The 55,604-nt window shown below is 62.8% G+C and carries 58 protein-coding genes and 1 tRNA gene (2 of these 59 cut by a window edge); 34 read left to right on the top strand and 25 right to left on the bottom strand.

Features of this window, described 5'->3' with window-relative positions:
* On the bottom strand, window positions 1-306 hold the 5' portion of the coding sequence (locus M2281_RS03030; protein WP_280819611.1) for an isovaleryl-CoA dehydrogenase. It extends 858 nt beyond the left edge of the window; 306 of the gene's 1,164 nt are visible here — the first part of the coding sequence; the start codon lies at window positions 304-306; its stop codon lies off the left edge, out of view.
* Window positions 287-916, bottom strand: coding sequence for a TetR/AcrR family transcriptional regulator (locus tag M2281_RS03025; RefSeq protein WP_280819610.1), 630 nt, complete (start codon window positions 914-916; stop codon window positions 287-289). Before M2281_RS03025 ends, M2281_RS03030 begins: the two co-directional genes overlap by 20 nt.
* A gap of 122 nt (window positions 917-1,038) precedes the next feature.
* Between M2281_RS03025 and M2281_RS03020 the strand changes: the two genes are divergently transcribed.
* Both M2281_RS03020 and M2281_RS03015 read left to right on the top strand, forming a co-directional pair.
* The gene (locus M2281_RS03020; RefSeq protein ID WP_280821093.1) at window positions 1,039-1,491 is read left to right on the top strand and encodes an Rrf2 family transcriptional regulator; all 453 of its coding nucleotides are present in this window, start codon (window positions 1,039-1,041) and stop codon (window positions 1,489-1,491) included.
* On the top strand, window positions 1,488-2,381 hold the full coding sequence (locus M2281_RS03015) for an NAD(P)/FAD-dependent oxidoreductase (RefSeq protein ID WP_280819609.1): 894 nt from the start codon (window positions 1,488-1,490) through the stop codon (window positions 2,379-2,381). Before M2281_RS03020 ends, M2281_RS03015 begins: the two co-directional genes overlap by 4 nt.
* Window positions 2,382-2,404: 23 nt before the next feature.
* On the opposite strand, the gene M2281_RS03010 is transcribed toward M2281_RS03015, so the two are convergent.
* From M2281_RS03010 to M2281_RS03000, 3 genes are all read right to left on the bottom strand, one after another.
* Window positions 2,405-3,514, bottom strand: a complete 1,110-nt coding sequence (locus M2281_RS03010; protein WP_280819608.1) for a pyridoxal phosphate-dependent aminotransferase — start codon at window positions 3,512-3,514, stop codon at window positions 2,405-2,407.
* Between the two features lie 122 nt (window positions 3,515-3,636).
* The gene (locus tag M2281_RS03005) at window positions 3,637-6,726 is read right to left on the bottom strand and encodes an efflux RND transporter permease subunit (protein WP_280819607.1); all 3,090 of its coding nucleotides are present in this window, start codon (window positions 6,724-6,726) and stop codon (window positions 3,637-3,639) included.
* Window positions 6,723-7,934, bottom strand: coding sequence for an efflux RND transporter periplasmic adaptor subunit (locus tag M2281_RS03000; RefSeq protein WP_280819606.1), 1,212 nt, complete (start codon window positions 7,932-7,934; stop codon window positions 6,723-6,725). The genes M2281_RS03005 and M2281_RS03000 overlap by 4 nt, the downstream gene beginning before the upstream one ends.
* A gap of 147 nt (window positions 7,935-8,081) precedes the next feature.
* Here M2281_RS03000 and M2281_RS02995 point away from each other — a divergent pair, with 147 nt between their 5' ends.
* Complete coding sequence (locus M2281_RS02995; protein ID WP_280819605.1) at window positions 8,082-8,630, top strand: TetR/AcrR family transcriptional regulator; 549 nt, start codon at window positions 8,082-8,084, stop codon at window positions 8,628-8,630.
* A 113-nt stretch (window positions 8,631-8,743) separates the two neighbouring features.
* Here the strand turns inward: M2281_RS02995 and M2281_RS02990 are convergent, their stop codons facing one another.
* The 5 genes from M2281_RS02990 to M2281_RS02970 all read right to left on the bottom strand — a co-directional run bounded on the left by M2281_RS02990 (window position 8,744) and on the right by M2281_RS02970 (window position 13,144).
* Window positions 8,744-8,953, bottom strand: a complete 210-nt coding sequence (locus tag M2281_RS02990) for a hypothetical protein (protein WP_280819604.1) — start codon at window positions 8,951-8,953, stop codon at window positions 8,744-8,746.
* Between the two features lie 179 nt (window positions 8,954-9,132).
* Window positions 9,133-9,561, bottom strand: coding sequence for a hypothetical protein (locus M2281_RS02985; protein WP_280819603.1), 429 nt, complete (start codon window positions 9,559-9,561; stop codon window positions 9,133-9,135).
* A gap of 242 nt (window positions 9,562-9,803) precedes the next feature.
* Window positions 9,804-9,894: transfer RNA gene (locus M2281_RS02980), tRNA-Ser, on the bottom strand.
* A 258-nt stretch (window positions 9,895-10,152) separates the two neighbouring features.
* The gene (locus M2281_RS02975) at window positions 10,153-11,040 is read right to left on the bottom strand and encodes an alpha/beta fold hydrolase (RefSeq protein ID WP_280819602.1); all 888 of its coding nucleotides are present in this window, start codon (window positions 11,038-11,040) and stop codon (window positions 10,153-10,155) included.
* Window positions 11,041-11,113: 73 nt separating this feature from the next.
* Complete coding sequence (locus M2281_RS02970) at window positions 11,114-13,144, bottom strand: lytic transglycosylase domain-containing protein (protein WP_280819601.1); 2,031 nt, start codon at window positions 13,142-13,144, stop codon at window positions 11,114-11,116.
* A 228-nt stretch (window positions 13,145-13,372) separates the two neighbouring features.
* On the opposite strand from M2281_RS02970, the gene dapA reads away from it, so the two are divergent.
* The 3 genes from dapA to M2281_RS02955 all read left to right on the top strand — a co-directional run bounded on the left by dapA (window position 13,373) and on the right by M2281_RS02955 (window position 15,247).
* Window positions 13,373-14,254: a 4-hydroxy-tetrahydrodipicolinate synthase gene (gene dapA / locus M2281_RS02965; RefSeq protein WP_280819600.1), complete on the top strand. Its 882-nt coding sequence runs from the start codon at window positions 13,373-13,375 to the stop codon at window positions 14,252-14,254.
* Window positions 14,255-14,279: 25 nt separating this feature from the next.
* Window positions 14,280-14,756 (top strand): SsrA-binding protein SmpB, encoded by a 477-nt coding sequence (gene smpB, locus M2281_RS02960; protein ID WP_280819599.1) that lies wholly within the window; start codon window positions 14,280-14,282, stop codon window positions 14,754-14,756.
* 128 nt (window positions 14,757-14,884) lie between these two features.
* Window positions 14,885-15,247, top strand: coding sequence for a hypothetical protein (locus M2281_RS02955; RefSeq protein ID WP_280819598.1), 363 nt, complete (start codon window positions 14,885-14,887; stop codon window positions 15,245-15,247).
* Between the two features lie 25 nt (window positions 15,248-15,272).
* Here M2281_RS02955 and M2281_RS02950 read toward each other — a convergent pair whose 3' ends face one another.
* Window positions 15,273-15,935, bottom strand: a complete 663-nt coding sequence (locus M2281_RS02950; RefSeq protein ID WP_280819597.1) for a uracil-DNA glycosylase — start codon at window positions 15,933-15,935, stop codon at window positions 15,273-15,275.
* The gene (locus M2281_RS02945) at window positions 15,935-16,522 is read right to left on the bottom strand and encodes an NYN domain-containing protein (RefSeq protein WP_280819596.1); all 588 of its coding nucleotides are present in this window, start codon (window positions 16,520-16,522) and stop codon (window positions 15,935-15,937) included. The genes M2281_RS02950 and M2281_RS02945 overlap by 1 nt, the downstream gene beginning before the upstream one ends.
* A gap of 294 nt (window positions 16,523-16,816) precedes the next feature.
* Here M2281_RS02945 and rpoZ point away from each other — a divergent pair, with 294 nt between their 5' ends.
* From rpoZ to M2281_RS02885, 12 genes are all read left to right on the top strand, one after another.
* The gene (gene rpoZ / locus M2281_RS02940; RefSeq protein WP_280819595.1) at window positions 16,817-17,218 is read left to right on the top strand and encodes a DNA-directed RNA polymerase subunit omega; all 402 of its coding nucleotides are present in this window, start codon (window positions 16,817-16,819) and stop codon (window positions 17,216-17,218) included.
* Window positions 17,219-17,330: 112 nt separating this feature from the next.
* Complete coding sequence (locus tag M2281_RS02935) at window positions 17,331-19,562, top strand: RelA/SpoT family protein (protein ID WP_280819594.1); 2,232 nt, start codon at window positions 17,331-17,333, stop codon at window positions 19,560-19,562.
* Between the two features lie 22 nt (window positions 19,563-19,584).
* A complete protein-coding gene (pyrE, locus tag M2281_RS02930) occupies window positions 19,585-20,163 on the top strand; it encodes an orotate phosphoribosyltransferase (protein ID WP_280819593.1) in 579 nt (192 codons plus the stop codon).
* A 13-nt stretch (window positions 20,164-20,176) separates the two neighbouring features.
* Window positions 20,177-20,593 carry a holo-ACP synthase gene (gene acpS / locus M2281_RS02925; RefSeq protein WP_280819592.1) on the top strand — a complete coding sequence of 139 codons (417 nt, stop codon included), beginning with the start codon at window positions 20,177-20,179 and terminating at the stop codon, window positions 20,591-20,593.
* A 75-nt stretch (window positions 20,594-20,668) separates the two neighbouring features.
* Window positions 20,669-21,418: a signal peptidase I gene (lepB, locus tag M2281_RS02920; protein ID WP_280819591.1), complete on the top strand. Its 750-nt coding sequence runs from the start codon at window positions 20,669-20,671 to the stop codon at window positions 21,416-21,418.
* Between the two features lie 3 nt (window positions 21,419-21,421).
* Window positions 21,422-22,144 (top strand): ribonuclease III, encoded by a 723-nt coding sequence (rnc, locus tag M2281_RS02915; RefSeq protein ID WP_280819590.1) that lies wholly within the window; start codon window positions 21,422-21,424, stop codon window positions 22,142-22,144.
* On the top strand, window positions 22,117-23,049 hold the full coding sequence (era, locus tag M2281_RS02910; RefSeq protein WP_425537699.1) for a GTPase Era: 933 nt from the start codon (window positions 22,117-22,119) through the stop codon (window positions 23,047-23,049). The genes rnc and era overlap by 28 nt, the downstream gene beginning before the upstream one ends.
* 18 nt (window positions 23,050-23,067) lie before the next feature.
* Window positions 23,068-23,829, top strand: coding sequence for a DNA repair protein RecO (gene recO, locus M2281_RS02905; RefSeq protein WP_280819588.1), 762 nt, complete (start codon window positions 23,068-23,070; stop codon window positions 23,827-23,829).
* 146 nt (window positions 23,830-23,975) lie between these two features.
* On the top strand, window positions 23,976-24,494 hold the full coding sequence (locus M2281_RS02900; protein WP_280819587.1) for a sigma-70 family RNA polymerase sigma factor: 519 nt from the start codon (window positions 23,976-23,978) through the stop codon (window positions 24,492-24,494).
* A complete protein-coding gene (locus M2281_RS02895) occupies window positions 24,491-25,279 on the top strand; it encodes an anti-sigma factor family protein (RefSeq protein WP_280819586.1) in 789 nt (262 codons plus the stop codon). Before M2281_RS02900 ends, M2281_RS02895 begins: the two co-directional genes overlap by 4 nt.
* Before the next feature lie 207 nt (window positions 25,280-25,486).
* Window positions 25,487-25,990: a GNAT family N-acetyltransferase gene (locus M2281_RS02890; protein ID WP_280819585.1), complete on the top strand. Its 504-nt coding sequence runs from the start codon at window positions 25,487-25,489 to the stop codon at window positions 25,988-25,990.
* Window positions 25,991-26,060: 70 nt separating this feature from the next.
* A complete protein-coding gene (locus tag M2281_RS02885) occupies window positions 26,061-27,515 on the top strand; it encodes a RimK family protein (RefSeq protein ID WP_280819584.1) in 1,455 nt (484 codons plus the stop codon).
* On the opposite strand, the gene M2281_RS02880 is transcribed toward M2281_RS02885, so the two are convergent.
* The gene (locus tag M2281_RS02880) at window positions 27,512-28,126 is read right to left on the bottom strand and encodes an HD family hydrolase (protein WP_280819583.1); all 615 of its coding nucleotides are present in this window, start codon (window positions 28,124-28,126) and stop codon (window positions 27,512-27,514) included. The two genes, M2281_RS02885 and M2281_RS02880, sit on opposite strands and share 4 nt — an antisense overlap.
* Window positions 28,126-29,013, bottom strand: coding sequence for a YgfZ/GcvT domain-containing protein (locus tag M2281_RS02875; RefSeq protein ID WP_280819582.1), 888 nt, complete (start codon window positions 29,011-29,013; stop codon window positions 28,126-28,128). The genes M2281_RS02880 and M2281_RS02875 overlap by 1 nt, the downstream gene beginning before the upstream one ends.
* A gap of 70 nt (window positions 29,014-29,083) precedes the next feature.
* Between M2281_RS02875 and M2281_RS02870 the strand changes: the two genes are divergently transcribed.
* Window positions 29,084-30,415 carry a dihydroorotase gene (locus M2281_RS02870; protein WP_280819581.1) on the top strand — a complete coding sequence of 444 codons (1,332 nt, stop codon included), beginning with the start codon at window positions 29,084-29,086 and terminating at the stop codon, window positions 30,413-30,415.
* A gap of 115 nt (window positions 30,416-30,530) precedes the next feature.
* Here the strand turns inward: M2281_RS02870 and M2281_RS02865 are convergent, their stop codons facing one another.
* The 4 genes from M2281_RS02865 to M2281_RS02850 form a co-directional block, all read right to left on the bottom strand.
* A complete protein-coding gene (locus tag M2281_RS02865; RefSeq protein ID WP_280819580.1) occupies window positions 30,531-31,322 on the bottom strand; it encodes a hypothetical protein in 792 nt (263 codons plus the stop codon).
* 76 nt (window positions 31,323-31,398) lie between these two features.
* On the bottom strand, window positions 31,399-31,656 hold the full coding sequence (locus M2281_RS02860) for a hypothetical protein (RefSeq protein ID WP_280821092.1): 258 nt from the start codon (window positions 31,654-31,656) through the stop codon (window positions 31,399-31,401).
* A gap of 135 nt (window positions 31,657-31,791) precedes the next feature.
* Window positions 31,792-32,166 carry a TIGR02301 family protein gene (locus M2281_RS02855; RefSeq protein WP_280819579.1) on the bottom strand — a complete coding sequence of 125 codons (375 nt, stop codon included), beginning with the start codon at window positions 32,164-32,166 and terminating at the stop codon, window positions 31,792-31,794.
* Window positions 32,167-32,225: 59 nt separating this feature from the next.
* Window positions 32,226-32,636 (bottom strand): NUDIX hydrolase, encoded by a 411-nt coding sequence (locus tag M2281_RS02850; RefSeq protein ID WP_280819578.1) that lies wholly within the window; start codon window positions 32,634-32,636, stop codon window positions 32,226-32,228.
* Between the two features lie 117 nt (window positions 32,637-32,753).
* Between M2281_RS02850 and M2281_RS02845 the strand changes: the two genes are divergently transcribed.
* From M2281_RS02845 to rarD, 9 genes are all read left to right on the top strand, one after another.
* Window positions 32,754-33,524 (top strand): SOS response-associated peptidase, encoded by a 771-nt coding sequence (locus M2281_RS02845; RefSeq protein WP_280819577.1) that lies wholly within the window; start codon window positions 32,754-32,756, stop codon window positions 33,522-33,524.
* Window positions 33,525-33,544: 20 nt separating this feature from the next.
* Window positions 33,545-34,165: a LysE/ArgO family amino acid transporter gene (locus M2281_RS02840; RefSeq protein WP_280819576.1), complete on the top strand. Its 621-nt coding sequence runs from the start codon at window positions 33,545-33,547 to the stop codon at window positions 34,163-34,165.
* A gap of 506 nt (window positions 34,166-34,671) precedes the next feature.
* Window positions 34,672-36,096, top strand: coding sequence for a cysteine--tRNA ligase (gene cysS, locus M2281_RS02835; protein WP_280819575.1), 1,425 nt, complete (start codon window positions 34,672-34,674; stop codon window positions 36,094-36,096).
* Window positions 36,093-36,476 carry a VOC family protein gene (locus M2281_RS02830; RefSeq protein WP_280819574.1) on the top strand — a complete coding sequence of 128 codons (384 nt, stop codon included), beginning with the start codon at window positions 36,093-36,095 and terminating at the stop codon, window positions 36,474-36,476. Before cysS ends, M2281_RS02830 begins: the two co-directional genes overlap by 4 nt.
* A 12-nt stretch (window positions 36,477-36,488) precedes the next feature.
* Window positions 36,489-36,980 (top strand): GFA family protein, encoded by a 492-nt coding sequence (locus tag M2281_RS02825; RefSeq protein WP_280819573.1) that lies wholly within the window; start codon window positions 36,489-36,491, stop codon window positions 36,978-36,980.
* Window positions 36,977-37,456, top strand: coding sequence for a GFA family protein (locus M2281_RS02820; RefSeq protein ID WP_280819572.1), 480 nt, complete (start codon window positions 36,977-36,979; stop codon window positions 37,454-37,456). Before M2281_RS02825 ends, M2281_RS02820 begins: the two co-directional genes overlap by 4 nt.
* On the top strand, window positions 37,453-38,412 hold the full coding sequence (gene pip / locus M2281_RS02815; RefSeq protein WP_280819571.1) for a prolyl aminopeptidase: 960 nt from the start codon (window positions 37,453-37,455) through the stop codon (window positions 38,410-38,412). The genes M2281_RS02820 and pip overlap by 4 nt, the downstream gene beginning before the upstream one ends.
* Before the next feature lie 57 nt (window positions 38,413-38,469).
* The gene (gene cimA / locus M2281_RS02810) at window positions 38,470-40,086 is read left to right on the top strand and encodes a citramalate synthase (protein ID WP_280819570.1); all 1,617 of its coding nucleotides are present in this window, start codon (window positions 38,470-38,472) and stop codon (window positions 40,084-40,086) included.
* 83 nt (window positions 40,087-40,169) lie between these two features.
* Window positions 40,170-41,087, top strand: a complete 918-nt coding sequence (rarD, locus tag M2281_RS02805) for an EamA family transporter RarD (RefSeq protein WP_280819569.1) — start codon at window positions 40,170-40,172, stop codon at window positions 41,085-41,087.
* 27 nt (window positions 41,088-41,114) lie between these two features.
* Here the strand turns inward: rarD and M2281_RS02800 are convergent, their stop codons facing one another.
* Window positions 41,115-41,726, bottom strand: a complete 612-nt coding sequence (locus M2281_RS02800) for a TIGR00730 family Rossman fold protein (RefSeq protein ID WP_280819568.1) — start codon at window positions 41,724-41,726, stop codon at window positions 41,115-41,117.
* 116 nt (window positions 41,727-41,842) lie between these two features.
* Between M2281_RS02800 and M2281_RS02795 the strand changes: the two genes are divergently transcribed.
* From M2281_RS02795 to M2281_RS02775, 5 genes are all read left to right on the top strand, one after another.
* Window positions 41,843-43,318 (top strand): LysM peptidoglycan-binding domain-containing protein, encoded by a 1,476-nt coding sequence (locus M2281_RS02795; protein ID WP_280819567.1) that lies wholly within the window; start codon window positions 41,843-41,845, stop codon window positions 43,316-43,318.
* A gap of 116 nt (window positions 43,319-43,434) precedes the next feature.
* Window positions 43,435-43,785 carry an ArsR/SmtB family transcription factor gene (locus M2281_RS02790; protein ID WP_280819565.1) on the top strand — a complete coding sequence of 117 codons (351 nt, stop codon included), beginning with the start codon at window positions 43,435-43,437 and terminating at the stop codon, window positions 43,783-43,785.
* A 4-nt stretch (window positions 43,786-43,789) separates the two neighbouring features.
* Window positions 43,790-45,676: an ABCB family ABC transporter ATP-binding protein/permease gene (locus M2281_RS02785; protein ID WP_280819564.1), complete on the top strand. Its 1,887-nt coding sequence runs from the start codon at window positions 43,790-43,792 to the stop codon at window positions 45,674-45,676.
* 93 nt (window positions 45,677-45,769) lie between these two features.
* The gene (locus M2281_RS02780; protein WP_280819563.1) at window positions 45,770-46,468 is read left to right on the top strand and encodes a phosphatidylserine decarboxylase; all 699 of its coding nucleotides are present in this window, start codon (window positions 45,770-45,772) and stop codon (window positions 46,466-46,468) included.
* Between the two features lie 3 nt (window positions 46,469-46,471).
* The gene (locus M2281_RS02775; protein WP_280819562.1) at window positions 46,472-47,296 is read left to right on the top strand and encodes a CDP-alcohol phosphatidyltransferase family protein; all 825 of its coding nucleotides are present in this window, start codon (window positions 46,472-46,474) and stop codon (window positions 47,294-47,296) included.
* Between the two features lie 8 nt (window positions 47,297-47,304).
* Here the strand turns inward: M2281_RS02775 and M2281_RS02770 are convergent, their stop codons facing one another.
* From M2281_RS02770 to M2281_RS02760, 3 genes are all read right to left on the bottom strand, one after another.
* Window positions 47,305-49,536: an AMP-binding protein gene (locus M2281_RS02770; RefSeq protein WP_280819561.1), complete on the bottom strand. Its 2,232-nt coding sequence runs from the start codon at window positions 49,534-49,536 to the stop codon at window positions 47,305-47,307.
* A gap of 899 nt (window positions 49,537-50,435) precedes the next feature.
* Entirely contained in the window at window positions 50,436-51,341 is a 906-nt protein-coding gene (locus M2281_RS02765; protein ID WP_280819560.1) for a DMT family transporter, read from the bottom strand.
* Window positions 51,342-51,387: 46 nt separating this feature from the next.
* Window positions 51,388-52,275, bottom strand: a complete 888-nt coding sequence (locus M2281_RS02760) for a DMT family transporter (protein ID WP_280819559.1) — start codon at window positions 52,273-52,275, stop codon at window positions 51,388-51,390.
* Window positions 52,276-52,471: 196 nt separating this feature from the next.
* On the opposite strand from M2281_RS02760, the gene M2281_RS02755 reads away from it, so the two are divergent.
* Window positions 52,472-52,996, top strand: coding sequence for an OsmC family protein (locus M2281_RS02755; protein WP_280819558.1), 525 nt, complete (start codon window positions 52,472-52,474; stop codon window positions 52,994-52,996).
* 8 nt (window positions 52,997-53,004) lie between these two features.
* On the opposite strand, the gene M2281_RS02750 is transcribed toward M2281_RS02755, so the two are convergent.
* The 3 genes from M2281_RS02750 to M2281_RS02740 form a co-directional block, all read right to left on the bottom strand.
* Window positions 53,005-53,754, bottom strand: a complete 750-nt coding sequence (locus M2281_RS02750) for an SDR family NAD(P)-dependent oxidoreductase (RefSeq protein ID WP_280819557.1) — start codon at window positions 53,752-53,754, stop codon at window positions 53,005-53,007.
* A gap of 139 nt (window positions 53,755-53,893) precedes the next feature.
* Window positions 53,894-55,363 (bottom strand): amidophosphoribosyltransferase, encoded by a 1,470-nt coding sequence (purF, locus tag M2281_RS02745; protein WP_280819556.1) that lies wholly within the window; start codon window positions 55,361-55,363, stop codon window positions 53,894-53,896.
* 58 nt (window positions 55,364-55,421) lie between these two features.
* Window positions 55,422-55,604 carry the 3' portion of a CvpA family protein gene (locus M2281_RS02740; RefSeq protein WP_280819555.1) on the bottom strand. 420 nt of this gene lie beyond the right edge of the window, so 183 of the gene's 603 nt are visible here — the last part of the coding sequence; its start codon lies off the right edge, out of view — the gene reads right to left on this strand; it ends in the stop codon at window positions 55,422-55,424.

Here is a 55,604-nt window from a genome sequence, read left to right as displayed (position 1 = left end):
CTGGTTGACGCAGAGATTGGAATGGGCGCCGTAGGAAAGGCCGACCGAGGCAGACGCACGCGAAATCTCCTCCATCGCCACCACATGCGCCAGATAGCCCATGCCGCTGCCGCCAAAATCCGGATCGGCCGTTATGCCGAGCAGCCCCAGCGCGCCAAGCTCGGCCCACAGATGCGCGGGAAACTGGTTGGAGCGGTCGATTTCGGCGGCAAGGGGCGCGATCTTCTCCTGCGAGAAACGGCGCACCATGTCGCGCAGCGCGTCGATGTCTTCGCCATGCCCGAAATCAAGCGTGTGCGTGTACATGTTGCACCTCCCTGGGCATTTCGGCGCCGGTCAGGCGCATAGTCATTGCAAGATAGGTTTCAGCGACTTCCTCGACGGACAGCCGCTCGTCGGGACGAAACCAGACGATCACCCCGGTGATCATCTGGATAATGGCGATGGCCGTCAGGCCGATGTCGTCGATCACCAACAGGCCGGCCTCGGCGCCGTCGCGCAGGATCTGCCGCAGCTCCTTTTCATAGGATGTTCGCAGCCGCAGGATCTGGGTCAGATTATCGCGCGAAAGGCTGCGCAACTCCATGTTGGAGACGTGGGTCGAGTGCCGTCTTTCGACGTGAAACCGGATGTGGTTGCGCACAAAGGCGGCAAGGCGCGCACGTGGATCGGCGTCCGCCGGGCGGGCCGCATCCCATGCGGCGAGCAGACCTTCCATGTGCTCGCGCATCAGTGTGAAAAGCAGGTCTTCCTTAGTGGGAAAGTACCGGTAGAGGGCAGCCGCCTGCACGCCCACTTCGGCGGCGAGCTGACGCATCGAAACGGCTTCGTAGCCATAGCGCGCGATGAGGTTGATCGCCGCCTCGCGGATTGCCGCCTCCGTCCTGCCGCCGTCAGATCCCGTGGTGCGTGCCATGGTCTCTCCTCATATGCGGAGAATAAAACGAACGTTCAATTAATTCAAGAGGAGTCCGCGTGGCTAGAACCTCTGTCGTTGCTAGCTTGACACGCCTCGGATTATGTAACATTCATAGTTACATGAAACGAGATAGCAGACTTTCAGCAGTCCTCCACGCCCTGTTGCACATGGCTGAGCGAGGGCAGCCAATGACATCCGAAGAGCTTGCGGGCTGCATGATGACCAATCCCGTCGTCGTGCGGCGCACCATGGCCGGGCTGCGTGAGGCCGGGTTTGTGCGCTCCGCCAAAGGCCATGGCGGCGGCTGGGAGATCGCTTGCGATCTATCGGCGGTGACGCTGAAGGACATCTATGACGCGCTCGGCGCGCCTCAACTGATGGCCATGGGCATTCATCTGGAAAGCCCCTCATGCCTGGTCGAGCAGACCGTAAATCGCTCGCTCACCACGGCCTTTGCCGAGGCCGAGGCCTTGCTGATCGATCGGCTCAAAACGGTTAGCCTTGCCCAGTTGGCTGATGATTTTCGCGAACATGTAGCTGCGCGTAAGCGCAATCTTGAAAGGGAATTGTGATGTTCGATGCAATCATCGTCGGCGGCAGCTATGCCGGGCTGTCCGCCGCACTTCAACTCGCCCGCGCGCGTCGCAAGATTCTGGTGATCGATGCGGGCCAGCGCCGCAATCGCTTTGCGGCAACATCGCATGGCTTTCTCGGCCAGGACGGCCGCACGCCGGGCGACATCGTTGCCGACGCTCGGGCGCAACTGGCCGCATATTCGACGGTCGAATTCGTGGATGATCAGGTCGAAGCGGTCCGCAAAACGGACAAAGGCTTCTCCGCCCAGACAGTTGCGAATGGAGATTTTGATGCTCGGCGCCTCATTCTGGCGACGGGCGTTGCCGATGAACTGCCGGATGTGCCCGGCCTGCGCGAACGCTGGGGCAAGAGCATCTTTCATTGCCCTTATTGCCATGGGTACGAGCTGGATCAGGGACCGATCGGCGTTCTCGCGGTCTCGGACATGTCCATGCACCACGCGATGATGCTGCCCGATTGGGGCCCGACGACCCTGTTTCTCAACGGGGCCTTTGTACCGGACGCCGAACAACTTGCCCAGCTGCAGAGGCGAGGCGCGAAGATCGAGAGTGAGCCGGTCGTACAAATTTCCGGCGAGCAGGCCGATGTCGAACTGCGTGACGGTCGGGTTATCCAGCTTGCCGGGCTGTTCACCATGAGCAAGATCAGCCCCTCGAGTCCGCTGGCCGCGCAGCTAGGCTGCGCGCTGGAAGAAGGGCCGGCCGGCTCGCTCATCCAGACCAATGGGGCCAAGGAAACCACGGTTTCGGGTGTGTTTGCGTGTGGCGATGCCACGCGGAGCTTTTCCTCGGTGGCAATCTCCGTCGCTGATGGTGCCACCGCTGGCGCTGGCACACATCAGTCTCTGATCTTCCGGGACCATTGATCCCCGAAGAGGGAAGCAATCGCCTATGCTCTTGCTGCCGCGAGTGCGTGCGGCAGTTCCTGGCCGAAAATATCGATCTCGTGGTCGAGGCCGACGCTGACGCGGATGCAACGGTTCAGTACCGGAACCATCGGCTTGCGGATGAAGACCTCGCGCGCGAGCATGTTCTGCATCACCTTCATGGCAAAGTCGGCATCGCCGCCGCAATCGATGGTGACGAAATTGGTGGCCGAGGGGATGGGCGTCAGGCCGTTATCGCGTGCGATTGCCGATATGCGGTCGCGTGCCGCGGCAACCTTGGCAACCACGGTGGCGAGATAGTCCTGATCGGCCAGCGCCTCGAGGCCCGCGATCTGGGCCATGCGGCTGACGCCGTAGTGGTTGCGGATCTTCTCGACGTTCGCGATGACCTCGGCATCGGCAAAGGCATAGCCGCAGCGAATGCCCGCCAGGCCATAGGCCTTCGAGAAGGTGCGCATGCGCAGCACGTTGAGCCGATTGACGTCGACCGGCGGAAGGGCTGCCGCCGGGGCCGTCTCGCCATAGGCCTCGTCGAGGATCAGCATCGTGGTTTCCGGCAGCGCGTCCATGAAACGAATGAGTTCGTCCGTCTCCCACCAGGTGCCCATCGGATTGTCGGGGTTGGACAGGTAGACCAGCGGCGCGTTCTCGCGCTTCACCGCTTCAAGCAGCCCGTCGAGGCTTTCGCGGTCGTTCTCGTAAGGCACCGTCACCAGCCTGCCACCAACGCCCGCGACATGGAAATTGAAGGTCGGATAGGCGCCAAGCGAGGTGACCACCGCATCGCCCGGCGAAACGAACATGCGTACGGCCAGGCTCAGCAGGCCGTCGATGCCTTCGCCGATCACCACATTGTCCTTGTCGATACCGAGATGGTCGGCAAGTGCGACGCGCAGATCGTAATTGTCCGGGTCGCAATACATCCACATGTCCTTGGCCACTTCCTCCATCCTGGCGATGACCCGGGGCGAGGGCCCAAAGCTGCTCTCGTTGGCTCCGATGCGAGCGCGGAAGGCACGGCCGCTGGTGCGCTGCTGCGCTTCGGGGCCGACGAACGGAACCGACGACGGCAGTGCCTCGATGATCGGGGTGAGGGGTGGACGTTTGATCATGATGTCGTTGCTCTCGAATTGATGAAGGGACGCATGCACGCGTCGTCGAAGGGCAGATAGCAAAAATCCAGCGGCTTGGCCGCTGGATTTTTTCTCTGGCCGCATGGCCTAGTTTCTGTTGGTCAGGAGTGGGCGACTGCTTCGTCACCTTCCGGCGTCGGCTCGGCTTCGGCCGTGTCCTTGTGGCGGGCCTCCTTGGGCGAGATCAAGGTGTAGAACATCGGCACCACGAACAGGGTGAAGATGGTTCCCACCAGAATGCCCGAGAAGATCACCAGACCCATCGAGTAACGTGCCGCAGCACCCGCGCCGGCCGCCTTGATCAGCGGAACGACGCCGAGCGCCATGGCCGCCGTGGTCATCAGGATCGGACGCAGACGGGTCTTGGCCGAGGCGATGATTGCCTCGCTCCGCGACAGCCCGTGCTCCTCGCGCTGCTGGTTGGCGAACTCGACGAGCAGGATGCCGTGCTTGGTGATGAGACCGATCAGCGTGATGAGGCCCACCTGGGTGTAGATATTGAGCGTACCCAGTCCCAGGTTGAGCGGCACGATCGCGCCGAAGATCGAGAGCGGCACCGACATCATGATGATGAGCGGATCGCGGAAGCTCTCGAACTGAGCCGCCAGCACCAGATAGATCACGACCACGGCCAGCGAGAACGCGATCAGGATGGTGTTTCCTTGCTCCTTTTCGAGGCGCGACTGGCCCGAATAGTCGACGAAGAAGCCGGAAGGCAGCAGCGGCTTGGCGATCTCTTCGATCGTCGCAAGACCATCACCCGTGGTCACGCCCGGCACGGGCAGAGCCGAGATCGTCGCGGAGTTCAACTGGTTGAACTGCTCGATCGAGGCCGGGGACGCATTGGTCTTGATGTCGACCACCGCCGACAGCGGCACCATGTCGCCGGTGATGCTGCGGACGAAGAACTGTCCGAGCTTCTCCGGGTTATTGCGGAACTGGTCCGGCACCTGGGTGATGATGTCGTAGCTGTTCGAATCCCGGTCGAACTGTGCAATCGAACCGCCGCCGACCAGAAGGCCGAGCGTTGAGCCGATGTCACGCACCGGGATGTTGAGCGCGGCCGCGCGGTCGCGATCGATGGTGATCGTCACCTGCGGTGCGTCGAAGGCCAGCGAGTTCTGCACGATGATGAACCGGCCGGAGGCTTGCGCCTTCTGCTTGATCTCCTCTGCAACCTCGTAGACCTGGCTTGGATCGCCCGTCGACTGGATAACCATCGAGATCGGCAGGCCACCGCCGGCGCCCGGCAGCGATGGCGGGGCGAAGACCAGAGCCTGCGCGCCAGCCACCGGTTTGAGGCGGTTCTGGATGTCCTGCTGGATCTGCTTCTGCGAGCGGCTGCGGTTGGCCCAGTCCTTGAATGCCCAGACGGAGAAGCCGGTGTTGGTCTGCCCGCCCATGCCTACGATCGAGAAGTTGGCGCGCAGCTCCGGCAGATCCTTGGTGAGGTCGCGGATCTGGCCGGCATACAGGCTCGTGTAATCCGTCGTCGCATAGCGCGGCGCGGTGATGAGCGAGAACAACGCGCCCGCATCTTCTTCCGGCGCCAGTTCGCTCGATGTCTTGAAGAACATGAAGCCGGTGACGGTCATCAGCGCCACCACGATCATCAAGGTCACCGGGCGATACTTCAGCGAGCCCGAGACCAGTTTCTCGTAGATATTGGCGAGCCGATCGAAGGTCCGGTCGACAAATCCCTGGAACCGGCCATGGCCGGATTTCAGGAGGCGCGCCGACATCATCGGCGTGATGGTCACGGCAATGAAGCCGGAGAGCACGACCGCGCCGGCGAGAGTCATGGCGAACTCGCGGAACAACGAGCCGGTGAGACCGCCGGTAAAGGCGAGCGGCGCGAACACGGCGGCGAGCGTGATCGTCATGGCGACGACCGGCCCGAAGATTTCGCGCATGCCCTTGAAGGCCGCGTCCATCGGCGTCATGCCTTCTTCCATATGTCGGTGGATGTTCTCCACCACCACGATGGCGTCGTCGACGACCAGGCCGATGGCCAGCACCATTGCCAGCAGTGACAACAGGTTGATCGAGTAGCCCATCGCCAGAAGCAGGAAGCAGACGCCGATCAGCGACAGCGGGATGGTCACCACCGGCATGATCACCGAGCGGAACGAACCCAGGAAGAGCAGGATGACCACAACGACGATGGCTACTGCCTCGGCGATGGTCTTGAACACTTCCTCGATCGAGGCGCTGATGGTTTCGGTCGAGTCATAGACCTGCGTGATGGTCATGCCCTCGGGCAGGCTCGACTGGATGGCCGGCAGTTCCTTGATGACGGCAGACGCCGTGTCGAGCGGGTTGGCCGACGGGGTCGGGAAGATGCCGATGAAGGTGCCCGGCTTGCCGTTGAAGTTAACGACGGTGTCGGTGCTTTCAGCGGCTAGTTCCACCTTGGCCACGTCGCGCAGGCGAACCACGCCGCCGTTCTCGGAGCGCAGCGGCAGGGCGCCGAAGGCCTCGGGCGTCTGCAGCGTCGAGCGCATCGTGATCGACTGGGCGACATACTCATTCTTGGTTTTGCCGGGAGCTGCCAGGAAGTTGGACGAGTTGATCGCCCCCAGAACCTCCGACGCCGTCAAGCCGCGTGCGGCCAGCTTGATCGGATCGATCCAGACGCGCATCGAGTAGTTGGCCGCGCCCAGAATCTGGACTTCGGCTACGCCCTGGATGGTCGAGACGCGCGGACGAATGACGCGCTCGATATATTCCGTGAGCTCTTCGGAGGTCATGTTCGGATTCTGCATCGCCAGATACATGATCGCGAACTGCTGGCCGGTACCCTTGACGATGGTCGGGTCCTTGGCGTCGGTCGGCAGCTGGCTCTTCACCTGCTGCACCTTCGACATGACTTCGGTCAACGCAACGTCCGGGTTCGAGCCGAGCTTCATCTGCACGGTCACGACGCTGGCCGAGGGGCGGCTCTGCGAGGTGACGTAGTCGATGTTCTCCGTCGTCGAAACGGCGGAGGCGATCGGAGCGGTGATGAAGCCCTGGATGAGGTCCGGGCTCGCGCCCGGATAGGCGGTAGTGATGGTGATGACCGTTTCATCAACCTTCGGATACTGACGCACCGTGAGATTGAAGATGCCCTGGAAACCCAGGAGCAGGATCATGAGCGCCACGACCGTCGAAAGGACGGGGCGGCGGATGAAAATGTCTGAAAAGCTCATTTAGAGGCCGGCTCCGGTTGCGCCGGATTGGCGGGATTGATTGTGTTGTCGATGGCTACGGGCGCGCCGCTGGAGAGGCGATTCTGGCCGGCTGTGACGATCCTGTCGCCGGGCTGCAGGCCGCTCAGGACCTCGACCAGGCCGTTGGAGCGGCGGCCGGTCTTGATGAAGACCTGTCGGGCGACAAGTGCCTCCGGCTTTGCCGGCTCGGCCGCTTCGGCGGAGGAAACTGCGCCTTCCGCCGCGGGCTTCGCTTCGGACTTGCCCGCCGCAGCCTGCTGTCCATTGGCATCCTTGTCGGCCGGACGGATGGCGAAGACGTAGTCACCGTAAAGGCTGCTGACCACGGCGGTCTGCCCCAGCGCGATGACGTTGTTTTCTTCCGGCAGCAGGACCTTGGCCTGTACGAACTGGCCCGGGCTCAGCTTGCCCTCGGGGTTGCTCACCTCGGCGCGAACCTTCACCAGGCGCGAAACCGGATCAATCTTCGGCTCGATGCCGATGATCTTGCCCGTGAACGGCATGTCCTCGCCAGTCAGGCCAAAGCGGGCAGGGCCTCCGATTTTCAGGAGGTTGAGCTGCTGCTCAGGCACTGAGAAGTCGACATACATGGTCTCGAGATCCTGCAGCGTGGCCACGATCGTGCCCGGCGAGACATACTGACCAATGTCCACCTTGCGGATGCCGACGGTTCCCGAGAACGGTGCACGCAACTGCTTCTGATCGAGCAATGCCTGCAGCTTGGCTACCTGCGAAGTCGAAGCTTGAGACGCTGCGCGAGCGGAATCGACCGCCACGTCCGAGCCGACGCCGCGCTTCTGCAGCACGGAGGCGCGCTCCAACGTCGTCTGGTCAAGCCCGGCCTGCGTCTTGGCGGCGGCCAGGTCTGCCTGCTGGACTGCGTCGTCGAGCTGAACCAGGACCGAGCCGGCCTTGACCTGCTCATTGCCGGCGAAGCGGATTTCCTTGACGATGCCGGCGTTCTCGACGGTCAGATCAACGCCTTGCGACGCACTGACCGTACCGAGCGCCTCGATGCTTGGCGTCCAGGTGACGGGCTCGACCGTTTGCGACGACACGGTCGTCGTCGGCACCGGCATATTGGCGAAAAACTGCTTGATGGCTTTGTCGCGGAAAATGTTGAAGCCGACGATCCCGCCGCAAACCAGCACGAGGAAAATGAGGGCGATTATGAAGCGCTTAATCATGTGCGGCACCGAAATCGAGGATGGGCTTGGGGTGTTGAGGCGGTCGTCTTCATCGCTGAACCGTTAAAACCAACAAGGCGGTTGAAAACTGGGGCGCATTTACTGTACCGTCTGGACGGTATTGTCAATTGCGTCCCGGAGTTCATGATGACGAATGGCAAGGTCACGGCCCGACAAAAAATCCTTGCCGCCGCTGCCGAGGCGGCGCGCGATGTCGGCCCTGCGCATCTGTCGCTTGACGCCGTGGCCCAGCGCGCCGGGGTTTCCAAGGGCGGGTTGCTCTATCATTTTCCCAATAAGGCCAAGCTGTTGGAGGCGCTGGTTGAGTATCACTTAAACGTGTTCGACCAAGCTCTGTGCGAAAAGGACAAGGAACTGCAGGGCAGGCCGAGCAGCTTGTTGGCGGCCTATCTTGAGCTTTTCATGGCCGATCTTGATCAATGCCAGCCGCCGCCTTCGGGCATCCTGGCGGCCATGGCCGAAAATCCAGGGCTTTTGGCACCGGTCAAGCAATTCAATCGTACTTTGCTGGATCGGATGAAGGTGGGGGCGGAGAGCGAAAGCGCAGCGCTCGTCATCTTTCTGGCGCTGGAAGGCATGCGCAGTCTGCGTCTCTTCGATGTGGACGTTCTTACACCCGAAGAACAGCAGAAAGTGCTGGCTTCGTTGGCCAAGATCGCGGCGGCCAAAGCCTGACGTCCACGACGGTTGCAGCGACAGCTTCCGACAGTCATCGCTGCAGGGTATCAACTCGACTTCACATTATAGTTATATCGGCCAAGCGCGTCGGCTCGGCCGCTCCTAATCAATCATGCGGCGTCGATGCGCTTGCTCAGCGCGCTTTCCTGAAGACGGCGCCAGGCATCGTTCATCACGTCGCGCGCAGCCATGGCCTCGACCTGCGTCAGCGCCGCGAGGACATGATCGCCAAACATGGCGGGTTCGTCGTTGTTAAGATCCCACACGGTCCAAGTGTCCGTGGGGTCCATGATGACGTCGTATCGGTCTTGTGTGCTCATGGGGAGCATTGGGCGCCGATTCCCTTACACGAATTTCAATATCCACAGTGGCATTTGATGCAAATGCCGGGAGTCCAAAGGATCTCTCGACCCGAAGCAGGCCGGAAAACATGCTGGGAGCCCGCTTTTCAGGTGGGCTCCCAGCATGGCGCGTATGATTGTGACAATCGTCCCGACGTTCAGGATCTCTTCGTCTTGTCTGACTCAGCGCGAGCAACAATGGCATCGTAGACGGCCAGTTCGGCCTGGTCGATCGATGCGACGGCATAGTCGATCGCCAGCGACGCCTCCGCTTCCAGTGCCTTGGCGTGGTTTTCGGCGTGCTTGACGTCCTTCTCGTGCTTCTTCTCGTCAATCCTAGCCTTGAGCGCCGCCTTATCCGCGGCGATTTTCGCCTGCAGCGTCTTCCATTTATCGGCGAGGGTGTTGCCGACGGCGTGCATGTCCTGATTCACTTTCGCTATCGATGCCTCCACGGTGGCGCGGGATTTCTCCCTTCGAGCGACGATTTTGTCGTGAGCTTCCTTTTGTGCCGCGGCAATATGGTCTTCGGCATCTTTCGCGTGGGCAGACATCTCAGCGAGGCTTTCGGAAAGCGGTTTGACCATGATCGTTCTCCCTGGTGGGTTTAAGGTTCCAAGGAAGAGATGTAACGCGCCGCATTACCGCTAAAAGAGCCGGCCCCGTTCACAACTATGCAGCGGCGGCCAACATGGTGCCTCCACCGGTTAGGGATTCGCTGGCGAGTGGACGCGTCAGCAGTCGGCGGCGATAGCCGATGCTCGTGCGCTGGTGAGAGTTTCAATTTTGGAAACGGCGCCGGAAACCGTTTAACAGCCAGTCGCAAAACTGGCGGAGAGGATGGGATTCGAACCCACGAGAAGCTTTTGACCTCTACTCCCTTAGCAGGGGAGCGCCTTCGACCACTCGGCCACCTCTCCGGCGCTTCGCTGGATAATGAAAAGGACGCGGACAAGCAATAAGCTATCGCGACGATTGGCGAAAAAAAGCGCAACAAAGTGCGGAAAGGTCGCGGGCAGCTCTCGGGCAAGCCTACGATGTCGGCCCGAAGGCGGATTTTCGGCCCAAAATTCTCGAATCGTGCGCATGTTCGTTCACCGACTTTGTCGAATCTCGACGTCAATGCCACCGACCGGATGAACAGCCGCCGAGGTTCGGGGGGTGAGGTGAGGGGGCTCTCAGCTCGGCATCGCCCTATCGAGGAATGCCGCAATGCGTTTCGGCAGATCGCCGGTTTCGAGCAAGGGCGCATGGCCTTGCCCGGCCACAGTCACGGTTTCGATGTCGGGGTGGCGGCGCGCCATCTCCGCTAGTGTTTCTATGGAAAGCAGTCTGGAGTTCTGGCCCCGGATCGCAAGAATGGGCACATCGCAAAGTGCATCGAATTGTGGCCAGAGGACCGGCAGCGGCTGGCTCATGTCCATTTCGGATATGGTTCTCAGCAAGGCCGTGTCGAAGTCGAGCACAGGCTTGTCGTTCTCTTCGCGATAGATGGCGGCGACGAATCGGCGCCAATCCTTTGCCGTGAGTGCGGGGAATGCTCGGCCATGCACTTCCCGCTGGATCGCTACGGCGTCGTCGATATCCTTCGGCTTGGGCGCGTTTTCGAGATAGGCGCGGATGTGGGCAAGCCCTGCGCCCTCCACCACGGGGCCGATATCGTTGAACACGATGGCCGCAAGCACAGCCGGACGCATGGCGGCTAGGGCGTGAATGATCAGTCCGCCGCGCGACGTACCGATGAAAGCGGCGCGCTCGATCTCGAATGCATCGAGGCCGGCCAGAATGTCGCCCGTCTCGACGATCACATTGTAGTTCTGCCAGTTCTTGTCATAGGCGGATTGCCCGCGCCCGCGATAATCGAAGGCGATGATCTTGCGCGGCGTCTGGGCTCGCCGAGACAGGTAAAGCGCGAGGTCATGGAAGTCGCGCGCGTTGCGCGTCAGCCCGGCCAGGCAGACGACGGGCGGTCCGTTGACGATGTTCTCGCCATATATCCGCGCATAAAGCCGTAGCCCGTCCGTCGATGTGTAGTGGAAGTCGGAAAAATCCTGTTTGGCGAGCATTCAGGTCCTCTTCGCGGGCAACAAACCAAATATTCTCAGCGCACTCTTTTTCATAGGCCGAAAGCCAACGGCATCAACGGCCGTTGACCAGATCGCCGGCAATGTCGAACTTGCCTGAAAGGCGCATCTTGTAGACCTGATAGTTCTCCATCACGCGCTGGATGTAGCTGCGCGTTTCGGCAAAGGGGATTCGCTCGATCCAGTCGACGACGGTATCGACGTCCTTGCCGCGCGGGTCGCCATAGCGATTTACCCATTCCTGCGCCCGTCGCGGGCCCGCATTGTAGCCCGCAAAGGTCAGCACATAGGAACCGTTGAAACGGCTGAGCTGCTCGCCAAGGACGGTGGCACCAAGCGCGGCATTGTATCCGGGGTCAGTGGTCAGCCGCATTTGGGAGAAGGGCAGGCCGGCCTTCTTGGCTGCTTCCTTGGCTGTGCCGGGCAGCAACTGCAAGAGGCCGCGTGCGCCGGCGCCTGATACGGCGGAAACGTTGAATTCGCTTTCCTGCCGCGCAATGGCATAGGCGAGCGCCTTGCCGGCGCTGGAAATATTGGCGGAAGCCGGGATCACCCCGAGCGGATGCGCCAGCGCGCCGACATCGATGCCGCGCGAAGCGGCGATCTTGCCAACCTTCAGGGCGAGGAAGTGGTTGTCGCGCTTCTCTGCCATCACGGCCAGCAGCGCCAACTCGCCCGGGCTGGTCAGCTGTGCGGCGAGGTCGCGATAAAGTGTGTCGGCAAGGCTTGGGAAATTGGCCTCTTCCAGGCGCTTGATGGCATGGACCGCCTCGCGCTGATTGAAGTTGCGGCGATCCGCATCACTGGGTACCGGATAGGCTACCTTGACTATGCCGCGGCCGATGCGTTCTGCGGCGAGCTGGCCGTAGAAGGTAGTGCCCAAGGCTGCTGCACGCTCGAAATAAACCTTTGAGTCGCCTGGCGCGCCTGCCTCGGCAGCGCGTCCAAGCCAGTAATAGCCGCGAGCGCTGGAAATGGCGCCATCGGCAAGTCCGGCGACACGTGCAAAATGCGTGGCGCCGGTCTTGGCATCCTGAAGTCCGCGGAGGGCATACCAGCCGGCATGGAACTCGGCGTCGACAGCGTTCGCCGGGCTTTCCGCGGCATGGGCGGCAACGATGCGGTAGGCGGTCTTCATGTCGCCCTTGTCGACGAGCTCGCGCGACAGGACACGCCGCTCTATCCACCACGCATCGGGATCGACAAGCGCGGCCTTGTCCTTCGGCGCCTGCAGCATCACGGCGGCAGCTTGTTCGATGTTCTTGAGGCGTCGCAGATATTTCGCCTGCGCGAACATATAGCCAGCCGAACGCTGCTTGGCGGGCACAGCATCGAGAAGTTTTTTGGCGTTGTGATCGCCCTTGATCACGGCGCTCCACGCCTGGGCCAGCGCCTCGGCTCCGGCGAGCTTCGCCACGCGCAAGGCCGAGTTGACGCGATGGGCATAGAGCATTCGCTCCATGCGGAAGCGATGATCAGCAGCGGGAACGATTGCACCGAATTCCTTGATGATCGCCATCTCGTCCTTCGGTTCCAGCTTTTCGCTGCGCCAGAACGGAGAGAGCACGGCTTGCGCGGCCTTCACATTATCGAGGGCGACTTGCGAGCGGGCGAGGATGATCACGCCTTCGGCGGTTTGCGGCTGCGTGTCGCCAAAAGCGTTCACCACAGTTCGCGGATCGGGGTTCTCCCGGAAAAGCGCGCGTTCGCTGTTGCGCCGCAAGGCGGCCATTCCAGGCCAGCCGGGCAGGGCCTGCGCGGCAGCGGCAATCTCGCCGCTGGGCACGGCCTCGCCACCGCGCAATGCGATCGCCCAGGCAAGGATGTGCCGGTCGAGCGAATCTTGTGGCAGGGTGTCGCGTATCGCACGCGCACGGGTGACGTCTCGCGCACCAAGGGCCTCGAGCCCGCTCCTGAGAACGGTTGTGTCGCCCACGGCGATCGAGCCGGCATCGACAAAGGCGCCGGGACGGGGCGGGATCGCGGCCGTCGTCTGGGCGTCGACAGTTGCGCCAATGGCGCCAGCCGGCGCCATTGCCATGATCGCACCAATCAGCGCGAAGCGGTGTCGTCTTTTGGCTCGCATGCGAAAATCCGTGTCCATACACGATACATCTGGGAGCGGGTTGCCGAAAGCCTAGTCGCCGTCGGTGAAAAGTAGGTTAACGAAAGGTTATCGTGATCGGCTTGCAGCGCGCGTGTGCCGGCACCATCTGCCACGTCAAGACTATGGTGCGCCGCCGCGTTTTCAGATAGAAAGCCGCGACATCAAATAGGGACTGCGAACCATAGGTCGCGGAAAGAGTTGGAACACATGCTCAGAGGCTCGATGACTGCGCTCGTAACGCCGTTCCAGACGGATGGCGGATTCGACGAGAAAGCCTTTCGGGCCTTTGTCGAGTGGCAGATAGCCGAAGGCACCAAAGGGCTGGTTCCCGTGGGCACGACCGGAGAATCGCCGACGCTCTCGCATGACGAACATCGCGATGTCGTGAGGAGCTGTGTCGAGGTCGCCAACGGTCGCGTTCCCGTCATCGCCGGCGCCGGTTCCAACAACACGGCCGAAGCGGTCGGACTGGTCGAGCATGCTGAAATGGTTGGCGCGGATGCGGTTCTGGTCGTGACGCCCTATTACAACAAGCCGACACAGCGTGGCCTCTACGAGCATTTCGCGACGGTCGCTCGATCGACCAAGCTGCCGATCATCATCTACAACATTCCCCCGCGCTCGGTGATCGACATGTCGCCGGAGACGATGGGCCGCCTTGCACACGACTTCCCCAACATCGTCGGCGTTAAGGATGCCACCGGCAAGGTCGAGCGCGTTTCCGAGCAGCGCCTGACCTGCGGCAAGGATTTCATCCAGCTTTCCGGCGAGGATGCATCCGCGCTCGGCTTCAACGCCCATGGCGGTGTCGGCTGCATCTCCGTGACGTCCAATGTCGCTCCGCGCCTTTGCTCGGAGTTCCAGGAGGCGACCCTCAACGGCGACAAGGAACGCGCGCTGGAGATTCAGGATCTCCTCATGCCGCTGCACAAGGCCATCTTCCTCGAGCCGGGCGTTTCCGGCGCGAAATACGCGCTGTCGCGTCTGGGTAAAGTGGAAAACGTGCTCCGTTCGCCGCTGATGACCGTCGAGGCCGCGACGGCCGAGCGGATCGAGGCGGCTATGAAGCACGCCGGACTGATCAATTGACGCGGGTTTGCCGCGCTGCGTACCGATGAATCATAAGAAAGCCGATCCAAACAACAAGATTGCCGCCGAAAACCGCAAGGCGCGGTTTTCCTATGAGGTGATCGACACGATGGAGGCTGGCCTCGTGCTCACCGGTACGGAGGTCAAGTCTCTGCGCCAGGGCCAGGCCAACATCCAGGAGTCCTACGCCTCCGCCGAGGATGGCGAGATCTGGCTGATCAACTCCTACGTGCCCGAATATCTGCAGGGCAATCGCTTCAACCATGAGCCGCGCCGCCGCCGCAAGCTGCTGCTGAACAAGCGCGAGATGGCGCGGCTGCAGCAGTCGGTGGAACGCGAAGGCATGACCATGGTGCCGTTGAAGATCTACTTCAACGACAGAGGTCGCGCCAAGCTGCTGTTGGCCATCGCCCGCGGCAAGAAGCTGCACGACAAGCGCGAAACCGAAAAGCAACGCGACTGGAACCGCGAGAAGGGTCGCCTGCTCAAGGAGCGTGGTTAATAGAGGCGATTTAGCTGTAGCTTGCCTGTTGTTTATCGGTGCAGGCAAGCTACCTCTCTCTAGCGCCAAAGAACGGAATTGATTTAGCGAAGACGGCTGTTCATCTTCTTCTTTGGGGAGGGGATGAAATGCGGATTCTTTTAGGCTGCTTCTTGCTTTTGGTAAGCTCTGCCGTGGTCTTTGCTGATGAGGCGATCGAGGCCTACGTTAAGCGGGTTCAAGCGCACATAGATCAAGTAAGGCACAACCCGACGATCAGCCAAGCAGCTCATCGGCAGGATTCCAGAGATATTCAAGTCAACTTCACCGTGTTTCCCAACGGTGAAATAGGTGATGTAAAAATCGGCCAGAGTTCGGTCTCTCGAGAGCTCAACGCACTTATCGCGCGGTGCTTCACTGGTTTGCCGCCTGTGAGTGCAGTGCCGAAAAAGTTTGCCCCTCAGCGCTTTTCGGTTGTGCTGAGCTTGGGCGGCAATCCGCACCAGCAGTGAGGCGGTTACTCGCCAAGCTCAGTGACTATTTTGCCTGCCCGTCCAACTCGGCGCGAATCTGCCTGAAGACGTCCATGAACATCTCTTCGGTCAGGCGGCCGGTATTGGTGTTGTAGCGCGAGCAGTGATAGCTCGAGAACACGGTGAATTTGCCGATCTGCTGGCGTCCGCCATGGCTGAAAGGGTGCGCCGTCACCCGGCCTCCAAGCGCCCGCACCGTGGACTGGTGGGCGATGGTGCCGAGGGTGAGTACGACTTCGAGGTTTCTCAGGCGTGCCAGATTGAGGCCGAGGAACCTTCGGCAGTTGTTGATCTCCGAGCCGACCGGCTTGTTTTCCGGTGGCACGCACTTCACCGCGTTGGTGATGGCGGTCGAGATGAGTTCAAGGCTGTCGTCGGGGCGTGCCTCGAACTTGCCGCGCGCGAGGCCGAAGCGGATCAATGTGCTGTAGAGCAGGTCGCCGGCATAGTCGCCGGTGAAAGGCCGGCCGGTGCGATTTGCACCGCGCACGCCGGGTGCCAGCCCGACGATCAGGAAGCGGACGCTATCCTGGCCCTCGGGCGGCAGGAATGTCGGAACGGGCCCGTTGAACCATTGCGGCTCGCGTTCGCGCCATAAGGCTATGAAATCATGCAGGCGTGGGCAAAGCGTGCAGTCGTGCGGCGGTTCGACATTCAGAGGCAGCATCAGAAGTCGTCGCCGTCCGCTTCTGGCTCAGTCGCTTCGGTCTTGCGTACCGGCCGCTCGGACGGGTCGCGACCGATCTCGCTCTTCAGCGTCATGAGGTCGATGAAGTGGTCGGCCTGCCGCCGCAGGTCGTCGGAGATCATCGGCGGCTGCGAGGCCATCGTGGAAACCACGCTCACCTTCTTGCCGCGCCGCTGCAGCGCCTCGACCAGCGTGCGGAAATCGCCGTCGCCCGAGAAGATCACATAGTGGTCGATCACGTCGGACAGTTCCAGCGCATCCACCGTCAACTCGATGTCCATGTTGCCCTTGATCTTGCGCCGTCCGGTCGAGTCGGTAAACTCCTTGGCGGGCTTGGTCACCACCTTGAAACCGTTGTAATCCAGCCAGTCTATCAATGGCCGGATCGAGGAATATTCCTGATCTTCAACCAAAGCCGTGTAATAATAGGCACGCAGAAGATAGCCACGCTTCTGGAAGCTCGAAAGCAACTTACGATAGTCGATATCGAAGCCGAGCGAGCGCGAGGTAGCGTACAGATTGGCACCATCTATAAAGAGAGCAATCTTTTCACGCGGGTCAAACATGTGAAGTATCCTTTGGGGAATACGCAATTCCCATTAAAAACGCGCAGCCCGCCTGCGGAGTTGCCTATTCCAAATCAATTTTGCAACTAATTTTCCTAAAATGCGTATTCGACGATAGCACCCCGAACTCGTACTGACGATAGGGTAGATAGAGGGGATCCATTGTTCGCCTTTTGGTTGCTAGGAATGGAGCTTCGAAGGAGGCGTTAGAGCTTTCCTGCTTGTTTTTCGCCGCTGTTCGGGTTATTGACCGCGCCTGTTTTCCACTACATCTGCGTATGAAAGGGGCAATCCATGGCCCGCGTAACCGTTGAAGACTGCATCGACAAGGTCGACAACCGCTTCGAGCTGGTGCTTCTGGCCGGCCATCGCGCCCGGCAGATTTCCCAGGGCGCCGCGATCACCGTTCCGCGCGACAACGACAAGAACCCGGTCGTCGCGCTGCGCGAGATCGCCGACGAGACGCTGTCGCCGGGCGACCTCAAGGAAGACCTGATCCACTCGCTCCAGAAGCACGTCGAGGTCGACGAGCCGGAGGCCGATGGCCAGGCGCTGACCGACCAGACCGATGCTGCCGTGTCGGCTGTCGAAGAGGATCGGGAAGAAGAGAACATCACCTTCGACCGCATGAGCGAAGAAGACCTGCTCGCCGGCATCGAGGGTCTGGTTGCGCCCGAGAAAAACGACGATTTCTGATCGTTTGCGTGTGCGCCGGCACTTCCGTGCCGGCCGTTTCGTGGCTATCTATGACATGCGCCGGGTCGATCGATCCGGCGCATGATTCATGTTTGAGTGTGAGATTTGGCCCATGATGCGTCAGTATGAGCTTGTCGAGCGCGTGCAGCGCTACAAGCCCGACGTGAATGAAGCTCTTCTCAACAAAGCTTACGTCTACGCCATGCAGAAGCATGGCCACCAGAAGCGGGCGTCCGGCGACCCGTATTTCTCCCATCCGCTCGAAGTCGCGGCCATCCTCACGGACATGCATATGGACGAAGCCACCATCGCGGTGGCGCTGTTGCATGACACGATCGAGGACACCTCAGCCACGCGGCAGGAGATCGACGAGCTGTTCGGCTCGGATCTTGGCAAGCTCGTCGAAGGGCTGACCAAACTCAAGAAGCTGGACCTCGTCTCCAAGAAGGCCGAGCAGGCAGAGAACCTGCGCAAGCTTCTGCTGGCGATCTCGGAAGACGTGCGCGTGCTTTTGGTCAAGCTGGCCGACCGGCTGCACAACATGCGCACCCTCGACCACATGCCGGAAAACAAGCGGCTGCGCATCGCCGAAGAGACCATGGATATCTATGCGCCTCTGGCCGGCCGCATGGGCATGCAGGGCATGCGCGAGGAACTGGAAGATCTCGCGTTCCGGTACATCAACCCGGAAGCCTACCGGACGGTGACCGCGCGGCTGGCCGAGGTGTTCGAGCGCAACAAGGGCGTGATCGCCGAGATCGAGAACTCGCTTTCGGCCCTGTTTGCGAAGTATTCGCTGAAGGCGACCGTCAAGAGCCGCCAGAAGAAGCCATGGTCCGTCTTTCGCAAGATGGAAACCAAGGCGCTGTCCTTCGAGCAGCTTTCCGACATCATCGGGTTCCGCGTGGTCGTGGAAAACGTCGAGGACTGCTATCGCGCCCTCGGCGACATCCACACGACGTGGTCGATGGTTCCCGGTCGCTTCAAGGACTACATTTCGACGCCGAAGCAGAACGACTACCGTTCGATCCACACCACGATTGTCGGCCCCTCGCGCCAGCGCATCGAACTGCAGATTCGCACGCGCGAAATGAACACCATCGCCGAATACGGCGTGGCGGTTCATGCGCTCTACAAGGATAGCGGCGGCAAGGTGAATGCCAGCCACGCCATCTCGAAGGAGACCAACGCCTATGCCTGGCTGCGGCGCACCATCGAGCAACTGGCCGAAGGCGACAACCCTGAGGACTTCCTCGAAAATACCAAGCTGGAGCTGTTCCAGGATCAGGTCTTCTGTTTCACGCCAAAGGGCATGCTGATCGCGCTGCCGCGTCGAGCGACGCCGATCGACTTCGCCTATGCCGTCCACACCGATGTCGGCGACACTTGCGTGGGCGCCAAGATCAATGGCCGCATCATGCCGTTGATGACCGAGCTCAAAAATGGCGACGAGGTGGAGATCATCCGCTCGAAGGCGCAGGTTCCGCCCGCTGCCTGGGAGTCGATCGTCGTGACCGGCAAGGCCCGCGCCTCCATCCGCCGTGCTACCAAGAACGCGATCCGCAAGCAGTATTCGGGTCTTGGCGTGCGCATCCTGGAGCGGGCGTTCGAGCGGGCCGGCAAGAGCTTTTCCAAGGATGCGCTGAAGCCGGTGCTGCACCGGCTCGCGCGCAAGGATGTCGAGGATGTCGTGGCCGCCGTTGGCCGCGGCGAGCTGTCGTCGACCGATGTGATGAAGGCCGTCTACCCGGACTTCAAGGACGAGCGCGCAACGCCGCAGGCCCCCAAGCCGCGCGAGGAGGGGTGGTCGAAAATCCGCAACGCCGCCGGCATGCTGTTCCAGATGCCCGGCCGCGGTTCGGGGCGGAAGGACAAGCGCGCGGCCAAGGGCGACGGGGCTGTGCCGATCCGCGGCGTGCGCGGCGACCTGCCGGTGCGGTTCGCGCCCGAGGGCGCGGTGCCGGGCGACCGCATCGTCGGCATCATCCAGCCGGGCGCCGGCATCACCATCTATCCGATCCAGTCGCCGTCGCTGACCGCCTTCGACGACCAGCCGGAACGCTGGATCGACGTGCGCTGGGATATCGACGAGGAAACCAAGGAGCGGTTCCCCGCGCGGATTTCCGTGATTGCGATCAATGCGCCGGGTTCGCTGGCCGAGATCGCACAGGTGATCGCCGAGAACGATGCCAACATTCATACATTGTCCATGGTGCGCACCGCGCCGGACTTCACCGAAATGCTGATCGATCTCGAGGTCTGGGATCTGAAGCATCTGAACAGGCTGCTCTCGCAGCTCAAGGAAAACTCGAGCGTCAGCGACGCAAAGCGCGTCAACGGCTGACCATCTGAATGGCGGGAGCGGCATGAATACCGATCAGGTGCTGGACATTTTTCGTGAAGCAGGCGCTGTCCTCGAAGGACATTTCATCCTGACTTCCGGCCTGCGCAGCCCGGTCTTCCTCCAGAAGGCGCGGGTTTTCATGCATGCCGACAAGACCGAGAAGCTCTGCCGCGCGCTCGCCGAAAAGATTCGCGTCGAGGTGCCGGGCCAGATCGACTATGTCGTCGGCCCTGCCATCGGCGGGCTGATCCCGGCCTATGAGACGTCGCGCCATCTCGGCGTACCGGCGATCTGGGTCGAGCGCGAAGGCGGCGTGTTCCGCTTGCGCCGCTTCGAGATGGAGAAGGGCGCGCGCGTCGTCATCGTGGAGGACATCGTCACCACCGGCCTGTCGATCCGCGAGACCATCGAATGCCTGCGGGACCTCGGTGCCGAGGTAGTCGCGGCCGCCTGCATCATCGACCGCTCGGCCGGCAAGAGCGACGTCGGCGTGCCGCTGATCGCGTTGGCCGAATATGAAGTGCCGGCCTATCCGGCCGACCAGCTTCCGCCGGAATTGCAGGCTATTCCGGCGGTTAAGCCCGGTAGCCGCAACATTTGAGGATCAACGCCGGATGATCATCGGCATAGGAAGCGATCTCATAGACATCAGGCGCATCGAGAAGTCGCTCGAGCGCTATGGCGAACGCTTCAAGGCCCGCGTCTTCACCGAGATCGAGCAGGCGAAGTCGGAGCGGCGCAAGGAACGCGCGGCGTCCTACGCCAAGCGCTTTGCCTCTAAGGAGGCCTGTTCGAAGGCATTGGGAACCGGAATGTCGCATGGCGTGTTCTGGCGGGATATGGGCGTCGTCAACCTGCCCGGCGGCAAGCCCACCATGCATTTGACAGGAGGAGCGGCCGTGCGGCTGGCTGAAATGTTGCCCAAAGGCCATCGTCCGGTCATTCACCTGACGATCACGGACGATTTTCCTCTGGCGCAGGCCTTTGTGATCATCGAGGCCTTGCCGGTTGAAGAACCTCCACTTTCCTAATGCCCGTGAGGCGCACGCATTGCTCCCGACGCGCCAAGCCCTTATACCCAAACGCAATCCACAACCGAGGATGACATGAGCGTGGCTGATAAACCTCAAAAAAAATCTGGCGGGCTTGGCGAAACGGTCAGCGTTATCATCCAGGCGCTGCTGCTGGCGCTGGTCATCCGTACCTTTCTTTTTCAGCCTTTTTCGATTCCTTCGGGGTCGATGCGGCCGACGCTTCTCGAAGGTGACTATCTCTTCGTCACCAAATGGGCTTACGGCTATTCGCGCTATTCGCTGCCGTTCTCGCCGAATCTCTTTTCCGGTCGCGTCTGGGCTAGCGAACCGCAGCGCGGCGATGTCGTGGTCTTCAAGTTCCCGCCCAACCCGTCGCTGGATTACATCAAGCGCGTGATAGGCCTGCCGGGCGACCGCATCCAGATGCGCGACGGCCAGCTCTTCATCAACGACGTTGGCGTTCCGCGCGTGAAGGTGGGGCAGATCGACAATCCCGACATCACGGAGGTGAACCGGCCGGTCGACGTCTATCGCGAGACGCTGCCCAACGGCGTTTCCTACGACACGCTCGACCTGACGCCGAATTCGATCGGCGACAACACGCGCGAATTCGTAGTGCCGGAAGGACATTACTTCATGATGGGCGACAACCGCGACAACTCCAACGATAGCCGCTTCTCGGTCGGCTATGTGCCGGCGGAGAACCTTGTCGGCCGCGCCAACATCATCTTCTTCTCGATCGCGGACGGCGCAAGCCCGCTCGAAATCTGGAAGTGGCCTTCGCTGGTGCGCGGATCGCGCCTCTTTACCCCCGTCCACTAAGCGATGGCTCTTAAGCGACCGACCGGACAAGCGCTCGCGGATGCACTGCGCGAGCGCACCGGATACGCTTTCACCGACCTCGAGCGTCTGCAACGCGCGCTGACGCATGCCAGCGCGCGCGGCGTCAAGCCGGGAGCGGATTACGAGCGCTTTGAGTTCCTGGGCGACCGCGTGCTTGGCCTGGTGGTAGCGGACATGCTGTTCAAGGCCTTTCCAGCCGCGGCAGAGGGCGAGCTCTCGGTTCGGCTAAACGCGCTGGTCAATGCCGAGGCGCTTGCCGAGATTGCCGACCAGATCGGTCTGACCGAACTCATCCGGGCGGGCAGCGAGGTGAAGACGCTTGCCGGTCGCAAGCGGGTGAATATCCGTGCCGATGCGCTGGAATCGCTGATCGCCGCGCTCTATCTCGATGGTGGGCTGGATGTGGCACGCCAGTTCATCATGCGCTATTGGGAGCCGCGCTCGAAGGTGACGGACGCTGCGCGCCGCGACCCCAAGACCGAGCTTCAGGAATGGGCGCACCAGGCCGCTGCCGCGACGCCAAGCTACCAGATCGAGGGCCGTGAAGGGCCCGACCACGATCCGGTCTTCACCGTCAGCGTCCGGGTCGGCGCATTCGAACCGGCCTACGGAACCGGGCGTTCGAAGCGCGAGGCCGAGCAGGCCGCCGCCGCAAGCATGCTTCAGCGCGAGGGCGTCTGGAGCCAGGAAGGAAAAGAACAGTGAGCGAAACCGAACCCGTCACCCATTCGGGCTTTGTCGCCCTGATAGGCGCGCCGAATGCCGGAAAGTCGACGCTGGTGAACCAGCTTGTCGGCGCCAAGGTTTCGATCGTCACGCACAAGGTGCAGACCACGCGCGCCATCGTGCGCGGCATCGCCATACACAATGACGCGCAGATCGTGTTCGTCGACACGCCCGGCATCTTCAAGCCGCGCCGCCGCCTCGATCAGGCTATGGTCTCCACCGCCTGGGGCGGGGCCAAGGATGCCGATATGGTGCTGGTGATCATCGATGCCGAGCGCGGCATCCGAGGTGATGCCGAAACGCTTCTCGAAAACCTCGCCGAGGTACGCCAGCACAAGGTTCTGGTGCTAAACAAGATCGATCGTGTGAAGCACGAAAGCCTGCTTCTGCTTGCCGAAGAGGCCAACAAGCGCGTTGCCTTCGACGCCACCTTCATGGTCTCGGCATTGAGCGGCGCCGGCTGCGGCGCCATTCTCGACTATCTCGCCAAGGCCTTGCCTGCTGGCCCCTGGTACTATCCGGAAGACCAGATTTCGGACCTGCCGATGCGCCAGCTGGCCGCCGAGATCACCCGTGAGAAGCTTTATCTTCGTCTCCACCAGGAGCTTCCCTACTCCTCGCATGTCGAGACGGAAAAGTGGGAAGAGAAGCCAGACGGCTCCGTGCGCATCGAGCAGGTCATCTATGTCGAGCGCGACAGCCAGAAGAAGATCCTGCTCGGCCACAAGGGCGAGACGATCCGCTCCATCGGTACGTCCGCTCGTAAGGACATCGCCGAAATCCTCGAGCAGAAGGTGCATCTCTTCCTGTTCGTGAAGGTGCGCGAGAACTGGGGCGACGATCCCGAGCGCTACCGCGAAATGGGACTTGAATTCCCGCACTGAGCGGCCGAATCTCCAGAAATGGAATGGCACGACGAGGGAATTGTCCTTGGCGCCCGCAAGCATGGCGAAACCAGCGTCATACTTGAGGTGATGACGCGCGCGCATGGGCGCCATCTCGGCATGGTCCGGGGAGGGCGCTCGCGCAAGTCGCAGCCGGTTCTGCAGGTGGGAAATCGCGTCGATATCGTTTGGTGGGCTCGGCTGGACGAGCATATGGGCCAGTTCCAGGTCGAAGCGCTGGAACTCAACGCAGCCAGGCTGTTCGAAAGCGCCTGCGCAGTCTACGGCCTGCAGACGATCGCTGCCCATCTGCGCCTCTTGCCGGAGCGTGACCCGCATCTCGGCCTCTACGAGATGTTGGGGCTGCTGCTTTCCCATCTGGATGACGCCACCGCCGCCGGCGAACTCGTCGTCCGCTTCGAGCTAATGGTGCTGGAGGAACTCGGCTTCGGCCTGGACCTCAGCGAATGCGCTGCCACCGGCCAGCGCGAAGAGCTTACCTACGTCTCGCCGAAATCCGGCCGCGCCGTCTCTCGCGACGCTGGCCAGCCCTGGCACGACAAGATGCTGCCATTGCCCGCCTTTCTGATCGCCGGGCCTGGCATGCGTGCCGACTTGGGCGCGATCGAACAAGCCTTCAGGCTGACGGAATTCTTTTTCACGCGGCATGTCTATGAGCCGCGCGGGCTGACGCCGCCCGATGCTCGCATCGGCTTTATCAATGCGCTGCGCAAGCATACGGCGGGCAAACATCACGTGCCTGGCGACAGCGCCGTCTGAAAATCCGAACTATCGCGGGAATAATTCTACTACCTGTAGCGTTCATACTGTGTTTGGCGCAAACGCGGGGTTGAAACGCAGGCTATTGCCGGATGCCTTGGAATAGCGTTGAATTTCAGTCCGGCAGGGGCGTTCGGCCGAGCGTCATGGATCAGAGACGGGCAGCAATACTCGCGGAAATACCGGGACTGCGCCGCTACGCGCGCGCGCTGCTGCGAAACCGTGACGCCGCCGACGACCTGGTTCAGGACAGCCTCGAAAGAGCGCTCGCCCGGATTGACAGCTGGCAGACCGGCGACAGCCCGCGACGATGGCTTTTTACGATTATGCATCATCTGTTCATCGACAGGGTGAGGAAAGACAAGCGGTACGGCGGAACGACGATGCTGCCGCTCGAGGCAAGCGAAGCCATGGCACTGCCCGCTTATCAGGCGCAGAGCGTCGTCTCGCATGAAATCCTCGATGCGCTGCAGGCGATCCACCCTGACCGCCGCACCGCGCTGCTGATGGTCGCGGTCGAAGGTTTTTCCTATGCCGAGGCAGCTGAGGTGCTGGGCATTCCGGCCGGCACGCTTATGTCCCGCATCGCCCGCGGACGCGAAGAGCTTCGCGCCCTTCTGGAAGACGGCTCGCGCCGCCGCGCAATAAGGATCGTGGACACATGAGCCGGCGCGATTTCAACGAGCGCGACATCCATATGGCCCTCGACGGAGAGTTGCCGGGGGAGGAATACGCCGACTATGAGGCCTGGCTTGTGGCCAATCCCGACATGGCAGCCAAGAGCCGGCGCTTTGCCGTCGACGGCGACATGCTGCGACGGGCGGTTTCCGACGTCGCATCCGAGCCGATACCGCCCCGCATGGAGCAATTGCTGGCGAAGGAAGATGCGCCGCGTCGCCGACTCCCGTCCGCCGTCTGGCGAGCCGCTGCCGCAGCTGCCTTGCTCGCGATTGGCGGGTTGGGTGGTTACTTCGTCGGCGCCTCCGGCTGGAACCCGGTAAAGGCCGCCGACAGCCAGGTCGCGGAAGATGCGATCGAAGCCTATGCGCTCTATGCCCCCGAAAAGCTGCACGTCGTGGAAGTGGGCGCCGACGAGAAGCAGCATCTGGTTGACTGGCTTTCGCGCCGCGTCGGCATTCCGCTCGTTGCGCCCGATCTGACCGAACAAGGTTTCGATCTCATCGGCGGACGGCTATTGCCTGCCCAGAAGCAGGCCGCCGCTCAGTTCATGTACCAGGACCATACCGGCAACCGCGTATCGCTCTATATCGTCAGCGACCCCACCAAACAGGACACCGGCTATCGCTTTGTCGAGCATGGCGACATGCGTGCCCTCTATTGGCTGGACGACGGCTATGGCTGCGCGATCGCCGGCAACCTCCCGCAGGCCGATCTGACACGGATCGCCGACTCGGCGTACCGGCAGATTTTGCAGGGGGCGAAAAGCTAGTTCCGAGTTTGCCCCACCGCCCCGGAACCCGCATCGTTCAGGCGGGTTTCGGGGCGGATTTTTCATGCGGTGGATGCAGCCCGGAGCAGTCACAATTCGGCCCAATTCGAGGCGCGAAACCGCTATCGATGCCTTTGCGTGATTGCTTCGGCAGAGACGTTCCGCCCGCCCTTTAGACGATCTTTCTATTGAGGTTTCCCGGTTCGCATGCTCGCCGAAATCCGCCCGGCCCGCAAAGATGACGTGGACGCGCTCGAGGCGCTCGAATGGGCGGTTTTCGTCACCGATCGCATTTCGCGGCAATCCTTTCGCCGCATGATTTCCAGTCCCACCGCATCGCTTCTCGTCGCCGACCGTCAGGACGGAATTTGGGGCTATTGCGCTGTGCTTTACCGGGCCGGCAGCGAAAGTGCGCGCCTTTATTCCTTGGCGGTTTTGCCGAACAGCGGAGGCGGGCAGGGCCGCGCCTTGCTTGCTGCCGCAGAGCAGGCGGCGGGCGCCAGAGGCTGCACGTCGATGCGCCTTGAGGTGCGCCGGGACAATCCGCGCGCAATCGCACTTTACGAAAAGAACGGCTACCGGCCGCTCGGATCAAAGCCCGGATACTATGGCGACGGCATGGACGCCCTGCGTTACGAAAAGCCGCTCGATATGTCGTCGCCGAATATTGCCACGCCTGCCCGCAAAACGGCGGGAACTTCTTCCCGATGAGCAGATTGTCCCTCGCCCGAAATGATCGCCGGGCTGGGGACACCTTCCATACAATCGAACGCGAGCGAATATGAGCTGGGTCATCCTTACAGGCAGGCAGAGCGATCTCGACCAGGTGGCAACGCCGCACAAGATCATTACCAATCGCGACTACCTTGCCCATCCGGCCCTGTTCAGCGGGCAGCGTCCGAAGGTCATCAATCTGTCCAACAGCTACGGTTATCAGAGCCGGGGCTACTACGCCTCGCTGCTGGCGAGCTCGCGCGGGCACAGGGTGATCCCGACGGTCGAGACCATGATCGACCTTTCCGAACGCAAGCTCTACGAGAACGCGCTGCCGGAGCTGGAACTGGCGCTGAACAAATGCCGCAAGGATCTTGGCGGCAGCTTTCCCGACAAGGCCACCTTCTTCTTCGGCATCGGCCCGTCAAAGGCGTGGGACCGCTTTGCCAAGCTGCTGTTCGATTGGTTCCGTGCGCCGGCGTTAGAGGTGTCGATCAAGGATCATCACGAATGGGCGACGATCCATAAGATCGGTTTCCTGCCGCTGGCGCGCATGAGTGCGGAGGAAAAGCCGCGCTTCCTGGCAAGCCTCGCCAGTTACACAAATCGCGAATGGCGTGACGGCAGGGCGCGCGTCCCGGCGCGCTACACCTTCGCCACGCTGGTGGACCCGCACGAGCAATTGCCGCCGTCCAGTATCAGTTCACTGCGCTACTGGGCCAAAACCGCCGAAAAAATGGGCGTCGAGGTCGAGCCGATCACGCGCAAGGACCTCGCCAAGCTCGCCAACTACGATGCGCTGTTCATTCGCGAGACGACGTCGATCTCTAACCACACCTATCGATTTGCCCGTCGCGCGCAACAGGAAGGCATGCCGGTGATCGACGATCCGCTGTCGATGATCCGCTGCACCAACAAGGTCTACCTCAACGAGTTGATGACCTTCAACAAGGTCCCCGTGCCGCCGACGGTGATGATCGCGAGCCCGGCCGACTTCCAGCTGGCGGCCGATACGCTGGGCTTTCCGCTGGTGCTGAAGATACCCGACAGCTCGTTTTCGCGCGGCGTGAAGAAGGCGACGAATTTCGAGGAGCTGAAGGCCCTGGCAACCGCCTGGATGGAGGAATCCGACCTGCTGATCGCCCAGAAATACATGCCTACGCAGTATGATTGGCGCATCGGCGTGCTCGGCGGCCAGCCGCTGTTTGCGGTTCACTACCTGATGGCCAAGAAGCACTGGCAGATCGTCAATCACGACGGCGGCGGAAAACCGGTGGAAGGCGGCATCAAGACATTCACGCTGAAGCACGCCCCGGCCCATGTGGTCGAGACGGCCGTGCGGGCAGCGCGCTGCATCGGCGACGGGCTTTATGGCGTCGATCTCAAGGAGACCAAGGATGGCGTCTTCGTCATCGAGGTCAACGACAATCCCAATCTCGACCACGGGATCGAGGATTCGGGCGAGAAGGACGAGGTCTGGACCCGGCTGACGCAGTGGTTCCTCGACCGGCTGGAGCGTTAGGCAGCGCCTCGCGCGCGCTCGATCGCTTCGAACCGCTTGAGGAAGGCTTTCTGCACCGCCTTTGCCGGATGACACACGAGATCGAATGCGTCGGCCGAGATGCCGCGTGGCCTGCCGAAGAATTTCGTCGCTTCCTGCACGGTGAATCCCGCCAACTGCGTGGCCTCGAAATGGGCGGCCACGTGGTCGGCCCGCTTGATCTCCTTCTTCAGCCTTTCACTGATTTCGGGAGGAAGAGAAAAGCGGATGTGGATGGCGCGCTGCAGCCGGTGCTCGACCAGCTTGTAGCCGCCGCCGACCACGGATTTGAATGGCGAGATCATGTCGCCGATCACATATTCGGGCGCATCGTGCAGCAGTGCCGCAAGCTGCTCGTCGGGCGTCGGGTTCTTCGCCTGCCTGGAAAAAATCGTCTCCACCAGCAGCGAATGCTGGGCCACCGAAAAGGCATTGTCCCCTTCCGTCTGGCCGTTCCAGCGCGACACGCGCGCCAGCCCGTGTGCGATGTCCGAAATCTCGATGTCGAGCGGGGAGGGATCGAGCAGGTCGAGCCGGCGGCCCGAAAGCATGCGCTGCCATGCGCGCGGCGGCGCGCCGACCTTGTCCGCCATCACGCCTCCTCCGCGCCGGCGGCTTCCTGCGGGAAGGTGAATTTTGCCCAGGAGGGAATCGAAAGCGAAAGCGGCACTTCGGCGGCGGTGATGGCGACGCCAGCGTCGAGCGCGTCCTTCACCCGGTCGATGCGTACGATCGCCAGACCTTGCGTGCCGGCAACGGAGCCCAATGCACCGATGCTGCGGCCATTGGCGAGAATCTCGGTGCCGGATTCGGGCAGGGGCGACTCTGCCGAAACCAGAAGCACGCGGCGACGCGCGGTGCCGCGATGCTGCATGCGCGAGACGACTTCCTGGCCGACATAGCAGCCTTTTCGGAAGCCGACGCCGTCCGTCTCGTCGAGCAGAACGTCGTGCGGGAAGGGGTCACCCAGCGCGTAATCGCTGCCGCTTTCTGCGACGCCGTGACTGATGCGGTAGGCATGCCAGGCGCTCACTTCGTCCGAAGCCGAAAGAACCGGGCCATAGATTCGGAATGCGGCCGCGGGCGACTTGAAACGCGCGTCGCGCAGCACAATTGAATCATCGCTCGAAGCATTTGAATCGGAAGCTGAGCCGGATGAATCAGAATCCCACGATGCGGCCACAAGCAGCTGTTCCTGCTTGGAAATTGTCGCCTTGGCGCGCAGCTTGTAGAGCGTCAGGCGACGAAGAAAATCGTCGGCCACATCGCTCCGGCAGTCGAGCCGGAACCCGCCAGAACCATCGCGCGAGATCAGGAAGTCGAACAGTATCTTTCCCTGCGGCGTCAGCAGCGCGCCCGGCTTGGCTTCGCCTTCGGCCAGAGCGTCCAGGTCGACCGTCAAAATGTTCTGCAAAAAGTGTTCCGCCTCCGCGCCGGTCACAGAAATGATGGTGCGGTCGGAAAGCAGGGCAGAGTGCATGGGCGGAACCTGACTTGAAAATCGGCTGGCCATTACGTAAGCCCCACGCAACTCAGGAGCAAGGTGGCAAATGACAACGACGTTCGACCTCATCCTCAAGGGCGGCACGGTCGTCAACCACGATGGCACTGCTTTGCGCGACGTCGGCGTGCGTGACGGTCGCATCGCGGCGATCGGAGATCTGCGCCAGGCATCGGCAGCCGAGACCATCGAATGCCGCGGCCTGCACATTCTGCCGGGCGTGGTCGACAGCCAGGTGCATTTCCGCGAGCCGGGCCTGGAGCACAAGGAAGACCTCGAAACGGGTTCGCGTGCGGCAGTGCTGGGTGGCGTCACGGCTGTGTTCGAAATGCCCAACACCAATCCGCTGACCACCAGCGAAGAGGCGCTGGCCGACAAGGTCGCCCGCGCCACCAACCGCATGCATTGCGATTTCGCGTTCTGGGTCGGCGGTACGCGCGAGAACGCCAAGGATGTGGCCGAGCTCGAGCGCCTGCCGGGCGCTGCCGGCATCAAGGTCTTCATGGGCTCGTCGACCGGAAACCTGCTGGTCGAGGACGATGAGGGCGTCCGCTCCATCCTCAAGAACACGCGCCGCCGTGCGGCCTTCCACTCGGAAGACGAGTTCCGCCTGCGCGAGCGCCTTGGCGAACGCATCGAGGGCGACCCGTCCTCGCACCCGGTCTGGCGCGACGAGATCGCGGCCCTCCAGTGCACCGAGCGCCTCGTGCGCATCGCCCGGGAGGTGAGGGCGCGCATCCATGTGCTGCATATCTCGACGGCCGAGGAGATCGATTTCCTCGAACATCACAAGGACGTGGCAAGCTGCGAGGCGACGCCTCATCACCTGACGCTGTCGTCAGAGGACTATGCCACGCTCGGCACGCTCATCCAGATGAATCCGCCCGTGCGCGATGGGCGCCATCGCGAGGGCGTCTGGCGCGGCATCAGCCAAGGCATCGTCGATGTGCTGGGCTCCGACCATGCGCCGCACACGCTGGCCGAGAAGGCAAAGCCCTATCCGGCGTCGCCCTCCGGCATGACCGGCGTGCAGACGCTGGTGCCGATCATGCTCGACCACGTCAATGCCGGGAAGCTGACGCTCGAACGCTTCGTGGACCTCAGCAGCCATGGCCCGCAGCGCCTGTTCGGCATGGCGCGCAAGGGCCGCATCGCGGCCGGCTACGACGCCGATTTCACCATCGTCGACATGAAGCGCCACGAGACCATCACCAACGCCCAGGCAGGCTCCAAGGCCGGCTGGACGCCTTATGACGGCAAGGAGGTCAAGGGTTGGCCAGTGGGCACCATCATTCGCGGCAAGCAGGTGATGTGGGAGGGCGAAATCGTTTCGCCGGGGCTGGGCCAGCCGGTCGTCTTCTCCGAAGCGCTGCCGGTCTGACCGGAGCCTCTGGCTAAGCCCATTTCAAACATTCCGGAAACGAAATCGCCCGCCAAAGCAGCAGCTTGGCGGGCGATTTTGATTCAGCTTGAAATGGTCGGAGGGCGTTGCCGTCTCACTCGCCGGCGACGAAGAATGCCCACTTGCCTTGCGGCGTGATGCCGAGGCGATAGAAGTTGTAGACGCCGTAGCTCTTCATGTCTTCGTAGTCGCCGGCGGTGACGATCTTGAACAGCTCCACGCGCTGGCGGGCCGAAAGCTTGTCGAGCGGCATCGCGAAGAAATAGGGCCAGGCATAGAGTTCTTCCGGCGTGCCCGGATCGAGATGGACATAGCCCGCATTGAGCAGGTTCTCCATGATGGCCAGCACTTCCTCGCCGTTCTTGTCGCCCGACTGCTCCTTGAGGAAGGCGATCGGATCTTCATCGAGACCGGCAACCGACAGCTGGGTCGCATCGTCGCCAGTGCCGACCAGCGCGCGCAGCTTTTCGATATCGCCGCTGGCAGCGATGTCCAGCAGCTGCTGGCGCATGTGTTGCACCGGCTCGGGCAGCTTGCTGACGTCGTAGATGATCTCCGGCAGCGGCGCGTTGGGATCTTCGGTGACGTGAACCGAGCCGGGCGTCGCCTGTTCGGGCGCGGCCTCGTCGGGATCAGGGGCTTCTGAGGGAGCTTTCTGGCTGTCCTGAGCCTGCGGCGCAGTGCCTTCGGCCGGGGCGGCCTTGTCGGGGGCAGCCGTCGTCGGCGCGGGCAGATCTTCTTGCTTGATCTCGCTCAGCGCGGCCGCCGGCAGCGTCGCGACCAGATAGGCACCGGGCAGGGCCACGCCCGCCGCTGCCAACCAAAGAAAGGCCGCGAAACCTCTATGCCTGCGAGTTTCCGAGCTGCTCCGAGTCAGTGTCTGCATGTCCCATCCTCTCCAGGGGCATCAGACTCGACACCCAGTCAGCCTCTTATACCGAAAAAGCAGACTTGGGGATGTATCAATGTCGCAGACGAACGGGTTCAAACTCTCCGGCGATCACTTTTTCGCGCATCACGTCAAGAAGCGCCAGCGCGGTCGCCTCACCATGCGTCCGGAGGATTTCGCCGAATGCCGTGGCAAGCGCGGTTTCGGCCAGGATATCGGTCTCGATGCCGGCGGAAAGACCTTCGGCCCAGGCTTCGTTGTGGCATTCCACTGCGGTCAGGCGCTTTTCTTCCCGGACCAGCGCGTCGAGATCGCTGGTCGTGTGTTCCATACCCATCTTACACCCTTTCAAGTCGCGACCCGGGTTCCGGGCCAACTTGATCTTTCCCTTTAATGTCCCGTTAACAAACCTAGCACATCGAACCTGCCAAATTCGACTGGCATTGTGTGAAAAGTTAACAGGCCGTTAATTTCCATAGCGGCCGGTGACTTCACGAGTCAGCGTCTCGCCTTCCTTCATGTAGCGTACGATCGCTTCGGATGCCGAGGCGGTGCACTTTGTGTACGTGCCCTCGAACGACCGGTAGCCGTGATTGAAGCTGGCCATCAACTTGGCACGCCGAGCAGCATCGGGCTTTTCGGAGTCGAGCAGCTTCTGCATTTCGTCGCGCCACTGATTGCTCGTTTCGCCGCACAGATTGCGCAGGAAATGCAGCGACCCGAGAATCTCCGACAACCGCACCAAACTGCCTTCGAACGGAGCATCGACCGCACGCGACGGCGTGGTTGCCGCCGAGCCGGTGGCAAGGAATGCGGCGAAGAACAGCAGAGCACGGCGCATGACGTTTTTGTGGCGAAACAATTTGTCAGCCGCAAGGCACTGAGATCACAATTCCCAGTTTATCTGCGTTCCAAGAGCTCGCGCGAAACCTCCAGCACGGAGGGGGTGACGGGCATCTCATCCATTTCGGCTAGCGTGAAGAAGCCTGCCTCGTCGGCGTCGCTGTCGGCGAGCGGGTCGCCGCCGCAATCCTGTCCGCAAAATACCTGCAGGCGGTAGGTGATCTCCCGGCCGTCGCGCTCGGCATCGATCATGTAGGCCCGCAGCGGGGCGATATCTCCAGCTTCAAGCCCTGTTTCCTCGCGCAACTCGCGTCGAGCGGCCTGTTCTTCCGTCTCGCCGGGTTCGACCCGCCCGCCGGGAAAGGCATAATGCCCGCGTGAAGGTGCATGCCCACGCTTGACTAGAAGAATGCGGTCGCCCCGCATCAGGGCAACCGATACCGCCGGGATGGTCTGTCGTGGGGACATGGTCTGCTTCCTGGCCCGATTGGCTGGGGATGGGGCGCGTGGCTCAACCGATACAGGTTGCCGCGCGTGATTTCCACCTCCACATTGAGCGCAGGATCAAACGGTAATTGCCTCGTAATGTGCGGACGTTTTTCGCTCACTGCCAGCCCCAAGGAAGTCGACGCGGCATTTTCGCTGCCCGACCTCGAGGCGTTTCCGCCGCGCTACAACATCGCGCCGACGCAACCGATCCTGATGGTGGTTGCCGGTGAGCCGCGCGAACGGGGTTCCAACCTGCCGGACCGCCACTCGCTTCTGGTGCGTTGGGGACTGATCCCGACTTGGGTGAAGGACACGCGCGAATTTCCGCTGCTGATCAATGCGCGCTCGGAAACGGCGACTGAAAAGGCCTCCTTTCGCACCGCCATGCGCCATCGCCGCGCGCTGATTCCCGCTTCGGGCTTCTATGAATGGCGCCAGGTTGGTGGCAAACGGACGCAGGCTTATTGGATTCGCCCAAAGCATGGTGGCGTGATTGCCTTTGGCAGCCTGATGGAAACCTATGCCGAACCGGGCGGCTCGGAGATGGACACCGGCGCGATCCTGACCACCAAAGCCAGCCGCGACATCGCCCACATCCATGACCGGATGCCGGTCGTGATTCACCAGCAGGACTTTTCCCGCTGGCTGGATTGCCGTTTCCAGGAACCGCGCGACGTGGCCGATCTCATGCGGCCCGTGGAGCCCGACTTCTTCGAGGCGGTTCCCGTTTCAGATCTCGTCAACAAGGTGGCCAACACCGATCCGCGAATACAGGAGCGAGTGGAGCCATTGGAAGGACTGGAGCCGCCCAAGCCGGAGCGCAGGAAAGCCAGCCCGGCCGCGCAACACCAGATGACGCTCTTCTAGCTCCGTTCGGAAAAGCCCTCATGATCGCAAATTTCTTCCCGGCCGCCCTGTCCGGCTTCCTCCTCGGCGCTTCGCTCATCATCGCGATCGGCGCGCAGAACGCCTTCATCCTGCGCCAGGGCCTGCTCAGGCAGCATGTTTTCATCCTGTGCCTGATCTGCGCTTTGTCCGACGCAGTGCTGATTGCAGCCGGCGTCGCGGGCCTTGGCACGCTGATCTCGCAATCGCCGATACTGATCAATGTCGTCACCATCGGCGGCGCGATATTCCTGTTCAGCTACGCGATCATCGCCTTCCGGCGCGCGATGAAGCCGGACGTGCTGAAGGCAGCCAATGCGGGCGAGGGCAGCCTGAAGGCGGCGGTGGCGGCGTGCCTCGCCTTCACCTTCCTCAACCCGCATGTCTATCTCGACACGGTGGTGCTGTTGGGATCGCTCTCGGCACGCTTCGACGGGCCGGACCGCATGGCCTATGGCCTAGGTGCTGCGCTGGCTTCGTTCGTCTGGTTTTTCGGGCTGGGCTATGGCGCTCGCCTGCTGCAGCCGATCTTCGCAAAGGAATCGGCCTGGCGCGTGCTGGATATCCTGATCGGCCTGGTGATGGCCGCTATCGGTGTCAGTCTATCAAGCCGTCTTTTTTGAAGCCGGCTTTTTCTTCTTGGCTGCGAGCACGGCAGCCAGGACTGCGGCCGGGCCGATCGCGCGATAGTGGCTAGTCAGAGATGCATATTGAGCTCGGATTCGTTCTGCTTCGCTCTTTGCCGCCGACATGGTAATTCCCCAAGGTAAGTTGCCGTCCAAGACTCATGCTCTTGCTTTGGGACGAAATCGTGACTTTTTGCCCTTGGCGGGCGGGTCATACGATCTCGGTTCCTGTATGTTTAATAAACTCTTACGGAACTGCCTGGCGACTGGAAGGCGACCGTTTTCAGCAAAGTTGCGACTTGACGCCGAAAACGCCCAAGGCGATAAAGCTTGCCATGAAAACGTCTTTCGCCATTTGCGGCATTTGCATTATTGGCTAGCGCACGCGCTGGTCCGGACGTTTTCGCCTTTTCTCTCGACAGGACAAACGCCCCGGCCAGCAGGCTGGAGCTTCATCGCGTCTGCCGGCTTGCGGCGGATTGCCGAACGAACTGGGATTTTGAATGTCGAACGGATTTAAGGGCTTGCGGCTCCACAACACGCTGACGCGCACGAAGGAAGACTTCGTGCCGATCGATCCCGACAATGTGCGCATGTATGTCTGCGGGCCGACGGTCTACGACTTCGCCCATATCGGCAACGCGCGCCCGGCCATCGTCTTCGACGTGCTGTTCCGGCTGCTGCGCCACCTCTACGGTGCCGACCACGTCACCTATGTCCGTAACCTCACCGACCTTGACGACAAGATCAACGCCCGCGCCTTGCGCGATTTCCCCGATCTGCCGCTCAACGAGGCGATCAGGCGCGTCACCGAAAAGACCGCCCACCAGTACCAGGCTGACGTCAAGGCGCTGGGCTGCCTTGAACCGACCGTCGAGCCGCGCGCGACCGAGTTCGTGCAGCCGCGAGCCGACGGCCGCGCCGACATGATCACGTTGATTCTAAGTCTGATCGAACGCGGCCATGCCTATGAAGCGCAAGGCGAAGTGCTGTTCGACACCGGCTCGATGGCGGACTACGGGCAATTGTCGAAGCGCAATCTCGACGAGCAGCAGGCCGGCGCCCGCGTCGAGGTCGAGGCGCACAAGCGCAACCCCGGCGATTTCGTTCTGTGGAAGGCATCCTCGCCCGAGGAGCCGGGCTGGGAAAGCCCCTGGGGCCGCGGCCGTCCTGGCTGGCACATCGAGTGCTCGGCGATGGCGTCGGCCTATCTTGGCGAGGTCTTCGACATTCATGGCGGCGGGCTCGACCTGATCTTCCCGCATCACGAGAATGAGATCGCCCAGTCGCGCTGCGCCCACGGCACCGAGGTGATGGCCAACTACTGGATGCACAACGGCTTCCTGCAGGTCGAGGGCCAGAAGATGTCCAAGAGCCTCGGCAACTTCTACTCGATCCACGAATTGCTCGAAACCGAGACCTTCGGCGGCCGCAAGTGGCCGGGCGACGTGCTGCGTCTTGCCATGCTGATGACCCACTATCGCGAGCCGATCGACTTTTCCGTGCGCAAGCTGGAAGAGGCGGAGAACACGCTGCGCAAGTGGAAGCGTGCGGCCGACATGGCACCCAATGAGGCGGCACCGATTCCGGCTGGCGTTGTCGAGGCGCTGTCCGACGATCTGGCGACCAGCACGGTGTTCCAGCTCTTGTCGCATCTCGCCGGCCAGGCAGCCGGTGAAGACAATGCGGAAGCGGCGGCCGCACTCAAGTCGGCGATGCTGTTCCTTGGCTTCGAGTTGCAGGCAGCCGAGGTCGACGAAGAGGCCGTCGCCAAGGTCATCGCGGAGCGCCTTGCGCTGATCGCCGCAAAAGACTGGGCTGCGGCTGACCGCATCCGCGCCGAGCTTCTCGAGCAGGGCGTGCAACTGAAGGACGGCAAGGACCCCGCCACCGGTGAACGTGTGACCACATGGGAGGTGAAAAGATGATCGACCACCTTGGCATAACCGTAAGCAATTTCGAGGCATCGAGGGCATTTTACGATCAGGCGATGGCGCCGCTCGGCGCCTCGCTGCTGAGTATGGTGCCGACCGAATATACCGGCGGCGTGAAGATCGGCGGCTATGGCCGCGACCATCCCATCTTCTGGCTGCATGAAGGCGCCGAGGCGGGACCGGGGCGTCACTACGCCTTCACCGCGCGTTCGCGTGCCGAAGTAGATGCCTTCTACGAGGCGGCGATCGCGGCAGGCGGCAAGGACAACGGCGCGCCGGGCCTGCGCCCGCACTATCATTCGAACTATTATGGCGCCTTCGTCTTCGATCCCGACGGCAACAATATCGAAGCCGTCAGCCACACGCCCGAATAGCGGAGCTGTGCGATGAGCCTCGACAACAAGCCCATCTATACCGGCGGCTGCCAGTGCGGGGCTGTGCGCTTCAGGGTAGAGGGCGCGCTGGGCGACGCCTCGGTTTGCCATTGCCGGATGTGCCAGAAGGCCAGCGGCGGCTTTTATGCGCCGCTCGTCTCGGTTCGTGGTGCTAGTCTCGAATGGACGCGCGGCGAGCCCAGCAAATTCCGCTCGTCCAATCACGCCGCGCGCGGCTTCTGCAACAAATGCGGCACGCCGCTCACTTATGAGGCGCCGGATGGCGTGGCTCTCATGATCGGAACCTTCGACGATCCGGAGGACATCGCTCCGGTCATCCAGTGGGGCATCGAGGCGAAGCTGCCTTATGTCGATGAGGTGCCGAAGCTGCCGGGCGTGGCGACCATGGAGGATCAGGAAGCCGCCGAGTTCCTGGCGACGCTCGTCTCCTATCAGCACCCCGACTACGACACCGAAACCTGGCCGCCGGAGGATCAGCGGTGAGGGAGGGAGCGGTCACCGGCGGTTGCCAGTGCGGCGCGGTTCGTTTTCGCGTGGGCGGTCTTGGCCGCGCATCGATCTGCCATTGCCGCATGTGCCAAAAAGCCTTCGGCTCTTTCTTCGGTCCCCTGGTGACGGCGAGGGGACTGGAATGGACCCGCGGCGAGCCGAAACGCTTTGCCAGCTCGAATGCTGCCAGGCGCGGCTTTTGCGGCGACTGCGGAACGCCGCTGACCTACGAGTATGAAAGCGGCATCGACATTTCGATCGGCTCTCTGGACGATCCGGAACTGGCTCCGCCGACGGTGCAGCTCAATCCCAATGACGAGCTGTCCTTCTTCGGGCATCTCCATGCTCTGCCGGGGCGCCCCGAGGGCGAGCAGGCCGGTGCGGATGCCTTTCTGGCGGCGGTGGTCGGCTGCCAGCATCCCGACCACGACACGCAAACCTGGCCATTTAAAGAAAGCAAACGGAAATGACCGAGAACCTGCGCACGCTCTATCCGGAAATCGAGCCCTTCGACAGCGGCATGCTGGATGTCGGCGATGGCCACCAGATCTACTGGGAGCGCTCGGGCACCAAGGGCGCCAAGCCGGCCGTGTTCCTGCATGGCGGTCCGGGCGGCGGCATTTCGCCAAAGCATCGCCGGCAGTTCGATCCGAAGCTTTATGACGTGATCCTGTTCGATCAGCGCGGCTGCGGTCGCTCGACCCCGCACGCCGAGCTCGAGGCCAACACCACCTGGCATCTGGTCGCCGACATCGAGCGCCTGCGTGAAATGGCCGGCTTCGACAAATGGCTGGTGTTCGGCGGTTCCTGGGGCTCGACGCTGGCGCTCGCCTATGCCGAGACCCATCCCGAACATGTCAGCGAGCTGGTGCTGCGCGGCATCTTCACGCTCCGTCGCAGCGAGGTCGATTGGTACTACCAGCACGGCGCCTCGCTGATGTTCCCGGAAAAATGGGACCGCTTCATCGCGCAGATCCCGGAGCAGGAGCGGGACAATTTCGTCCAGGCCTATCGCGCCCGCCTGACCAGCGACGACCGCGCCCCGCGGATTGCCGCCGCAAAGGCCTGGAGCATGTGGGAAGGCGAGACGATCACGCTGCTGCCGGAACCCGAAACCAGCAACAAGTTCGGCGACGACGAATTCGCGCTGGCCTTCGCCCGTATCGAGAACCACTATTTTGTCCACGGCGGCTGGATGGAGGAAGGCCAACTTATCCGCGATGCCGGCAAGCTAAAAGGCATTCCGGGCGTCATCGTTCAGGGTCGTTACGACATGGCCTGTCCGCCCATGACTGCTTGGGAGCTGCACAAGGCCTGGCCCGAGGCCGAGTATCACCTGATTGAGGGGGCGGGGCACGCCTATTCGGAGCCGGGCATTCTCGACCGGCTCATTCGCGCCACCGACGCCTATGCCGGAAAGCGCTGACCCCAGATCCTGACTGCCGCCCCAGCTAGCGGGCGGAAAGACGAAAGCATCGAAACCATGACCAAAGAACGCATCTACCTCTACGACACGACACTGCGCGACGGCCAGCAGACGCCTGGCATCGACTTTTCGGTCGAGGACAAGATTGCGATTAGCGCCATGCTCGATGCTTTCGGTCTCGACTATGTCGAGGGCGGTTATCCGGGTGCCAACCCCACCGACACTGCCTTCTTCACCGAAAAGCGCACGGCACATGCCAAGTTCGCTGCGTTCGGCATGACCAAGCGCGCGGGTGTCTCTGCATCCAACGATCCGGGGCTGGCAGCACTTTTGCAGGCGAAGGCGGATGCGGTCTGCTTTGTCGCCAAGAGCTGGGACTACCACGTGCGCGTGGCGCTCGGCTGCACCAAAGAGGAAAACCTCGCCTCCATCTCGGCATCGGTCGAGGCGGCCCGCGCGGCCGGCCGCGAGGCCATGGTCGACTGCGAGCACTTCTTCGACGGCTTCAAGGCCAATCCCGACTATGCTCTGGCCTGCGCGCGCACGGCGCTCGAAGCGGGCGCGCGCTGGGTGGTGCTGTGCGACACCAATGGCGGCACGCAGCCGTCGGAAGTGCGCGAGATCGTCGGCAAGGTCGTTGCCGCCGGCATTCCCGGCGCAAATCTCGGCATCCATGCCCATGACGACACCGGGCAGGCTGTGGCGAACTCGCTCGCGGCAGTCGAGGCCGGGGTCCGCCAGATCCAGGGAACGCTGAATGGTATCGGCGAGCGTTGCGGCAATGCCAACCTTGTCACGCTGATCCCTACACTCGTGCTCAAGCCGGCTTTTGCCGAACGCTTCGAGACGGGCATCTCGGCGGAAGCGCTGCTGGGCATCTCGCGCCTATCGCGCAATTTCGACGAGCTGCTCAACCGCGCGCCCGAGGCGCAAGCGCCCTATGTCGGCGCTTCGGCATTCGCGACCAAGGCAGGCATCCATGCCTCGGCGCTCGTCAAGGAGCCGCAGACCTACGAGCACGTGCCGCCCGAAACGGTCGGCAACCGCCGCAAGGTCATGGTTTCGGACCAGGGTGGCAAGGCCAACTTCATCGCCGAGCTCAAGCGGCGCGGCATCGACGTGCCGAAGGACGACAACCGCCTCGATGCGCTGATTTCCGTGGTCAAGGAGCGCGAGGCCGAGGGCTATGCCTATGAGGGTGCCGACGCCAGTTTCGAATTGCTCGCGCGGCGCTTCCTGCATACCGTGCCGGAGTTCTTCCGCGTCGACAGCTTCCGCTGCATGGTTGAGCGCCGCTACGACGCCAACGGGGCGCTGAAGACGGTGTCCGAGGCGATCGTGAAAGTCAGCGTCGACGGCGAGGAGAAGATGTCGGTGGCCGAGGGTCACGGCCCGGTCAACGCGCTGGATATCGCCCTGCGCAAGGATCTCGGCAAGTTCCAGAACGAAATCGCCGATCTCGAACTGGCCGACTACAAGGTGCGTATCCTCAATGGCGGCACCGAGGCCATCACCCGGGTGCTGATCGAGTCGCATGATGGGACCGGTGCGCGCTGGTCGACCGTCGGCGTTTCCGACAACATCATAGACGCCTCGTTCCAGGCGCTGATGGACTCGATCATCTACAAGCTGATGAAGAACCGTGAGATGGCAGGGCTGGTCGCGGCAGAATAGCCGCCGCTGGCATAAGCGAAAGTCAACGATACATCAGAACTTTGCGGTGGTTTCCCGCGGCGAACGAGAGCATAGGTGGCGGCATGACAACCGACGCCCATGCTTCCGACGCCGCGGCAACTCGCGGCTTTCTTTTCGCGCTCTCGGCCTATCTGCTGTGGGGCGCGCTGCCGCTCTTCATGAAGGCGGTGGCGCATATCCCCGCAATCGAGGTGGTTGCTCATCGCATCATCTGGTCGGTTCCGGTAGCCGGGGTAACCTTGCTGGCGCTTGGTCGCGCGGCGGATGTGAAGGTCGCGTTGCGTTCGCCGCGCACCGTCTTGATGGCCGCAGTTACTGCCGCCTTCATCACCTGCAACTGGAGCATCTATGTCTGGGCGATCGCTGTTGACCGGACAGTGGAGACGGCGCTCGGTTACTACATCAATCCGCTGGTGAGCGTTCTGATGGGCGCCGCGCTGCTCGGCGAAAGGCTCAATCGGTTCCAGATTGCGGCCATCGCTCTGGCGGCGGTGGCCGTGCTTATCCTGGCGCTGGATGCAGGCGGCGTTCCCTGGGTGTCGCTGGCGCTGGCCATCACCTTTGCGATCTATGGGTTCCTGCGCAAGACGCTGCCGATCGGGCCGAGCCAGGGCTTCTTCCTTGAAGTGATGATCCTTGCCTTGCCGGCACTGGGCTACATCATCTGGCTGCAGATGCATGGCGAGGGACACTTCGTCCTCTCCAATCCAGGCGACATCGGCCTTCTAATGGCGTGCGGTCCCGTTACGGCCGTGCCGCTGATGCTCTACGCTTTCGGCGCCAAGCTGCTCAGGCTCTCGACCATCGGCCTCATGCAGTACATCGCGCCGACCATCATCTTCCTGATTGCCGTGTTCGGCTTCGGCGAGCCGTTCAGCGGCGTGCGCGTCATCGCTTTCGTCCTGATCTGGATGGCGCTGGCGATCTACACATGGTCGATGTTCTTCCGGCGGCCCGCAGTTCAGACGGACCCCGCGTAAGCGCTCGTTTGAGATAGGCTCAGAAGGTCAGAGCTTGTCGATCAGCGTCTGCACGCCGGTCGTCGGCGCGTCGACTGCCGCGCCTTCGGCCAGGATCGCCGCGACCACCGCTTCGATGCGGTCCACGACCAGCGGCTGCACCAGATGTCCGGTGTGCACAAAACCTTCGGCCCGCATGTGGTCCAGAAGCGCCAGCATCGGATTCCAGAAGCCGTCGACATTGGCAAAGACGATCGGCTTGCGATGATGCCCGAGCTGCGCCCAGGTCATGATCTCGACGATCTCCTCGACCGTGCCGATACCGCCAGGCAGTGCTACGAAAGCGTCCGATTTCTCGAACATCAGATGCTTGCGCTGATGCATGTTGTCGGTCACGACCAGCTCGTCCAGCCTGCCGAGTGCGACCTCGGTGGCTTCCTTGCTGATGAGGAAGCGCGGAATGATGCCCGACACCTTGCCGCCAGACCGCAGCACACCCTCTGAAACGGCGCCCATCACGCCCTTGGTGCCGCCGCCATAGACGAGGCGCAGCCCCGCCTCCGCCAGCGACTTGCCCAGTACATGGCCGGCTTTCATATAGGCATCGCCACGGCCCGGGGAGGAACCGCAATAAACGCAGACTGATCGAATCGGATTCATAACGATGATTGGTGAATATCAATATGATAGCGGTCAAGCCCCATTGCAGGGCTTTTTCTTGTCGCTATCGTAAAAACCGGCTAGAGGGGCTAGACGGCTAAGGGGACAGGGAAATCATGGCACGTGGAATGAATCGGGCGTTGTTGTTTTCGGGCGGCCTCGTGGCCGCGGTGGCTGTCACAGCCTATGTGACGGGGGCGCTCGATCCCTACCTTGGGAAAAAGACCGAAGCCGCGACAGCCGTGTCTGAAGCACCCGCGCCTCAGCCCGAGGTGAAGGAAGGCAGACTGCCGGCGCAGCCGCAGGCGGAAACCGCAAAGGCGCCCGAGGCGGCGGCCCCTGCGGCCACCACGCCTGCCGCTACCGAGCAACCGGCCGCGACCGAAGCGGCGCAAGCGCCTGCCGCTCAGCCGGCGACGGCTGCCGGCGCCGAGGTCAAGGCACCGTCATTCGATCTTGTGCGTGCGGAAGGCGATGGCTCTCTCGTCATCGCCGGCAAGGCTGCGGCCAACTCCAAGGTTGAGATTGTTCTGGGCGCCAAGGTCATTGGCAACGCGGTTGCGGGTCCCGAGGGGGATTTCGCCGTCGCTCTCGATGAGCCGCTGAAGCCGGGCGACCACCAGATCGTGCTGCGTTCGACCAGCCCCGACAATGTCGTGGCGACGTCGCCGGAAACGGCCGTCGTCTCGATCCCTGAAAACAAGAACGGGCAGGTTCTGGCGTTGGTCGAGCAGCCGGGCGCGCCTAGCAAGCTGATTTCCGTGCCGGAGCCGGAGGTGAAGCAGCCTGAGCAGGCCGCTTCCGCAGGAGAGGCCGCCAAGCCGGCAGAAACCGCAGCCGCAACCGAAACGGCCGCGGCGCCGGCAGCCCAGCAGCCCGGGCAGCAGGCTTCGGCCGAAGCCGCGCAGCCGGGAGACAAGGCAGCGCCCGCCGCTGCGGCCACCAGCGCCACCGTCAAGGTCGAGGCCGTCGAGATCGAGGGGCGTAAGGTGTTCGTCGCCGGCAGCGCCGATGCGGGCCGCAAGGTTCGCGTCTATGCCAACGACATCCTGCTGGGCGAGGTCGTGACTTCACCGGGCGGCCGCTTCCTGATCGAAACCGAGCGCGATCTGCCGGCGGGTGATTACGTCATCCGTGCCGATGCGCTCGAAGAGGATGGTGTAAAGGTCGCCGCCCGCGCTGCCGTCCCGTTCGAGCGCGAGGCAGCCGAAGCGCAGTCAGCCGTGGCACCGGCCGCTGCCGAACCTGCCAAGGCAACTCCCGCCACAGAAACGGCCGCAGGCGTCGAGCCCGCCAAGCCGGCCGGCTCGACGGAGGTCGCCGCTGCTGCGCCTGAGGCAATGTCGCCGAAGCTGCAGAATGTCGATGGCGCGGTCATCATCCGGCGTGGCGACTCGCTGTGGCGCATATCGCGCCGCGTCTACGGTCTCGGCGTCCGCTACTCAACCATCTATCTTGCCAACCAGGAGCAGATACGCGATCCGAACCGCATCTGGCCGGGGCAGGTCTTCAAGGTTCCGGAAAAGACGGCTCATGGCGAAGCTGCCAACATGAAGGCCGTGGGAGAGCAGGCGACTACGCTCCCGCAATAGGCCATTCCTCGAAACTGCCGAAATTGGCGCGCATGAGCCCTCATGCGCGCCAATTGCGCATTTCCATTCCAAGAATGCTTGCCTATTCAAACTCCATCGTATATCGACGATAAACGATGAATGCACTCCATGATCCGATCGACTCTTGCGCAAGCGCTGCCACCAAGAACATGGCATTGCGCTTCGCGGCCCTTTCGCATCCGGCGCGCATCGAAATCCTGCGATATCTTTCCGGTAGCAATGCGTGCTGCTGCAAGGACGTGGTCGCGCGGCTCGACCTCGCGCAATCGACGGTGTCTCAGCATCTGAAAATCCTGGTCGAAGCCGGGCTGGTGCGCTTTTCGCCTGAAAAGCAGCGCTCGCGCTACGAAGTCGACTACGCCGCCCTTGCGGCCTTCTCCGGCATGGTTGCCGGGCTGGTCGAGCACTGCTGCGCGGGCAGCGAAGAACAAAATCCAAAGGCATGAAATCTTGGCCAACAAGACAGTTTCCGCCGATTCCGGCTTTACGCTGAAAACCCTGCTCAACCTCTGGCCTTACATGTGGCCGGCCGATCGCGCCGACCTTAAGGCGAGGGTGGTTTGGGCGACCATCTATCTCGTGGCGGCAAAGTTCATTCTCGTTGCCGTGCCCTACTTCTTCAAATGGGCGACCAACGCTCTTGCCGGCGGTGAGCATGGAGTGGCCCCGCCGCTGCCGGACTTCCTGCTCGCGCCGGTCATGCTGGTACTCGCCTATAACGTGGTGAAGATTGTCCAGCTCGGCTTCAACCAACTGCGCGATGCGTTGTTTGCGCGCGTCGGACAGTATGCGGTGCGGCAGCTCGCCTACAAGACCTTCGTGCACATGCACAGCCTGTCGCTGCGTTTCCATCTGGAGCGGCGCACCGGCGGCCTGTCGCGCATCATCGAGCGCGGCACCAAGGGCATCGAGACGATCGTCCGCTTCACGATCCTGAATACGGTTCCGACGGTGCTGGAATTTGCGCTGACGGCGATCATCTTCGCCGTCGCCTATGGCTGGCTCTACGTGGTGGTCGTGGCCGTGACCGTAGCCCTCTACACATGGTTCACGGTGTGGGCCAGCGACTGGCGCATCGGCATCCGCCGCGACATGAACAACTCGGACACCGACGCCAACACCAAGGCGATCGACTCGCTGCTGAACTTCGAAACCGTCAAATATTTCAACAATGAGAGCATGGAAGCTGAGCGCTTCGACCGCTCCATGGCGCGCTACGAAACCGCCGCGACCCGCATCTGGACCTCGCTTGGCTGGCTGAACTTCGGCCAGGGCGTCATCTTCGGTATAGGCATGGCGATCGCCATGTGGATGTCGGCGCGCGAGGTGATGGCCGGCACGCAGACCATCGGCGACTTCGTCTTCATCAACGCCATGCTGATGCAGCTTTCGGTGCCGCTCAACTTCATCGGCTTCATCTACCGCGAAATCCGCCAGGGCCTGACCGACATCGAGCAGATGTTCGACCTGCTCGACGTGGCGCAGGAAGTCGTCGACAAGCCGGACGCCGGTAGACTGGCGATCGCGGATGGCAAGGTGGAATTCCGCGACGTGCACTTCGCCTACGATGCGGCCCGGCCGATCCTCAAGGGTATCAGCTTCGAAGTGCCGGCCGGCCGCACCGTGGCCATCGTCGGTCCCTCGGGCGCCGGCAAGTCGACCATCTCGCGGCTGCTGTTCCGCTTCTATGACGTGCAGGGCGGCGCGATTCTGATCGACGGGCAGGACGTGCGCGATGTGACGCAGGAGAGCCTGCGCGCTGAGATCGGCATGGTTCCGCAGGATACCGTGCTGTTCAACGACACAATCGCCTACAACATCCGCTATGGCCGCCCCGCCGCGACCGACGAGGAGGTCAAGCGCGCGGCCGAACTGGCGCAGATCGGCGGCTTCATCGAGCATCTGCCGGGCGGCTACAAGGCCATGGTCGGCGAGCGCGGGTTGAAGCTGTCGGGCGGCGAAAAGCAGCGCGTGGCCATCGCCCGCACCATCCTCAAGGCCCCGCCGATCCTGATGCTGGACGAGGCGACCTCGGCCCTGGACACTCATACCGAGCAGGAAATCCAGGCTGCGCTCGATCTCGTCAGCCGTGGACGCACCACCATAGTCATCGCTCACCGCCTTTCCACCGTGATTTCGGCCGACGAGATCATCGTGCTGAAGGAAGGCCAGATCGCCGAGCGTGGAACGCACGCCTCGCTTCTGCGTCGCGACGGGCTCTACGCCTCCATGTGGGCACGCCAGCGCGAGGCCACCGAGGCCGAGGAGCGGCTGCGCATCGCCCGCGAAGCCGACGAAATGGGTGTGGTGGTTCGCCGGCGCGCGGAAGAGGTCTGAGGTAAGACACTGGCTTTTCGTTAATGTCGCGTTGCGGCGGGCTGCAGTTTCCGGTAAGCAAGCCCTTATTTCCATTGGAGATGCGCCCGCCCGATGAGCCTCGTCGACACCGTCAAGAACGTCTTCGTGCCCGTGCATCGCGAGGGTTATCCCTTCGTCGGCGCCTTTGCGGCTGCGACCATCATCCTGGGCTTCTTCTCGATCAACCTGTTCTGGGTCGGCCTGATTCTCACGGCCTGGTGCGCCTATTTCTTCCGTGACCCGCAGCGCGTGACGCCGGTCGACGACCGGCTCGTCATCAGCCCGGCCGATGGCGTCGTTTCCGCTGTGGGGCCTGCTGTGCCGCCGCGCGAATTGGGGCTCGGCTCCGAGGAAATGACGCGCATTTCCGTTTTCATGAACGTCTTCTCCTGCCACGTGAACCGCTCGCCGGTGCGCGGCCGCATCACCCGGATCGAGCACCGGCCTGGAAAGTTCCTCAATGCCGAGCTCGACAAGGCCAGCAGCGAGAACGAGCGCAACGGCCTCGTCATCGACAGCCCGAACGGCACCATCGTCGTCGTGCAGATCGCCGGCCTCGTGGCGCGCCGCATCGTCTGCTGGGCGCAGACCGAGGGCAATATTTCGGTGGGCGAGCGCTTCGGACTGATCCGCTTCGGCTCGCGCGTCGACGTTTTCCTGCCGGCTGAAGCCACGCCGCGCGTTGCGGTCGGGCAGACGGCCGTAGCTGGCGAAACCGTACTCGCCGAATTCGGCGGTTCGGCCGCCACTCCTCTGGTCCGGATCTCGTAACCCGTGCCGGCGCCCTTCCAGCATTTTGAACCGCACGGGCACGGTGGCCCGCGCATTCGCGAAATTCCGCTGCGCATGATCATGCCGAACCTGATCACGGTTCTGGCGATCTGCGCGGGCCTCTCGGGCATCCGGCTGGCCTTCGAGGGGCGCTTCGAGACCGCCGTCGTCATGGTGCTGATCGCCGCTTTTCTTGACGGCATCGACGGCCGCATCGCGCGTGCGCTGAAGGCGACGTCGAAGTTCGGCGCGCAAATGGATTCGCTGGCCGACATCGTCAATTTCGGCGTTGCGCCCGGGCTCGTGCTCTACGCCTTTCTGCTCGACCGCGCCGGCTCTCCGGGTTGGATCGCGGCGTTGCTGTTCGCGATTGCCTGCGGGCTCAGACTGGCGCGCTTCAACGTGCTCGAGGAGGAGCAGAATCGTTCTTCCTGGCAGTCCGAATACTTCGTCGGCGTGCCGGCCCCAGCCGGTGCCGTGGTGGTGATGCTGCCGATCTACCTGGTATTCATCGGCGCTGTGGTGCCGGACCGCACGTTTGCCTTCATCTCTTCCGGCTTCACGGTGCTTATCGCCCTTCTTCTGGTCAGCCGCCTGCCAGTCTATTCCGGCAAGAAGGTGCGGATCCCCGGCGACAAGGTGCTGCCGCTGATCCTTGGCGTGGCGCTGTTCGTGCTGCTGCTGGTTACCTATCCGTGGCAGACGCTGTCGGTGTCGGCGATCGCCTATCTGGTCTTCCTGCCGCTCAGCGCGCGCGCCTATTCGCGCCGCGCGCATCTCGAAGCGGAAAAGGAAGCGGCAGCTGCGCAGCCGCCGGCGGCAAGCTGAGGCGCTAATCAGGCAGCGGCCTCGCCGCTGCCTAGCTGCTCGATCGCCAGCCGGCGAACGGCCACGTAATCGATCTTCCCGGTACCGAGCCGCGGCAATTCCGCGGTCTTGATGATGTCGTGCGGGAGGATCAGTTCGCTTGCCTCCGAAGTCCTGGCGAACTGCCGCAGTTGCGAGGCGTCGGCCTCGCTCGCGGTGGTGACCAGCACGACGCGCTCGCCACGGCGCTTGTCGGGCACGGCGACCGCAGCATGCTCATCTTCCGGCCACAGCGCATGCGCCAGGGCCTCGACCGCGCCCAGCGACACCATCTCGCCCGCGATCTTGGCGAAGCGCCGGGCCCGCCCGGCAATGGCGATGAACCCTTCGCGGTCGACTGTTACGATGTCGCCGGTATCGTGCCAGCCGTCACCAAGCGGCTGCAGCACGCCCGGGCTCTCCGGGTTGATATAGCCCAGCATCAGGTTCGGCCCCTGAAGCTGCAACCGGCCGCCCTGGGCGATGCCTTCCACCGGCTCGAGCAGCATCTTCATGCCTGGCAGCAACCGGCCGACGGTGCCGTCGCGGCTGTGCGTGGCCGTGTTGACCGACACAACCGGCGCCGCCTCGGTGAGCCCATAGCCTTCGACGATCTCGGCACCGAAGCGGTCGCGCCAAACCTTTCGCGTTTCGGCCTTCACCGGCTCGGCGCCTGCCACGACGAAGCGGAGGCTGGAAAAGTCGTCGTTCTTCGCCGTGCGGGCATAGCCCACCAGGAAGCTGTCGGTGCCGAACATGATGGTCGGCCGGATTTTCGCCGCCACCTCCGGTATCTGCTTGTAGTGCAGCGGGGAGGGGTAGAGGTAAAGGCGCACGCCGGCGACGAGCGGCAGAACGATGCCGCCGGTCAGGCCGAAGGAATGGAAGGCGGGCAGCACGTTAAGCAAGAGATCGTCGGCGCCGATCGAGATGCGCGCCTCGGCCTGCATGGCGTTGGCAACGACGTTCCGCCCCGACAGCACCACGGCTTTCGGGCTGCCCTCGGTGCCAGAGGTGAATAGGATGATCGCCGGCTTGGACGCATCCTGCGCATGCACCGGCCAGCGCCAGAACAGCGCGGCGGCAAGGCGGTCCATGATCGACGCCTGCGCGAGGAGGTCCTCGAGCCACAGGATTCTCGCGCTGCCTTTTTCCGCTGCGGCAACGATGTCGTCGAGATTGGCCTTTTCGATGAATTTTCGCGACGAGACGATGATGCGGATAGGGGCGGTGCGCACGGCGGCGGTCACCGCGGCCGGGCCGGCAGTGTAGTTGATCATCGCCGCCACGCGGCTGCCTGAGGCAAGGCCCATCAGTGTCGCCACCAGGCCGTTGCTGTTTGGCAGCAGGACGCCGACCGCCTCGCCGGGCGCGGCGACCGAGGCGAAATGCAGGCCGAGCAAGCGCGCCCCGGTGAACAGCTTGCGGTAGCTCAGCCTGCCGCTGATCGGGTCCTCCAGGATCGGATAGCTTGCGCCGGTGCGGTAAGCCGCGTCGCGGACTGCCAGGAACAGCGACCGACGCGGATCGCTCGCGCTGAAGCGTGCCTCCGCGCCCCGGTCGAACAAGGCGTTCGATGCCCGCCCCGGCTGGGTGACGTTGCGCGCCATCAGTTCCGAGATCGTGGCGGGTTCCATGGCGGCGATGGTCAGGCGCGGGAACCACTTTCGCGGGGCCTTCTGGCGCGGCGTCAGCGAGAAGGGCAGGTTGCGCGCCCCGCCCACGAAGATCGGCACCACCTTGGCATCGGCACGATGGGCGATGTGCGCCACGGCGCGGAACAGCCGGAAGGTCTTGATGTCGGGCTCGACATCGTCAGGCATATAGACGGCGAGCCGGCCCTTGCCCTTGAGCACGCGCACCAGGCGGCGGCTGACGAAGACGTGCTCGGCGTTGAACACGATGGTGCGGGCTAGCTCCCGCCACGGCTCCAGCCAGTGCGAGCGGGCGGAGGCCTCGTCGAGGATGTGCAGGGTGTCTTCCGGCAGCAGCGACAGCATCAGCGCCGGATCGAGGCCCGACTGGTGCGACACCACATAGACCACCGGCGCCTCCGCCTTGCGCGCCTTGCGCATGCGGCTGTCATCGATTCGATAGGCAAGCTTGAGCGGCAGGTAGAGCAGCGCCTGATGCAGTGTGATTCCAAGGCGCACCTTCTGCCACAGCGCGCCGGCCACATAGGCGGCGAGTATGCAAAGAGCTATCGTTCCCGTCAGGATCATACCGCACTCCCGGCGCGTGTCCTCGCGCGGTTCTTGTCGACCGCTTTGGCGCGAAGGGTAGCCGAAGTTGTGTGAACGTCAATGTATTCGTAGTCGAGGGGTCCTTCGACAGGCTCAGGGGACGCACCTATTCGGTGCCACGCCCGGTTTTCACCGTCTGGCTATTGTCAAAGAGCCTGGGAAGACGGGCGGTCGTCGGACACGCTCGTTTAGGTAAATCTTGCGGCCCTTCGACCGCCCGTTCGATGCTCTTGCCCCGCTCAGTCGCCTCCACATTCGCGTGGCCAGCCGCCGCAAAGGCCCGGACTTGGGGGTTCATCACCCAGCAGCGCCACCGTTAGCGCCACCAGCCCGGACATCGTCGCCCTCCACGCTCATCCGGTTCATGACCCGTGTTCCCGCTGAGGCCGATGCGGGTGATTATGTGGGAGGCGGAAAGGTGGGGGATGAACGGGGCGGTGATTTTCCTTCTAAGTGAATGATTTCAATTGGTTCGCGCCAGTGGTGTGGCAAATTCGTCCACAGGGCGGATTGCGACCCGTGCGGCTCTGTCTGCTCCTCTGCGGCAGTTTTGGCCGACCGGCATGGATCCTCGGGTCAAGCCCGAGGATGACGAAGTGGGGGCGGGTCGGCGCGGCCAATCTCCAACCTTCGCTCCGCTATCCTCGCGCTTGAGGCCCGAGGATGACGAAGTGGGGCTTGGCGGCGACCAGGCACCCCACCACGCCAGCCGTTTCCGCCGGAGCCAAGGACGGAGCAAAAGAAAAGCCGGCTTGTGGCCGGCTGGAGGTAAAAGGGGGAACGGGCTAAGGGTTGGGCATGGGGGACGAGCCCGTCCAAGTGTTCAAACGCGGTAACGCGGAAATGGTTCCAGAGAAAATCGAATTTTTTTTCGGGACTCAGGTCGAGCGCAGAGCGCGTGCCTGCAGCCAGTCGCGCCCGGCATGGGCAAGCACAGCCGAAAGGACCACCGCGCCGCCGATCAGGCTGGTCGCGGGCGGGAATTCGGCCAAAAAGATCCAGCCGAACAGGACCGCGAACGGCACTTCCGCCGAACCGAGCAGGCCGGCCTCGGCAGCGGGAATGCGGCGTGTACCTTCGGTCCATAGGATCGATGCCGCCGCAAAGGATATGCCGAAGGCCACAAGCAGCACCGCATCATGCCCGGAGATGGCCAGCGGATCGGCAACGAACCAGGCGAGCGCGAATACGAGGAAGGCCGACACCGCGCCCACCCACACGGCCGGCGTGTCGCGAAAAGTGCGGATGAGAACCATGTAGAGCGCGCTGGTGGCCGTCATGATCAGTGCAAGGCCGTCGCCGAAGGGGCGGCCGGTGCCCACGCCCGAAAACACCATCAGCCCGACACCGGCCAGCGACAGCACGGCGGCCAGCATGGTCTGGCTGCGAACGCGCTCGCGGATGAACAGCCAGGCGAACAGCGCCGCCATGAAGGGTGCCGTGGCATAGATGATCGCGACATTGGCGACATAGGTGTTCTTGAAGGCGGAGATGAAGGCGAGGCTCGCCGCTGCGCCTACGACCGCCATCAGCCAGCCGCGCCAGCCCAGCCGCATGCTTTGCGACCCGGGGCGCCCGCGCCGCCAGAACACATAAGCGGTGATCAGCAGCGCGCCGACCAGCCCGCGCCAGCAGGCAATGACCAGCGGCTCGGCATGGATCGACTTGGTGAGAACGCCGGCCAGGCCGAACACCGCCGCCGAAGCGGTGACGAGCACGATGCCGAGCAGGCGCTCGGCCGAATGGTCGATCTGTGCCGCCATCGTTCCTTCCGGTGGTTGCATGCGGGGATCCTAGTGTAGGGGGCCTGACAGGGTGCTGTCAGGATGATCAGTCCTGCTTGCGGAAGCGCTCGCCAAGGATGATGACCACGCCCGCAAGGAAGATGAGCGTTGCGCCCATGAACACCTTATGGCGCGGAACGTCGCCCCAGATCGCATAGCCGAAGAAGAAGGCCCAGATCAGCGAGGTGTATTCGAAGGGCGCGATGACCGAGACGGGCGCGCGCTTCATGCCTTCGAAGAGCGCAAACTGGCCAAGGCCGCCGACCGCGCCGAGGCCGATCAGCAAAAGCCATTCATAGAGGACCGGCGTCTGCCACACGAAGAGCAGCGGCACCCCGGCAATGACGAGGAAGAAGGCGTTGTTGAGCACGATCTGCACCATGGTGCTCTCGTGTAGCGCGATCTTGCGCATCAGTACGATGGCAAGCGCCCAGAAGCAGGCGGCCGCCAGCACCATGGCCACGGGCGCGGTGATGCCGAGCGTTGCCGGATCGCAGGCGATATAGACGCCGACGAAGCCGATGAGGACCGCCACCCAGCGCACCACTGGCACCTTTTCGCCCAGGATGAAGATCGACAGCAGCGTGACGATGACCGGCGCCCCGAAATAGATCGTGGTCAGCTCGGCCAGCTGCAGATATTTCGCCGCGTTGTAGAAGCAGAGCCAGGCGCCGAGGATGAGGAAGCTGCGCAGCAGCATCGGCACGACGGCGGGCGAGGTGAAAGATTCGACCATGAGCTTGCGGCCGCCAATGGCGAGCGCGCCTGTCAGGATGGTGGCGCTGCGCAAGAACAGGATCTGCCAGACGCTGAGGCCGGTGACCAGGAGCTTGATCGAGGCGTCCTGTCCCGAAAACAGGAAATAGGCGATGCCGGTGAAGAAGATGCCCGCGTAGATGCGTTCGCGCGTTTCGACGATGACGGCATTGGCCATGTGGCGGTCCTGAGGAATCGGCGCCTGCCCCACGCAGCGGCGCTGGGCCAGCTATACGACCACAGCGTGCAGTCGGGCTAAGCCAGACGGCCGGGAGCATTAGGACCAACCTGTTTTGCCGGCTCAGTCGGTTGTGGCAGGACGCGGCGCGCGCCGGCGTGATAGGTTGGCGCAAAGATTGCATCGGGAGATCGGCATGGACGCCACGGAACTGAAGAGCTTGCAGACGCCCCTCAAGGACAGCTACCGCGACGACGCTTCCCGCGCGCTGGTGACCTTGCGGGCCAAGGGCTCGATCGATGATCAGTCGATCGCCTGCAAGGTGGAGACGGGCAGGGCGCTGGCGGTAGCCGGCCTGCACCCCGCGACCGGAGGCAGCGGGCTGGAGCTGTGCTCGGGCGACATGCTTTTGGAAGCGCTGGTGGCCTGTGCGGGTGTCACGCTGAAGGCGGTGGCGACGGCGCTGGAGTTTCGCCTGGTCGACGCCAGGCTCGAGGCCGAAGGCGACCTCGATTTTCGCGGCACGCTGGGCGTGGCCAAGGACGCGCCGGTTGGTTTTCGGGCAATCAGGCTGAAGTTCGACCTCGACACCGACGAGCCGCAGGAGCGAATCGACACGTTGCTCAAGCTGACCGAGCGCTACTGCGTGGTGTTCCAGACGCTCAACACGAAGCCGGAGCTATCGGTGACCGAGAGCCATCACCCGACGTCGAAGGCCTAGCGAAGAACCTATTCCGGGTTGCGGTAGGAGACAAAACGTTCCTGCCGCGCCTGGAAGAGCATTCCGGTTTCGCGCAGCGTCGGGCTGGCGAGCGGGACGATCTTTGCGGCGATTTCGGCCGGCGTCGGCAGGGTTTCGGAGTTTTCGCCGGGTACGGCCAACGCGCGCATGGCGGTGCGGGTCGGGCCGGGATCGACGCTGTTGATGCGCAGCGGCATGTTGCGCGTCTCGTCGGCCCAGGAGCGGCCCAGAGCCTCGACGGCGGCCTTGGAGGCGGCGTAGGGGCCCCAGAAGGCGCGGGCCGAGTGTGCTGCGCCCGAGGACAGCAGGATCGCGCGGCCGGCATCCGACTTGCGCAGCAGCGGGTCGAGCGAACGGATCAGCCGCCAGGTGCTGGTGACGTTGATCGCCATGACCTTGTCGAACGTCTTGGCCTCGACATGGCCGATCGGCGAGATGACGCCGAGCACGCCGGCATTGGCGACGAAAATGTCGAGCTTGCCCCAGCGCTCGTTGATCGCGCCGCCGAGGCGGTCGATGCCTTCCATGTCGGTGAGGTCGAGCGGCACCAGGGTCGCCTGGCCGCCGGCGGCCTTGATCTCGTCGTCGAGGTCCTCGAGCCCACCCACCGTGCGCGCCACGGCAATCACATGCGCGCCGGCCGCCGCCATCTGCTTGGCGATCTGGTAGCCGATGCCGCGCGAGGCGCCGGTGACGAGGGCGATGCGGTTGGAAAGGTCGGGAGTCGGGGTCGTCATGAATTCCGCTCGTTTCAAAAAGCCCGTCATCCACCTTCGCTACGCTCGGGCCCCTTCTCCCCGTTGGGGGAGGAGGGAACCCGATTTGGCGCTGCAGCGGCCGGGTGAGGGGGCTCGCTAACGCGAAGCCAGGATGGGATTACTGCCCACCAGTCGCCAGCAGCGACAGGGTGCGCACATTGTCGGCGCCTTCGTGGTCGGTCAGGCGCGTGGGATATTCGGTGGTGAAGCAGGCGTCGCAGAATTGCGGCTGCTCCATGTCGCGGCGGGCCTCGCCGACGGCGCGGTAAAGACCCTCGATCGACAGGAAGCCGAGCGAATCGACGCGTATGAAATCCGCCATCTCCTCGATCGACATGCGCGAGGCAAGCAGCTTGGCCGTCTCGGGCGTGTCGACGCCGTAGAAACAGGAGGAGCGCGTCGGCGGGGAGGCGATGCGCATATGCACCTCGCGGGCGCCGGCCTCGCGCACCATTTGCACGATCTTCTGGCTAGTGGTGCCGCGCACGATGGAATCGTCGACCAGCACCACGCGCTTGCCTTCGATCATGCGGCGGTTGGCATTGTGCTTCAGCTTCACGCCCATGTGACGGATGGAATCGGTCGGCTGAATAAAGGTGCGGCCGACATAGTGGTTGCGGATGATGCCGAGCTCGAAGGGCAGACCGGCCTGCTGGGCAAAGCCGATGGCCGCCGGGGTGCCCGAATCCGGCACCGGCACGACAAGGTCTGCCTCGACCGGGTTCTCCACGGCCAGCTCCATGCCGATGCGCTTGCGCACCTCATAGACGTTGCGGCCCTCGATGGTGGAGTCCGGCCGGGCGAAATAGACATATTCGAAGATGCAGAAGCGCGGCTTGACCGGCTCGAACGGGAACGAGCTCTCGAGGCCCTTGGAGGTGATGATCACCATCTCGCCCGGCTTCACGTCACGCACGAACCGCGCGCCGATGATGTCGAGCGCGCAGGTCTCGGAAGCGAGGATGTAGGAGCCGTCGAGATCGCCGAGCACCAGCGGGCGAATGCCCAGCGGGTCGCGGCAGCCGATCATCTTCTTGGAGGTCAGCGCCACGAGCGAGAACGCGCCTTCCAGCTGGCGCACCGCCTCGATGAAGCGGGCGTTGAAATCCTTCTCGCGGCTGGTCGCCACCAGATGCAGGATGGTCTCGGTGTCGGAGGTGGACGAGAATATCGCGCCCTGCTTCTGCAAGGCGCGCTGAACCGTCATCGCATTGGTGATGTTGCCGTTGTGGGCGATGGCGAAGCCGCCATCGGAAAGCTCGGCAAACAGCGGTTGCACGTTGCGCAGGCCGGCGCCGCCCGTGGTGGCGTAGCGCGTATGGCCGATGGCGCGGTTGCCCTTCAGGCTGTCCATCACCCGCGGCTTGGTGAAGTTGTCGCCGATCAGGCCGACATGGCGCTCGACGTGGAATTGCGAGCCGTCATAGGAAACGATACCGGCCGCTTCCTGCCCCCGGTGCTGCAAGGCGTGCAGGCCAAGCGTGACGATTGCCGCAGCATCCTGTCGGCCGAAAATGCCGAACACGCCGCATTCGTCGTGGAAATGATCGTCGGCCTCGCCGAGCAAGGTGTCGTCCGCTTTAGACATCGGGCCAGTCTCTCGTCAGGAAGCCCTCATATAGGGCGCCGGCGCCAAAGGCGCTACATCAATTGTCAGCCGGGGCGTTGGCGTTGTCGTCCTGCGGCGCATCGGCGGCCCCGTCGGCGGGCGCGGTGCCTGGCTCAGCGTCCGGCGTTTCGCCGTGCTTGAGGCGCTTCAGGATCGACTTCTCCGGATCCTCCGGCATCATGTTCTCGATCTTGGCGCCGATGCTTTCCAGCAGGGGCTT

The sequence above is a fragment of the Pseudaminobacter soli (ex Li et al. 2025) genome (assembly GCF_029892515.1).
GTDB classification, from domain to species: domain Bacteria; phylum Pseudomonadota; class Alphaproteobacteria; order Rhizobiales; family Rhizobiaceae; genus Pseudaminobacter; species Pseudaminobacter soli_A.
Note: the sequence above shows the minus strand (reverse complement) of the source record. Positions and strands in the feature narration are given on the sequence as shown.

Coding starts and splice junctions, on each gene's coding strand:
- M2281_RS03025 (WP_280819610.1), bottom strand. CDS start 916: ATGGCACGCACCACGGGATCTGACGGCGGCAGGACGGAGGCGGCAATC.
- M2281_RS03020 (WP_280821093.1), top strand. CDS start 1,039: ATGAAACGAGATAGCAGACTTTCAGCAGTCCTCCACGCCCTGTTGCAC.
- M2281_RS03010 (WP_280819608.1), bottom strand. CDS start 3,514: ATGATCAAACGTCCACCCCTCACCCCGATCATCGAGGCACTGCCGTCG.
- M2281_RS03005 (WP_280819607.1), bottom strand. CDS start 6,726: ATGAGCTTTTCAGACATTTTCATCCGCCGCCCCGTCCTTTCGACGGTC.
- M2281_RS03000 (WP_280819606.1), bottom strand. CDS start 7,934: ATGATTAAGCGCTTCATAATCGCCCTCATTTTCCTCGTGCTGGTTTGC.
- M2281_RS02995 (WP_280819605.1), top strand. CDS start 8,082: ATGACGAATGGCAAGGTCACGGCCCGACAAAAAATCCTTGCCGCCGCT.
- M2281_RS02990 (WP_280819604.1), bottom strand. CDS start 8,953: ATGAGCACACAAGACCGATACGACGTCATCATGGACCCCACGGACACT.
- M2281_RS02985 (WP_280819603.1), bottom strand. CDS start 9,561: ATGGTCAAACCGCTTTCCGAAAGCCTCGCTGAGATGTCTGCCCACGCG.
- M2281_RS02975 (WP_280819602.1), bottom strand. CDS start 11,040: ATGCTCGCCAAACAGGATTTTTCCGACTTCCACTACACATCGACGGAC.
- M2281_RS02970 (WP_280819601.1), bottom strand. CDS start 13,144: ATGCGAGCCAAAAGACGACACCGCTTCGCGCTGATTGGTGCGATCATG.
- dapA (WP_280819600.1), top strand. CDS start 13,373: ATGCTCAGAGGCTCGATGACTGCGCTCGTAACGCCGTTCCAGACGGAT.
- smpB (WP_280819599.1), top strand. CDS start 14,280: ATGAATCATAAGAAAGCCGATCCAAACAACAAGATTGCCGCCGAAAAC.
- M2281_RS02955 (WP_280819598.1), top strand. CDS start 14,885: ATGCGGATTCTTTTAGGCTGCTTCTTGCTTTTGGTAAGCTCTGCCGTG.
- M2281_RS02950 (WP_280819597.1), bottom strand. CDS start 15,935: ATGCTGCCTCTGAATGTCGAACCGCCGCACGACTGCACGCTTTGCCCA.
- M2281_RS02945 (WP_280819596.1), bottom strand. CDS start 16,522: ATGTTTGACCCGCGTGAAAAGATTGCTCTCTTTATAGATGGTGCCAAT.
- rpoZ (WP_280819595.1), top strand. CDS start 16,817: ATGGCCCGCGTAACCGTTGAAGACTGCATCGACAAGGTCGACAACCGC.
- M2281_RS02935 (WP_280819594.1), top strand. CDS start 17,331: ATGATGCGTCAGTATGAGCTTGTCGAGCGCGTGCAGCGCTACAAGCCC.
- pyrE (WP_280819593.1), top strand. CDS start 19,585: ATGAATACCGATCAGGTGCTGGACATTTTTCGTGAAGCAGGCGCTGTC.
- acpS (WP_280819592.1), top strand. CDS start 20,177: ATGATCATCGGCATAGGAAGCGATCTCATAGACATCAGGCGCATCGAG.
- lepB (WP_280819591.1), top strand. CDS start 20,669: ATGAGCGTGGCTGATAAACCTCAAAAAAAATCTGGCGGGCTTGGCGAA.
- rnc (WP_280819590.1), top strand. CDS start 21,422: ATGGCTCTTAAGCGACCGACCGGACAAGCGCTCGCGGATGCACTGCGC.
- recO (WP_280819588.1), top strand. CDS start 23,068: ATGGAATGGCACGACGAGGGAATTGTCCTTGGCGCCCGCAAGCATGGC.
- M2281_RS02900 (WP_280819587.1), top strand. CDS start 23,976: ATGGATCAGAGACGGGCAGCAATACTCGCGGAAATACCGGGACTGCGC.
- M2281_RS02895 (WP_280819586.1), top strand. CDS start 24,491: ATGAGCCGGCGCGATTTCAACGAGCGCGACATCCATATGGCCCTCGAC.
- M2281_RS02890 (WP_280819585.1), top strand. CDS start 25,487: ATGCTCGCCGAAATCCGCCCGGCCCGCAAAGATGACGTGGACGCGCTC.
- M2281_RS02885 (WP_280819584.1), top strand. CDS start 26,061: ATGAGCTGGGTCATCCTTACAGGCAGGCAGAGCGATCTCGACCAGGTG.
- M2281_RS02880 (WP_280819583.1), bottom strand. CDS start 28,126: ATGGCGGACAAGGTCGGCGCGCCGCCGCGCGCATGGCAGCGCATGCTT.
- M2281_RS02875 (WP_280819582.1), bottom strand. CDS start 29,013: ATGCACTCTGCCCTGCTTTCCGACCGCACCATCATTTCTGTGACCGGC.
- M2281_RS02870 (WP_280819581.1), top strand. CDS start 29,084: ATGACAACGACGTTCGACCTCATCCTCAAGGGCGGCACGGTCGTCAAC.
- M2281_RS02865 (WP_280819580.1), bottom strand. CDS start 31,322: ATGCAGACACTGACTCGGAGCAGCTCGGAAACTCGCAGGCATAGAGGT.
- M2281_RS02860 (WP_280821092.1), bottom strand. CDS start 31,656: ATGGAACACACGACCAGCGATCTCGACGCGCTGGTCCGGGAAGAAAAG.
- M2281_RS02855 (WP_280819579.1), bottom strand. CDS start 32,166: ATGCGCCGTGCTCTGCTGTTCTTCGCCGCATTCCTTGCCACCGGCTCG.
- M2281_RS02850 (WP_280819578.1), bottom strand. CDS start 32,636: ATGTCCCCACGACAGACCATCCCGGCGGTATCGGTTGCCCTGATGCGG.
- M2281_RS02845 (WP_280819577.1), top strand. CDS start 32,754: ATGTGCGGACGTTTTTCGCTCACTGCCAGCCCCAAGGAAGTCGACGCG.
- M2281_RS02840 (WP_280819576.1), top strand. CDS start 33,545: ATGATCGCAAATTTCTTCCCGGCCGCCCTGTCCGGCTTCCTCCTCGGC.
- cysS (WP_280819575.1), top strand. CDS start 34,672: ATGTCGAACGGATTTAAGGGCTTGCGGCTCCACAACACGCTGACGCGC.
- M2281_RS02830 (WP_280819574.1), top strand. CDS start 36,093: ATGATCGACCACCTTGGCATAACCGTAAGCAATTTCGAGGCATCGAGG.
- M2281_RS02825 (WP_280819573.1), top strand. CDS start 36,489: ATGAGCCTCGACAACAAGCCCATCTATACCGGCGGCTGCCAGTGCGGG.
- pip (WP_280819571.1), top strand. CDS start 37,453: ATGACCGAGAACCTGCGCACGCTCTATCCGGAAATCGAGCCCTTCGAC.
- cimA (WP_280819570.1), top strand. CDS start 38,470: ATGACCAAAGAACGCATCTACCTCTACGACACGACACTGCGCGACGGC.
- rarD (WP_280819569.1), top strand. CDS start 40,170: ATGACAACCGACGCCCATGCTTCCGACGCCGCGGCAACTCGCGGCTTT.
- M2281_RS02800 (WP_280819568.1), bottom strand. CDS start 41,726: ATGAATCCGATTCGATCAGTCTGCGTTTATTGCGGTTCCTCCCCGGGC.
- M2281_RS02795 (WP_280819567.1), top strand. CDS start 41,843: ATGGCACGTGGAATGAATCGGGCGTTGTTGTTTTCGGGCGGCCTCGTG.
- M2281_RS02790 (WP_280819565.1), top strand. CDS start 43,435: ATGAATGCACTCCATGATCCGATCGACTCTTGCGCAAGCGCTGCCACC.
- M2281_RS02780 (WP_280819563.1), top strand. CDS start 45,770: ATGAGCCTCGTCGACACCGTCAAGAACGTCTTCGTGCCCGTGCATCGC.
- M2281_RS02770 (WP_280819561.1), bottom strand. CDS start 49,536: ATGATCCTGACGGGAACGATAGCTCTTTGCATACTCGCCGCCTATGTG.
- M2281_RS02765 (WP_280819560.1), bottom strand. CDS start 51,341: ATGCAACCACCGGAAGGAACGATGGCGGCACAGATCGACCATTCGGCC.
- M2281_RS02760 (WP_280819559.1), bottom strand. CDS start 52,275: ATGGCCAATGCCGTCATCGTCGAAACGCGCGAACGCATCTACGCGGGC.
- M2281_RS02755 (WP_280819558.1), top strand. CDS start 52,472: ATGGACGCCACGGAACTGAAGAGCTTGCAGACGCCCCTCAAGGACAGC.
- M2281_RS02750 (WP_280819557.1), bottom strand. CDS start 53,754: ATGACGACCCCGACTCCCGACCTTTCCAACCGCATCGCCCTCGTCACC.
- purF (WP_280819556.1), bottom strand. CDS start 55,363: ATGTCTAAAGCGGACGACACCTTGCTCGGCGAGGCCGACGATCATTTC.